This is a genomic window from Solibacillus sp. FSL K6-1554 (assembly GCF_038005185.1).
Classification (GTDB): Bacteria; Bacillota; Bacilli; order Bacillales_A; family Planococcaceae; genus Solibacillus; species Solibacillus silvestris.
Window position 1 is genome coordinate 3,900,001 of sequence record NZ_JBBOSS010000001.1, and the last position, 57,671, is coordinate 3,957,671.

Annotated in this window: 70 protein-coding genes and 1 other annotated feature (2 of these 71 only partly in view); of the genes, 3 read left to right on the plus strand and 67 right to left on the minus strand. The window is 40.1% G+C overall.

Annotation, left to right across the window (positions count from 1 at the left end; genetic code table 11):
- Positions 1–468, plus strand: partial view of a spore germination lipoprotein GerD gene (gerD, locus tag MHB58_RS19420; RefSeq protein WP_014822427.1) — the 3' portion only. It extends 156 nt beyond the left edge of the window; the window shows 468 of its 624 coding nt (coding positions 157–624); its start codon lies beyond the left edge, outside the window; the stop codon is at positions 466–468.
- A gap of 44 nt (positions 469–512) precedes the next feature.
- On the opposite strand, the gene MHB58_RS19425 is transcribed toward gerD, so the two are convergent.
- The 5 genes from MHB58_RS19425 to MHB58_RS19445 all read right to left on the minus strand — a co-directional run bounded on the left by MHB58_RS19425 (position 513) and on the right by MHB58_RS19445 (position 6,271).
- A complete protein-coding gene (locus MHB58_RS19425) occupies positions 513–1,568 on the minus strand; it encodes a P-loop NTPase (RefSeq protein ID WP_008406699.1) in 1,056 nt (351 codons plus the stop codon).
- Between the two features lie 73 nt (positions 1,569–1,641).
- On the minus strand, positions 1,642–2,355 hold the full coding sequence (locus MHB58_RS19430) for an N-acetylmuramoyl-L-alanine amidase (RefSeq protein ID WP_014822426.1): 714 nt from the start codon (positions 2,353–2,355) through the stop codon (positions 1,642–1,644).
- A gap of 58 nt (positions 2,356–2,413) precedes the next feature.
- On the minus strand, positions 2,414–4,222 hold the full coding sequence (locus MHB58_RS19435; RefSeq protein WP_014822425.1) for an ABC transporter ATP-binding protein: 1,809 nt from the start codon (positions 4,220–4,222) through the stop codon (positions 2,414–2,416).
- Entirely contained in the window at positions 4,215–5,954 is a 1,740-nt protein-coding gene (locus MHB58_RS19440) for an ABC transporter ATP-binding protein (RefSeq protein ID WP_014822424.1), read from the minus strand. Before MHB58_RS19440 ends, MHB58_RS19435 begins: the two co-directional genes overlap by 8 nt.
- 32 nt (positions 5,955–5,986) lie before the next feature.
- On the minus strand, positions 5,987–6,271 hold the full coding sequence (locus tag MHB58_RS19445) for a hypothetical protein (RefSeq protein ID WP_008406705.1): 285 nt from the start codon (positions 6,269–6,271) through the stop codon (positions 5,987–5,989).
- 164 nt (positions 6,272–6,435) lie between these two features.
- Between MHB58_RS19445 and MHB58_RS19450 the strand changes: the two genes are divergently transcribed.
- Positions 6,436–7,473, plus strand: a complete 1,038-nt coding sequence (locus MHB58_RS19450) for a C45 family peptidase (protein ID WP_340735855.1) — start codon at positions 6,436–6,438, stop codon at positions 7,471–7,473.
- 70 nt (positions 7,474–7,543) lie between these two features.
- Here MHB58_RS19450 and rpsI read toward each other — a convergent pair whose 3' ends face one another.
- From rpsI to MHB58_RS19650, 40 genes are all read right to left on the minus strand, one after another.
- On the minus strand, positions 7,544–7,936 hold the full coding sequence (rpsI, locus tag MHB58_RS19455) for a 30S ribosomal protein S9 (protein ID WP_008406708.1): 393 nt from the start codon (positions 7,934–7,936) through the stop codon (positions 7,544–7,546).
- A gap of 29 nt (positions 7,937–7,965) precedes the next feature.
- Complete coding sequence (gene rplM / locus MHB58_RS19460) at positions 7,966–8,403, minus strand: 50S ribosomal protein L13 (protein WP_008406709.1); 438 nt, start codon at positions 8,401–8,403, stop codon at positions 7,966–7,968.
- A 230-nt stretch (positions 8,404–8,633) separates the two neighbouring features.
- Positions 8,634–9,383, minus strand: a complete 750-nt coding sequence (gene truA / locus MHB58_RS19465) for a tRNA pseudouridine(38-40) synthase TruA (protein WP_014822422.1) — start codon at positions 9,381–9,383, stop codon at positions 8,634–8,636.
- Between the two features lie 12 nt (positions 9,384–9,395).
- Entirely contained in the window at positions 9,396–10,193 is a 798-nt protein-coding gene (locus MHB58_RS19470; RefSeq protein WP_014822421.1) for an energy-coupling factor transporter transmembrane component T family protein, read from the minus strand.
- Positions 10,190–11,062: an energy-coupling factor ABC transporter ATP-binding protein gene (locus tag MHB58_RS19475; protein ID WP_008406712.1), complete on the minus strand. Its 873-nt coding sequence runs from the start codon at positions 11,060–11,062 to the stop codon at positions 10,190–10,192. Before MHB58_RS19475 ends, MHB58_RS19470 begins: the two co-directional genes overlap by 4 nt.
- Positions 11,038–11,883: an energy-coupling factor ABC transporter ATP-binding protein gene (locus MHB58_RS19480; RefSeq protein ID WP_008406713.1), complete on the minus strand. Its 846-nt coding sequence runs from the start codon at positions 11,881–11,883 to the stop codon at positions 11,038–11,040. Before MHB58_RS19480 ends, MHB58_RS19475 begins: the two co-directional genes overlap by 25 nt.
- 442 nt (positions 11,884–12,325) lie before the next feature.
- A complete protein-coding gene (gene rplQ, locus MHB58_RS19485; protein ID WP_008406715.1) occupies positions 12,326–12,703 on the minus strand; it encodes a 50S ribosomal protein L17 in 378 nt (125 codons plus the stop codon).
- Positions 12,704–12,759: 56 nt separating this feature from the next.
- Positions 12,760–13,704, minus strand: coding sequence for a DNA-directed RNA polymerase subunit alpha (locus MHB58_RS19490; RefSeq protein ID WP_008406717.1), 945 nt, complete (start codon positions 13,702–13,704; stop codon positions 12,760–12,762).
- A 144-nt stretch (positions 13,705–13,848) separates the two neighbouring features.
- Positions 13,849–14,238, minus strand: a complete 390-nt coding sequence (gene rpsK, locus MHB58_RS19495; RefSeq protein ID WP_008406718.1) for a 30S ribosomal protein S11 — start codon at positions 14,236–14,238, stop codon at positions 13,849–13,851.
- Between the two features lie 26 nt (positions 14,239–14,264).
- Positions 14,265–14,630 carry a 30S ribosomal protein S13 gene (gene rpsM, locus MHB58_RS19500; protein ID WP_008406720.1) on the minus strand — a complete coding sequence of 122 codons (366 nt, stop codon included), beginning with the start codon at positions 14,628–14,630 and terminating at the stop codon, positions 14,265–14,267.
- A 24-nt stretch (positions 14,631–14,654) separates the two neighbouring features.
- Positions 14,655–14,768: a 50S ribosomal protein L36 gene (rpmJ, locus tag MHB58_RS19505; protein WP_000868344.1), complete on the minus strand. Its 114-nt coding sequence runs from the start codon at positions 14,766–14,768 to the stop codon at positions 14,655–14,657.
- 37 nt (positions 14,769–14,805) lie between these two features.
- On the minus strand, positions 14,806–15,024 hold the full coding sequence (gene infA, locus MHB58_RS19510; RefSeq protein ID WP_008406932.1) for a translation initiation factor IF-1: 219 nt from the start codon (positions 15,022–15,024) through the stop codon (positions 14,806–14,808).
- Between the two features lie 413 nt (positions 15,025–15,437).
- Positions 15,438–16,091: an adenylate kinase gene (locus MHB58_RS19515; RefSeq protein WP_008406933.1), complete on the minus strand. Its 654-nt coding sequence runs from the start codon at positions 16,089–16,091 to the stop codon at positions 15,438–15,440.
- Positions 16,092–16,153: 62 nt separating this feature from the next.
- Positions 16,154–17,449 (minus strand): preprotein translocase subunit SecY, encoded by a 1,296-nt coding sequence (gene secY, locus MHB58_RS19520; RefSeq protein ID WP_008406934.1) that lies wholly within the window; start codon positions 17,447–17,449, stop codon positions 16,154–16,156.
- Positions 17,449–17,889 carry a 50S ribosomal protein L15 gene (gene rplO / locus MHB58_RS19525; RefSeq protein ID WP_008406935.1) on the minus strand — a complete coding sequence of 147 codons (441 nt, stop codon included), beginning with the start codon at positions 17,887–17,889 and terminating at the stop codon, positions 17,449–17,451. The genes secY and rplO overlap by 1 nt, the downstream gene beginning before the upstream one ends.
- 33 nt (positions 17,890–17,922) lie before the next feature.
- Entirely contained in the window at positions 17,923–18,102 is a 180-nt protein-coding gene (gene rpmD / locus MHB58_RS19530; protein WP_008406936.1) for a 50S ribosomal protein L30, read from the minus strand.
- 14 nt (positions 18,103–18,116) lie between these two features.
- Complete coding sequence (rpsE, locus tag MHB58_RS19535; RefSeq protein WP_008406937.1) at positions 18,117–18,617, minus strand: 30S ribosomal protein S5; 501 nt, start codon at positions 18,615–18,617, stop codon at positions 18,117–18,119.
- A gap of 21 nt (positions 18,618–18,638) precedes the next feature.
- Positions 18,639–18,998 (minus strand): 50S ribosomal protein L18, encoded by a 360-nt coding sequence (rplR, locus tag MHB58_RS19540; RefSeq protein ID WP_008406944.1) that lies wholly within the window; start codon positions 18,996–18,998, stop codon positions 18,639–18,641.
- Between the two features lie 41 nt (positions 18,999–19,039).
- Entirely contained in the window at positions 19,040–19,579 is a 540-nt protein-coding gene (gene rplF / locus MHB58_RS19545) for a 50S ribosomal protein L6 (protein WP_008406946.1), read from the minus strand.
- A gap of 31 nt (positions 19,580–19,610) precedes the next feature.
- The gene (gene rpsH, locus MHB58_RS19550) at positions 19,611–20,009 is read right to left on the minus strand and encodes a 30S ribosomal protein S8 (protein ID WP_008406947.1); all 399 of its coding nucleotides are present in this window, start codon (positions 20,007–20,009) and stop codon (positions 19,611–19,613) included.
- A gap of 30 nt (positions 20,010–20,039) precedes the next feature.
- On the minus strand, positions 20,040–20,225 hold the full coding sequence (gene rpsN / locus MHB58_RS19555) for a 30S ribosomal protein S14 (protein ID WP_008406949.1): 186 nt from the start codon (positions 20,223–20,225) through the stop codon (positions 20,040–20,042).
- 21 nt (positions 20,226–20,246) lie between these two features.
- The gene (gene rplE / locus MHB58_RS19560) at positions 20,247–20,786 is read right to left on the minus strand and encodes a 50S ribosomal protein L5 (RefSeq protein ID WP_008406951.1); all 540 of its coding nucleotides are present in this window, start codon (positions 20,784–20,786) and stop codon (positions 20,247–20,249) included.
- Between the two features lie 28 nt (positions 20,787–20,814).
- Positions 20,815–21,123: a 50S ribosomal protein L24 gene (gene rplX / locus MHB58_RS19565; protein ID WP_008406953.1), complete on the minus strand. Its 309-nt coding sequence runs from the start codon at positions 21,121–21,123 to the stop codon at positions 20,815–20,817.
- Between the two features lie 37 nt (positions 21,124–21,160).
- Positions 21,161–21,529, minus strand: coding sequence for a 50S ribosomal protein L14 (rplN, locus tag MHB58_RS19570; protein ID WP_008406955.1), 369 nt, complete (start codon positions 21,527–21,529; stop codon positions 21,161–21,163).
- Positions 21,530–21,575: 46 nt separating this feature from the next.
- Positions 21,576–21,839 (minus strand): 30S ribosomal protein S17, encoded by a 264-nt coding sequence (rpsQ, locus tag MHB58_RS19575; protein WP_008406957.1) that lies wholly within the window; start codon positions 21,837–21,839, stop codon positions 21,576–21,578.
- 18 nt (positions 21,840–21,857) lie between these two features.
- Complete coding sequence (gene rpmC, locus MHB58_RS19580; protein ID WP_008406958.1) at positions 21,858–22,058, minus strand: 50S ribosomal protein L29; 201 nt, start codon at positions 22,056–22,058, stop codon at positions 21,858–21,860.
- Positions 22,048–22,482 (minus strand): 50S ribosomal protein L16, encoded by a 435-nt coding sequence (rplP, locus tag MHB58_RS19585; protein WP_008406960.1) that lies wholly within the window; start codon positions 22,480–22,482, stop codon positions 22,048–22,050. The genes rpmC and rplP overlap by 11 nt, the downstream gene beginning before the upstream one ends.
- 1 nt (position 22,483) lies before the next feature.
- On the minus strand, positions 22,484–23,140 hold the full coding sequence (gene rpsC, locus MHB58_RS19590; RefSeq protein ID WP_008406961.1) for a 30S ribosomal protein S3: 657 nt from the start codon (positions 23,138–23,140) through the stop codon (positions 22,484–22,486).
- A 3-nt stretch (positions 23,141–23,143) separates the two neighbouring features.
- Positions 23,144–23,488 (minus strand): 50S ribosomal protein L22, encoded by a 345-nt coding sequence (rplV, locus tag MHB58_RS19595; protein ID WP_008406963.1) that lies wholly within the window; start codon positions 23,486–23,488, stop codon positions 23,144–23,146.
- A 22-nt stretch (positions 23,489–23,510) separates the two neighbouring features.
- Positions 23,511–23,789 (minus strand): 30S ribosomal protein S19, encoded by a 279-nt coding sequence (rpsS, locus tag MHB58_RS19600; RefSeq protein ID WP_004233637.1) that lies wholly within the window; start codon positions 23,787–23,789, stop codon positions 23,511–23,513.
- Positions 23,790–23,849: 60 nt separating this feature from the next.
- Positions 23,850–24,680, minus strand: coding sequence for a 50S ribosomal protein L2 (gene rplB, locus MHB58_RS19605; protein WP_008406964.1), 831 nt, complete (start codon positions 24,678–24,680; stop codon positions 23,850–23,852).
- Between the two features lie 43 nt (positions 24,681–24,723).
- Positions 24,724–25,008, minus strand: a complete 285-nt coding sequence (gene rplW / locus MHB58_RS19610; protein ID WP_008406966.1) for a 50S ribosomal protein L23 — start codon at positions 25,006–25,008, stop codon at positions 24,724–24,726.
- Positions 25,008–25,631, minus strand: coding sequence for a 50S ribosomal protein L4 (rplD, locus tag MHB58_RS19615; protein WP_008406968.1), 624 nt, complete (start codon positions 25,629–25,631; stop codon positions 25,008–25,010). The genes rplW and rplD overlap by 1 nt, the downstream gene beginning before the upstream one ends.
- Before the next feature lie 27 nt (positions 25,632–25,658).
- On the minus strand, positions 25,659–26,288 hold the full coding sequence (gene rplC / locus MHB58_RS19620; RefSeq protein ID WP_008406969.1) for a 50S ribosomal protein L3: 630 nt from the start codon (positions 26,286–26,288) through the stop codon (positions 25,659–25,661).
- Positions 26,289–26,339: 51 nt separating this feature from the next.
- Positions 26,340–26,648: a 30S ribosomal protein S10 gene (rpsJ, locus tag MHB58_RS19625; protein WP_008406970.1), complete on the minus strand. Its 309-nt coding sequence runs from the start codon at positions 26,646–26,648 to the stop codon at positions 26,340–26,342.
- Between the two features lie 360 nt (positions 26,649–27,008).
- The gene (locus tag MHB58_RS19630) at positions 27,009–28,328 is read right to left on the minus strand and encodes a Na+/H+ antiporter family protein (protein WP_014822418.1); all 1,320 of its coding nucleotides are present in this window, start codon (positions 28,326–28,328) and stop codon (positions 27,009–27,011) included.
- Between the two features lie 125 nt (positions 28,329–28,453).
- On the minus strand, positions 28,454–30,439 hold the full coding sequence (locus tag MHB58_RS19635; RefSeq protein ID WP_014822417.1) for an FtsX-like permease family protein: 1,986 nt from the start codon (positions 30,437–30,439) through the stop codon (positions 28,454–28,456).
- Complete coding sequence (locus tag MHB58_RS19640) at positions 30,429–31,190, minus strand: ABC transporter ATP-binding protein (RefSeq protein ID WP_014822416.1); 762 nt, start codon at positions 31,188–31,190, stop codon at positions 30,429–30,431. The genes MHB58_RS19635 and MHB58_RS19640 overlap by 11 nt, the downstream gene beginning before the upstream one ends.
- Before the next feature lie 97 nt (positions 31,191–31,287).
- The gene (locus MHB58_RS19645; RefSeq protein WP_014822415.1) at positions 31,288–32,259 is read right to left on the minus strand and encodes a sensor histidine kinase; all 972 of its coding nucleotides are present in this window, start codon (positions 32,257–32,259) and stop codon (positions 31,288–31,290) included.
- Complete coding sequence (locus tag MHB58_RS19650; RefSeq protein WP_065217675.1) at positions 32,256–32,936, minus strand: response regulator transcription factor; 681 nt, start codon at positions 32,934–32,936, stop codon at positions 32,256–32,258. Before MHB58_RS19650 ends, MHB58_RS19645 begins: the two co-directional genes overlap by 4 nt.
- 114 nt (positions 32,937–33,050) lie before the next feature.
- On the opposite strand from MHB58_RS19650, the gene MHB58_RS19655 reads away from it, so the two are divergent.
- Positions 33,051–33,938: a LysR family transcriptional regulator gene (locus MHB58_RS19655; protein ID WP_014822413.1), complete on the plus strand. Its 888-nt coding sequence runs from the start codon at positions 33,051–33,053 to the stop codon at positions 33,936–33,938.
- 38 nt (positions 33,939–33,976) lie between these two features.
- On the opposite strand, the gene MHB58_RS19660 is transcribed toward MHB58_RS19655, so the two are convergent.
- From MHB58_RS19660 to cysS, 22 genes are all read right to left on the minus strand, one after another.
- Entirely contained in the window at positions 33,977–34,798 is an 822-nt protein-coding gene (locus MHB58_RS19660) for a methyl-accepting chemotaxis protein (protein ID WP_014822412.1), read from the minus strand.
- Between the two features lie 146 nt (positions 34,799–34,944).
- Entirely contained in the window at positions 34,945–37,125 is a 2,181-nt protein-coding gene (locus tag MHB58_RS19665; protein ID WP_041865671.1) for a malate synthase G, read from the minus strand.
- Between the two features lie 199 nt (positions 37,126–37,324).
- The gene (tuf, locus tag MHB58_RS19670; RefSeq protein WP_008406980.1) at positions 37,325–38,512 is read right to left on the minus strand and encodes an elongation factor Tu; all 1,188 of its coding nucleotides are present in this window, start codon (positions 38,510–38,512) and stop codon (positions 37,325–37,327) included.
- 134 nt (positions 38,513–38,646) lie between these two features.
- On the minus strand, positions 38,647–40,725 hold the full coding sequence (gene fusA, locus MHB58_RS19675) for an elongation factor G (protein ID WP_087617862.1): 2,079 nt from the start codon (positions 40,723–40,725) through the stop codon (positions 38,647–38,649).
- 81 nt (positions 40,726–40,806) lie between these two features.
- On the minus strand, positions 40,807–41,277 hold the full coding sequence (gene rpsG / locus MHB58_RS19680) for a 30S ribosomal protein S7 (protein WP_008406982.1): 471 nt from the start codon (positions 41,275–41,277) through the stop codon (positions 40,807–40,809).
- 41 nt (positions 41,278–41,318) lie between these two features.
- A complete protein-coding gene (gene rpsL, locus MHB58_RS19685) occupies positions 41,319–41,738 on the minus strand; it encodes a 30S ribosomal protein S12 (protein ID WP_008406983.1) in 420 nt (139 codons plus the stop codon).
- 100 nt (positions 41,739–41,838) lie between these two features.
- Positions 41,839–42,090 carry a ribosomal L7Ae/L30e/S12e/Gadd45 family protein gene (locus MHB58_RS19690; protein ID WP_008406985.1) on the minus strand — a complete coding sequence of 84 codons (252 nt, stop codon included), beginning with the start codon at positions 42,088–42,090 and terminating at the stop codon, positions 41,839–41,841.
- 182 nt (positions 42,091–42,272) lie between these two features.
- Entirely contained in the window at positions 42,273–45,953 is a 3,681-nt protein-coding gene (gene rpoC, locus MHB58_RS19695; protein ID WP_340735856.1) for a DNA-directed RNA polymerase subunit beta', read from the minus strand.
- 147 nt (positions 45,954–46,100) lie between these two features.
- A complete protein-coding gene (gene rpoB / locus MHB58_RS19700) occupies positions 46,101–49,655 on the minus strand; it encodes a DNA-directed RNA polymerase subunit beta (protein WP_173364513.1) in 3,555 nt (1,184 codons plus the stop codon).
- A gap of 243 nt (positions 49,656–49,898) precedes the next feature.
- The gene (locus MHB58_RS19705; RefSeq protein ID WP_087617864.1) at positions 49,899–50,501 is read right to left on the minus strand and encodes a class I SAM-dependent methyltransferase; all 603 of its coding nucleotides are present in this window, start codon (positions 50,499–50,501) and stop codon (positions 49,899–49,901) included.
- Between the two features lie 191 nt (positions 50,502–50,692).
- Complete coding sequence (gene rplL / locus MHB58_RS19710) at positions 50,693–51,052, minus strand: 50S ribosomal protein L7/L12 (protein WP_008406994.1); 360 nt, start codon at positions 51,050–51,052, stop codon at positions 50,693–50,695.
- Between the two features lie 72 nt (positions 51,053–51,124).
- Positions 51,125–51,625: a 50S ribosomal protein L10 gene (rplJ, locus tag MHB58_RS19715; RefSeq protein WP_087617865.1), complete on the minus strand. Its 501-nt coding sequence runs from the start codon at positions 51,623–51,625 to the stop codon at positions 51,125–51,127.
- Between the two features lie 32 nt (positions 51,626–51,657).
- Positions 51,658–51,803 (minus strand) — a sequence feature (ribosomal protein L10 leader region).
- A 74-nt stretch (positions 51,804–51,877) separates the two neighbouring features.
- A complete protein-coding gene (gene rplA / locus MHB58_RS19720) occupies positions 51,878–52,576 on the minus strand; it encodes a 50S ribosomal protein L1 (RefSeq protein WP_087617866.1) in 699 nt (232 codons plus the stop codon).
- A gap of 132 nt (positions 52,577–52,708) precedes the next feature.
- Complete coding sequence (gene rplK, locus MHB58_RS19725) at positions 52,709–53,134, minus strand: 50S ribosomal protein L11 (RefSeq protein ID WP_008406998.1); 426 nt, start codon at positions 53,132–53,134, stop codon at positions 52,709–52,711.
- Positions 53,135–53,314: 180 nt separating this feature from the next.
- Positions 53,315–53,854, minus strand: a complete 540-nt coding sequence (gene nusG, locus MHB58_RS19730) for a transcription termination/antitermination protein NusG (protein WP_008407000.1) — start codon at positions 53,852–53,854, stop codon at positions 53,315–53,317.
- A 181-nt stretch (positions 53,855–54,035) separates the two neighbouring features.
- The gene (gene secE, locus MHB58_RS19735; RefSeq protein ID WP_008407002.1) at positions 54,036–54,221 is read right to left on the minus strand and encodes a preprotein translocase subunit SecE; all 186 of its coding nucleotides are present in this window, start codon (positions 54,219–54,221) and stop codon (positions 54,036–54,038) included.
- Between the two features lie 40 nt (positions 54,222–54,261).
- A complete protein-coding gene (gene rpmG, locus MHB58_RS19740; RefSeq protein ID WP_039967164.1) occupies positions 54,262–54,408 on the minus strand; it encodes a 50S ribosomal protein L33 in 147 nt (48 codons plus the stop codon).
- A gap of 77 nt (positions 54,409–54,485) precedes the next feature.
- Positions 54,486–55,109 (minus strand): RNA polymerase sporulation sigma factor SigH, encoded by a 624-nt coding sequence (gene sigH, locus MHB58_RS19745; protein WP_169797433.1) that lies wholly within the window; start codon positions 55,107–55,109, stop codon positions 54,486–54,488.
- 94 nt (positions 55,110–55,203) lie between these two features.
- Positions 55,204–55,716, minus strand: coding sequence for an NYN domain-containing protein (locus tag MHB58_RS19750; protein ID WP_008407006.1), 513 nt, complete (start codon positions 55,714–55,716; stop codon positions 55,204–55,206).
- 4 nt (positions 55,717–55,720) lie between these two features.
- A complete protein-coding gene (rlmB, locus tag MHB58_RS19755; protein ID WP_087617867.1) occupies positions 55,721–56,584 on the minus strand; it encodes a 23S rRNA (guanosine(2251)-2'-O)-methyltransferase RlmB in 864 nt (287 codons plus the stop codon).
- 2 nt (positions 56,585–56,586) lie between these two features.
- On the minus strand, positions 56,587–57,000 hold the full coding sequence (locus tag MHB58_RS19760) for a Mini-ribonuclease 3 (protein WP_008407010.1): 414 nt from the start codon (positions 56,998–57,000) through the stop codon (positions 56,587–56,589).
- A protein-coding gene (gene cysS / locus MHB58_RS19765) for a cysteine--tRNA ligase (RefSeq protein ID WP_087617868.1) crosses the window boundary here: on the minus strand, positions 57,001–57,671 show its end. The gene runs 733 nt beyond the window's last position; the window shows 671 of its 1,404 coding nt (coding positions 734–1,404); the start codon falls outside the window, past its right edge; the stop codon is at positions 57,001–57,003.

Consider the following 57,671-nt stretch of genomic DNA (forward strand, 5'->3'; position numbering starts at 1 on the left):
GATAAGAATTTTCGGGAGTTGCTTATTTTAAATACCGAAGAAGTTAAAAAAGCGACTGAAGAGACAATGTTATCAAAAGATGCAATGGATTTTTGGATTAAAACATTCGAAGACCCGAAATTTAAAGAAACATTTGCAAAAAGTATGCAGGATCAGCAGGAAGATTTAATGAAAAACCTACTGAATGACGCGAGTTACCAAGAATCTCTAACGTCTTTCTTCGGTCAGCCGGATATGCAAAAGCAGCTTGAAAGCATCATGAAAGGTGCTGTTATGCGAAAAGAGCTGGAGAAAATCGTAATGGAAACAATCGAAAATCCGCTTATGCAGACAAAATGGCAGGAGCTCATTAAGAAAAGCGGTGAAGCTTCATCCGAGAAGGGTTCCGGTTCTGGTTCGGGGTCTGAATCCGGATCTGGCTCAGGGAAGGATAGCGGTGGCGGTAAAGACAGCGGTGGAGGCTCATAAAAAAACAACCAGTCGTCTCATTGGGACAACTGGTTGTTTTTTTGTTATTTATTTAATTCTGAAATAATTTCTTCAGCAATTTGTAAATAGATTTTACCTGTTGGATGCGATTCTGCATATACAGAAGGTGCGAAGTCTTCCTCTGTCCAATCTGGTTGTCCTAACGGAATTTGACCAAGTAATTTTGTGCGCAGTTCATCAGCTAGCTTCGGACCGCCGCCTTGACCAAATACAAATTCTTTTTCGCCTGATTTGCTTTCATACCAAGCCATATTCTCAATAACACCTAGGATTTCATGATTTGTTTGTAATGCCATCGCACCTGCACGGGCTGCTACGAAAGCGGCTGTCGGGTGAGGTGTTGTCACAACAATCTCTTTTGAAGATGGCAGCATTTGGTGAATATCCAGTGCTACGTCTCCCGTTCCTGGTGGTAAATCCAATAGTAGATAGTCTAAATCGCCCCACTCGACATCACGGAAGAACTGGTCCAATACTTTACCAAGCATCGGTCCGCGCCAAACGATTGGTGCATTGTTTTCAACAAAGAATCCCATTGAGATAACTTTTACACCAAGACGTTCCACCGGGTAAATACGGTCATCTTTTACGACCGGCATTTCTGTTACACCCATCATGTCCGGTACAGAGAAACCATAAATATCAGCATCGATTAAACCGACTTTTTTGCCTAGGCGTGCTAGTGCAACTGCCATATTTACAGATACCGTCGATTTCCCTACTCCACCTTTACCTGAGGCGATTGAAATAAATTGTACGCTTGATAAAGGTGATAAAATATCTTGTGCTTCTGCTTCGGTCGCTTGTCCACGGAATGATTGCAGTACTTCTGCCGGTAGCTCTTCAAAACGAATCCCAACGGAAGCCGCGCCATTTTCTTTTAACACTTCAACAATTTTCATTTGAAGTGTCATTTGTTCAGGCGTATTAGTTTTTGCAATCGCAATACGAACACTAACATGCGCTTTTTCTGCTTTAATCGAAACGTTTGTTACACCTTTTGTTTCTGCTAGTGATTTATGTAAAAACGGATCTTGTAGTTCTCCTAATAGTTCTCGGACTTGTTCCTCATTTAACATATCAAACACTCCCCTGAATGAAATTACATTTGTTAGTATATCATAATCGATTCGTATTGTTATTACATGTTGCCTACTCGTATTTTACATGAATATAATTTTCAATTCCGCGTGCAATCGCAAATGCCATTTTTTCCTGATAGCTGTCATTTGCCAGTAAATCACGCTCTTCCTCATTACTTAAAAATCCTGTTTCTACTAATACAGCCGGTTTTTCAATTTTCTTTAATAAATAAACATTTTTAATCGACAGTGCTTCGCGGTCCGTATTTTCCATCGTCTCTCGAATTGATTGTTGTACAGCCTGTGCGAGTGCCTGGCTTTTCTCGTGTCCAGTGTGATGGTAAAACACTTGCGCCCCTCGCCATTTACTATTTGGGATTGCATTTGCGTGAATCGTAACGAATAGATCCGGTTCATGTGAGTCCACTAACGTTTCACGTAAAAAAATGTCCTGCTTTTTACGCTCACGAAGTGTTGGAAATGTTTCACTTGGTGCATGTTCACTTAATACATCTCCATCCGTTGAACGTGTTAATACTACTTCCGCACCTAAACGTGTTAATTGACGAGCTACTTTTTTTGTAATTGCCAGTGTCACGTCTTTTTCAATTACCTCTCCATTTGAAGCACCACCATCAATTCCTCCATGACCAGCATCTAACACAATTTTTACCCCACCTAATGGCTCGGGTAAAAAAAATCGCCGGTCGGATGCGTTCGTTTCATATACAACGACAAGCATCGAACAAAAAATTACGAATATGAGTGCAAGCCAACGTTTCAAAAAAAACACCGTCCTTTTTGCCTACTATACGCAAAAGGACGGCGGAATATTCACCTTATCATTGAGACTGGAGCTGACGTTGTAATGTTGCATAAAAACCTTGTTCCTTCATTAAAGAATCATGATTTCCTTGTTCTAAAATTTGACCGTCCTTAATGACGAGGATCTGATCCGCATTTTCAATTGTTTTAAGACGGTGTGCAATGACAAAGCTTGTTCGCCCTTCCATCAAATTGTTCAAGCCTTTCTGAATATGCACTTCTGTCATCGTATCAACACTTGAAGTTGCTTCATCTAAAATTAAGATATCGGGATCCTCTAGAATTGCACGGGCAATCGCTATAAGCTGACGCTGCCCCTGACTTAAATTTAAGCCTCCGCTTGTCAGTACAGTATCGTACTGTTCAGGCAAATACTTTATAAAATTATGTGCATATGCAATTTTTGCTGCTTGTTCAACTTCATCATCTGTTGCATGGAGCTTACCGAAACGGATATTTTCACGCACCGTTCCTGAAAACAAATACGTATCCTGCAGAACGACACCGACATGGTCGCGCACATTCGTCATTTTGTAATGTTCAATTGGTTCGCCGTCCAATAAAATCCGGCCCCCTGTCGCATCATAAAATCGGGTTAATAGCTGAATGATTGTCGTCTTCCCTGAACCAGTAGGACCAACAATGGCAACTGTCTCTCCTGCTTTCGCTTCAAAATTAATTCCGTGTAATACAGGCTTGCCCGTTTCATAGGCAAATTGAACATTTTCGAACTTTACATCACCACTAAACTGTTCTTTCTCTTTTGCATTTTCAATGTCCGCTACTTCTTTTGTTTCATCTAACACTTCAAATACACGTTCGGAACCCGCAATGGCCGATTGGAACGTATTGAGAAGGTTCGATAGCTGGTTGATCGGCCGGAAAAACTGTCGGGTGTACGTAACGAATGATGCGATTACACCGATTGTCAGTCCGCTTGTTACAGCCATGATTGCACCTGCACCTATTACAAGACTTAAGCCTAAGTTGTTCATAAAGTTATTGATTGGACCCATGAAGCCAGAGATAATATCGGCTCGCATCGCTGAACCGCGCAATCGCTCATTGGCTTCTTTGAACTCAGCAAGCGTTGATTTTTCCTGACCGAAAAGCGTAATAATATCCGCGTTCGAAATGGTTTCTTCAATATAACCATTTAAATTGCCCAGATCCCGTTGACGTGCCTTGTAGTTCACGCTGCTTCGTTTAATAATCTGCTTTGTCGCATAAACGATGAGTGGAATAATAATGAGCGTTACTAGTGCTAATCGCCAATCTAAATAAAAGAGTGCAAAGGCCGTCCCGACAATCGTTAAAAAACTTGAAACAATTTGTATGACACTTTGGGACAATGCCGCATTTAAATTTTCGATATCATTGGTCATCCGGCTCATTAAATCGCCCTGCTGTTTTTTATCGTAAAATGCGAGCGGCAGTGACTGGTACTGCTCAAACAGGTGTTGACGCAACCGGCGAATGGTCTTCTGTGAAACACGAATCATGACAAATGTTTGAAGCCAAGTGAGTACGGACGATGCGATATAGACCCCTGCCAAAATAAGTGCCATGCGAATCGCCCCCGGCACATCGAGCTTCACAATATAATCATCAATCGTTTTCCCGATTAGAAATGGACCGACTAAACTTAACAGTGTACTAATAATAACGAAAATGACGACACTGATCAGCTCTACCTTTTGAACACGTAAATAGCTCCAAATCCGAAGCAGTGTTTCCTTTTGATTTTTTGGCTTCACAACTGGACCTGTAAAGCGCCCACCTGGATGCCTCATAGGTACAGGCGGTTCCCCTTGTTGTTTATTCACTTAAGGTCACCCCTTTTTCTGCCTGTGTTTTTGCCATTTCTTGATACAATATACTTTCCTGCAATAGTTGCTCATGTGTTCCTTGTGCAGCAATTTTCCCGTCGTCCATTACAAGTATTTGATCAGCATGGCGAATAGAAGAGATTTTAGACGAAACAATCACTTTTGTAGCATCACTGAACTGCTCTTCAATCGCACGTTGAATTGTTTTTTCAGAAATACTGTCAACCGCACTTGTCACATCATCCAAAACTAAAATACTCGGTTTCCGGATAAAGGACCTCGCCATTGCCAAACGCTGCTTTTGCCCACCGGACAAGTTTGTCGCCCCTTGTGTGAGCAAATGTTCTGTCGCTGCATCCAGTTTGTCGACAAATTCCTTTGCGTTTGCCGACTGTAATGCCTGTACAATGTCCTCTGACGTTGCATCGGATTTACCGTAGCGCAAGTTGTCGGCAATCGTTTTTGAGAACAATGTCGCTTTTTGCGGGGAAAAACCGATTGACTGGCGTAAAAGTTCCAATGAATAGCTGCCAATTGGCACTCCGTCTATTTTTACGCTGCCACTGTCAGGATCAAACAGGCGTGGAATCATTTTAACTAATGTCGATTTCCCGCTTCCTGTCATTCCGATAATGCCGACTGTTTCTCCCGCATTCACGTGGAAGCTAATATTTTTCAATACGGATTCTGTTTCTTTTAAATAGGAGAAGCTTACATTTTCGAAACTAATACTTCCCTTAATTTCTTTTATCTCTGGTTTTAAAGGGCTCGTTAAGTCTGTTTTCTCTTCCAGCACTTCTACAATTCGCCCAGCGCTTGGTATTGCACGTGCCAGCTGTACAAGTACCATTGATGAACTCATCAGCCCCTGCATGACCATCATTAAATAGTTGATAAAGGCAAGTATAACCCCTACTTGCAACGTGTTGTTATCCACTTTGATCGCACCCATCCACAGTGCTGCTACAATACCTAAGTTCACGACAAACATTGTAAGGGGTGCCAGTACGCCTATAATTTGATCGGCTGCCATACTGCGTTTCATCAGCTGTGTATTCACTTCGGTAAACTGTTCAATTTGATGATTTTTCCTGTTGTATGCCTTAATGACACGAATACCAGCCAAGTTTTCTTGAACTTTTGTGTTTACCATATCGACAACCTTCTGCACTTTATGAAAAAGCTTTCCTGAAAGTGCCGTAAAATAATACATGCAAAATGCCAAAATCGGAACCACGACCAATAAAATCGGAAATAGCTCTCGCGCTGTAATAAAAACAATGACAATGGCCCCGATAAACATCATTGGTCCACGGACAAATACTTTCAATAACATCGTCAATGCCCGCTGTAGCATTTCCATATCACTCGTTAAATTTGTAACAAGCTTTCCGAGCGTAAATTTATCTTTACTGCTATTTGAAAAATACGTAATCGTTTCATATAAATCTTGCCGTAGATCGGTTGAAAAGTTTACGGCCGTCCGTGATGCATAAATGGAACACCCTATCCCGCCAATTAAACCGATTACGGATGTCGCTATCATTAAGCCAAACATTTTCACAATATATGACGTATCAGTTTGAGCGATCCCATCATCAATAATATGCTGTAATATTGTAGGTTGCAGCAAATCCATACTTACCTCTATAACCATCATTACAGGAGCGATGATCGCAAATAATATATATGGCTTAATATATTTTGAGAGTTTCCATACTGCTTGCATTAAACAAGTTCACTTCCTTATGTTGTGAAAAATTATTCCTCTTCTGTTGCTTGTGCTTCTTCCAACAATTCATTCAGCTGAAACAAGCCGACAAAATCATTCATAATTGCTTCAGTTGCTTTCAATTCCCCTGCAATAACAGGATGAATTGATTTCAATTCTGAAGACTCCAGTTGTTGTTTCAATGTTGAGCGCTTCATTTCGAGTTGACGATAAAACTCCAATGCACGCCCGCGCCGGAATGTTTGTGCACCCTTAGAACGGCGACTACCGTGTTCTCCTTCGCCTCGATGTCTCCCTCTGGTTTCAGACCTCATATTTTTAACCCCATCCTTTTTGAATACTATTGTATACTAATGTATACAAAAATACTACTCCTGCTAAAGTATTTAGGGAGAGTAATTTATTCAAATCCTTTTATTTTGTTTGTTCATTAAAAATCGTTACTATAAAAAAAAAAGATTCATTAAAGGAGTACATCATGAAAAACGTGACGAGCGATATTATCCAATTTAGAGGATCCCATTATGAGTTCGGTGTATATCAGGGAGAGCTCTTAAAAAATTCGCCTCTTTTTTATAATAGAGAAAAGCTTTATAAACAATTGGATGATAGGTTTTCTATAGATAAAATATATGTTAAGCAACTTTTAGCCCGGTTCGGTCCAGGAATTGAAGAGGAAATAGAAGGTCTTGCTCATGCACTTGGTTATAAGGAAGAACAGGCTTTACTGCATTATGGAGGCTATTATGCAGCACATAAAAAAAGCGGCTGCTCTATTACGACAAGGCCGTCTTATATGATCCGCAACTATGACAATGACCCCGAAAGCTATGATGGGCGTTTTGTGTTATATGAACCAACTGACGGTGGCTATGCGACACTCGGACCTTCCATGCAAATTACAGGACGGATGGATGGGATGAATGAAAAAGGACTCGTCGTCGGTTATAACTTTGTAAATACGAAAAACAGGGCGGATGGCTTTGTATGCAATATGATCGGGCGTCTGTTACTGGAGCGTTGCGCAACTGTTGAAGAGGGGATTTCATTACTAAAAAATATTCCCCATAAACATTCATTTAATTATGTATTACTAGATGCGGAGCAAACGATGGCGGCAGTAGAAGCATCTCCGCGCAATGTAGCTGTTCGGGACGCAACAGCCTGCACGAATCACTTTAAAGTTCTGACAGAAGAAAACCGTTACCGAACAGAGGATTCATTAGCGCGCGAACATATTATTTCGAATGCCCAAGCAACACCACTTACTTTTGAAAATGCGTTCAAATTAATGAATGGTATCGAAAATGGGGTCTTTGCGACAAAATACGGAGCATGGGATGGTACACTCCATACGGTTGGCTATGTACCAACTGAAGGTAAATGTACTATTGCTTTAGGTGGAGATGCATTGCCTATAGTTATCGATTTTAAATCGTGGCTAAGCGGAACTTATTTGCCTCTTTCGAAGATTAAAGGAAAACTTCATGCGACAAATGGCTTTGCGAATGAATAAAGAAAAAACCCTTTCTCGGAAAAATTCCAAGAAAGGGTTTTGTAATTTCGCAAAATAGTAATCGTAAAGATTAACGTTTTGAGAACTGAGGTGCACGACGAGCGCCGCGTAGACCTGGTTTTTTACGTTCTTTCATACGTGAATCACGAGTTAATAGACCCGCTGATTTTAAAGCTGGGCGGAAGTCTGGATCAACTTGTAATAATGCACGTGCGATACCGTGACGGATTGCTCCAGCTTGACCTGTGAATCCACCACCGTTTACGTTAACGTGAACGTCATATGAACCTTTAGTTTCTGTAGCTACTAATGGTTGGTTGATAATTAAGTGTAAAGTTTCGTATGGTAGGTAATCTGCAACATCACGGTTGTTGATTACTACTTTACCTTCGCCTGGTACTAAACGTACGCGAGCAGTTGAGCTTTTACGGCGACCTGTGCCGATGTATTGTACTTGTGCCAAAGTTATTTCCTCCTATTATAGTTTATTGATTAACCACGTAACTCGTAAGCTTCTGGTTTTTGTGCAGCATGTGGATGTTCAGAACCAGTGTAAACGTTCAATTTAGAGAACATTTGACGACCTAAAGAGTTCTTTGGAAGCATACCTTTAATTGCTAACTCAAGCATTTGAGTTGGGTATTTTTCCTTCATTTCACCAGCTGTACGTTGTTTTAAACCACCAGCGAACTGAGTGTGACGGTAGTAAATTTTCTTTTGTAATTTGTTACCTGTTAACTCAATTTTATCAGCGTTGATGATGATCACATGATCTCCTGTATCAACGTTTGGTGTGAAAGTTGGTTTATGTTTACCGCGTAAGATAGAAGCTACTTCAGAAGCTAAACGACCTAACGTTTGGCCTTCTGCGTCAACTACTAACCATTTACGTTCTACTTCTTGACCTTTAGCCATGAAAGTTGTGCGCATGTTTGTATCCTCCTAATCGATATGAATTACCGTTATTTTTCATTATATACACTTTATAAGTTTCGGGGCTTATTATTGTGGTGGTAATGAAAATACCATACATCATCATATACTGGATCGCGTTTAAAGTCAAGATATTTAATTGAACACCTGGAGAGGTTGTTAACCCTTTTCACAAGCCGATTTCTCTAGGATTTTATAGAGAAAAGGAAAACTTTTTCAAAAAAAAATCACAAATCTTGATAAAAAACTTGTTCTAAATATAGACCATGTGCTGGTGCTGTTTTACCTGCTTGTGCACGGTCCATCGAAGCAATCGTCTTTTCTAATGAAGAAGCTTCTCTTCGTCCAATGCCAACTTCCCATAATGTACCTGCAATAATCCGCACCATATTATATAAAAAGCCGTTGCCGCTAATTGTCATATGCAGCTCTTCCCCTTGCCAGACAAGTTCCAGCGTTTCAACCGTACGTACTTTGTCTACAACACTCGTATTCGCCGCGCAGAAACAGCTGAAGTCATGTGTCCCGACAATTGCTTTTGCGGCTTCACGCATTGCTTCTACATTCGGCTTTACTCCACCTGTCTCGACTGTATAGTGTCTTCTAAACGGGCTTTGAACAGTGCTGCAATCCCAAATATATCGGTAACGCTTGCCTGATACATCATAGCGGGCATGAAAGTCTTCCTTTACTTGCTCCATGTGGAGTACACGAATATCACGCGGCAATTGGACATTTAATGCCTTTTGAAATTTCTCGGGCGGAATCTCAAGAGCTGTATCAAAATGTATAACCTGACCCGTTGCATGGACACGCGCATCTGTACGGCCGCTTGCTGTAATTTTAACTTGTGTCCCTTTTTGCATTGTTGTTAATACTTTTTCGATTTCCAGCTGTACTGTACGTTCACCCGGCTGCACCTGATAGCCGGCAAAGCCGGTACCGTCATAGCTAATCGTTGTTTTTAATCTCACCATATCTTTACTCCTCTAACTGCGCAGCATCCATAACAGGACGCCCAATAATACAAGTACAACTAAAATAGCCGTATCTCTAACCATCCACTTTAGCTGACGGTATTTCGTACGCCCTTCTCCCCCACGGTAGCCGCGCACTTCCATTGCAGTCGCTAAATCTTCCGCTCGTTTAAATGCACTGACAAAGAGCGGTACTAACAATGGCACGACCGCCTTTAGACGATCTTTAATAGGTCCTGCACTTAAATCTGAACCACGAGCCATCTGTGCTTTCATAATTTTATCTGTCTCATCCATTAATGTTGGAATGAAACGTAAAGAAATCGACATCATTAGTGCAAGCTCATGAACAGGCAGCTTTACCTTTTTAAACGGATCGAGAAGTACTTCCAGACCGTCCGTAATTGAAATAGGAGAAGTCGTTAACGTTAAGATCGATGTCATAAATACTAGCATTAAAAAGCGCATTGATATGAACATCCCTTGTCGTAAGCCTTCTTCGTATATTTTTATAAAGCCAAGATCAACTAATACAGGTCCTTCCCTCGTCATAAACAAATGCAAAATCAAAGTGAAGAGCATTAAGAATATGACAGGTTTTAAGCCGTTGATTAAAAAATAAAGGCGTATTCTCGACAGTAAAATAACGAGTAATGTAAACGCCAAAAGCAGCGCATAGGTTACCACATTATTGGCAAAAAAGACTACGATAATAAATGCAAAAACAAAAAGCAGCTTTGAACGCGGATCGAGCTTATGCACAAATGAATTTCCTGGTATATAGCGCCCAAAAATCATTTTTTCCATCATTGCTGTTCACGCCCCTTTGGAATGGCCTGTCCTATTTCTACGGCAAGCTCTTCTTCAGTTAAGCATACTTTTTCTAACGTTTTACCCATCATCTTCTCTACCTGATGCTGAAAACGAACAATACGTGGCGGCTCCAGACGGAATTGGGCAAGCGTTTGCCGATCGCTGAAAATCGTACGCGGATCTCCAGTTAACACACACCGTCCTTCATGCATAATTGCAACCGAATCCGCATAACGTGCTGCATCTTCCATACTATGTGTTACAAGTATCGTTGTTAAACCGCGCTCTTTATGTAGCGTATAAAATAAGTCCATAATTTCCTTTTGACCACGTGGATCAAGACCCGCTGTTGGCTCATCCAACACAATCACTTCAGGATCCATTGCCAGTACACCCGCAATGGCAACACGGCGCATCTGTCCACCTGATAGGTCAAATGGGGATTTGTCCAATATTTCTTCCGGTAACCCTACTAACGAAATCAGCTCACGGGCACGTTTTTCCGCTTCTTCTTCAGACACCCCAAAATTCATCGGACCAAACATAATATCCTTTAATACGGTTTCCTCAAAAAGTTGGTGCTCAGGAAACTGGAACACGATGCCTACTTTTTGACGTACTGTTTTTAAGTCTTTTGCCTTTTTTCCGGCTTCAATGATTCGGTCCCCGATTTTCACTGTACCGCTCGAAGGTTTTAATAATCCATTAAAGTGAAGGAGGATTGTTGATTTCCCAGAACCTGTATGTCCGATAATCGCCTGAAATGTTCCACTTTTAATTGTTAAGTCAACCTCATGTAAAGCTTGCTTTTCAAATGGAGTGCCTTTTGCATAGGCATAGCTTACTTGTTGAAGTTGGATGTCCATAAGTCATTCACCAGCTCTTCTTCTGTCATATGTTGTCCTACAAGTTGTACACCTTGTGCTTGCAACAGCTTCGTCATTTTCATCGCAAACGGCATATCCAAACCAAACTGTACGAGATCATCACCTAAAGCAAAAATCTCTTCCGGCGTTCCCTCAGCGTATTTTTTGCCGGCATTCATAAAAATAATGCGATCGGCCAACAATGCTTCTTCGAGATCATGAGTTATCGCGAGTACCGTAAGATCAATTTCTTTACGCAATGCTTCCACGATTGTTAACACTTCTTCACGGCCTTGAGGATCCAGCATCGATGTCGCTTCATCCAATATTAATATTTGCGGATGCATCGCTAGTGCCCCTGCAATGGCAACACGCTGCTTTTGTCCGCCAGATAAATGATGAGGCTCGTGGTTGATAAAGTCTTCCATTTTTACTTGTCTCAGTGCATTGTGCACACGTTTAACCATTTCTTCATGCGGAACACCGTTGTTTTCCAACGAGAAAGCTACATCATCCTGCACAGTAGCCCCTACAAACTGATTGTCCGGATTTTGAAAGACAATACCAATCTGCGAACGAATATCCCATATATTTTCTTCTGTGAGGATTTCACGTTTAATCCGGATTTCCCCTTGCTGTGGCATTAGTAAGCCACTCATCAATTTAGCCATTGTCGATTTTCCGGAGCCATTATGGCCGACAATCGTAATCCATTCCCCTTTATTGATTGTAAAAGAAACATCCTCTACTGCATTGCGTGTATGAGGCTCTTCCGGTGTATAGGAGTAGGTTACTTGATTAAATGATAAAATTTCACTCATGCGCAGCTACTCTCCCCTCTGCTTCGCTATTGTATGACATATTAGTAGTCAGTTTAAATTTCCCAGGAAATGATACCTATATAAAAATAAAGCACGTTTTCAAACAAGTTTTGCGCGAACGGCCACCTATCTAAACGTACTTTATGTTTGCATATGTATTGGGAATTTAGGGGCTCAACCCTTCATTCCATAAATAAAAAAGCGCGCACCTCATTCAGAGAAATGCGCTTGTCGTTACATTTACAAAATTCGCGGGTGCTCAAGCCCGAGAATTCGTTGAATGAGGTGCGGAGAGCTAAACGAGACGCCAGTATTTACTACCCCGCTCATCATAACGCTCAGCTTAATTATGTCGTATAAATCAATTTTGTTTATATAAAAAAGGGGTGCGGGTTCAACCGGTGAACCGGACACCCCTTTTCCACCTGTATGTTATTAAGAATTAAACTAATTCGATAACTACTACTGGTGCGCCGTCTCCACGACGAGGACCTACTTTAAGAATACGAGTGTAACCACCTTGACGCTCCGCATAACGAGGTGCGATATCGTCAAATAATTTTTGAAGTGCAAAAACAGTTTTTTCTTCTTCGCCTTCTCCAACTGTTACTAGCTCACGACGGATGAATGCTGCTGCCTGACGACGAGCATGTAAATCTCCGCGTTTACCTAAAGTAATCATTTTCTCAACAGCTTTACGAGTTTCTTTAGCGCGCGCTTCAGTAGTTTCGATGCGCTCGTTGATGATTAAATCAGTAGCTAAGTCGCGTAATAATGCTTTACGTTGAGAACTTGTACGACCAAGTTTTCTGTAACCCATGGACGTTTCCCTCCTTTTAAATATATCTGATCTAGCTAAATTTTATAATTTTTCGCTTAGTCTTCTTTACGCAATCCTAAACCAAGCTCTTCTAACTTATGCTTAACTTCTTCAAGAGACTTACGACCAAGATTACGTACTTTCATCATATCGTCTTCTGACTTGTTAGCTAATTCTAGTACCGTATTGATACCAGCACGCTTCAAGCAGTTGTAAGAACGAACAGAAAGATCAAGTTCTTCGATAGTCATCTCTAATACTTTTTCTTTTTGGTCTTCTTCTTTTTCGACCATGATTTCAGCAGTCTGTGCCTCGTTCGTCATGCCAACGAAGATATTTAAGTGTTCAGTTAAAATTTTCGCTCCAAGTGAAATCGCCTCTTTAGGACCGATGCTTCCATCTGTCCATACATCAAGTGATAACTTGTCGTAGTCAGAATTTTGTCCAACACGAGTGTTCTCTACTTGGAAGTTGACGCGTGAAACTGGAGTGTAAATAGAGTCGATCGGGATCACGCCGATAGGAAGATCCTCACGTTTGTTTTGATCAGCAGGAGTATAACCACGGCCACGTTGTGCGTACATACGCATACGTAAATGACCGTTCTTAGCGATTGTTGCGATATATAGATCTGGGTTTAAAATTTCTACATCACTGTCATGTGTAATGTCAGCTGCAGTAACCGTTCCGTCACCTTTTACATCAATCTCAATAACTTTTTCTTCGTCAGAGTAGATTTTTAAAGCTAGCTTTTTCACGTTTAAGATAATCGAAGCGACATCTTCTACAACGCCTTCTACAGTTGAGAATTCGTGTAATACGCCGTCAATTTGAATTGACGTAACAGCAGCTCCAGGTAATGAAGACAGAAGGATACGACGTAGAGAATTCCCCAAAGTATTACCATAACCGCGTTCAAGCGGTTCTACAACAAACTTGCCGTATTTGGCATCTTCGCTAATCTCCACTGTTTCAATCTTCGGTTTTTCAATTTCGATCATTCCAATTTACCCTCCTTCAAAACATCTAATGTATAGGTTCTTATCATCAAGTTGTTAATCTGAGTTAGACTATAAAATGCACAAGACTTTTGTACAAAGTAACATGATGTACGTAGAAGTAATTATACTTCTAAGCTGCACCCATTACACACGACGACGTTTTGGCGGACGGCAACCGTTATGAGGAACTGGAGTAACGTCTTTAATAGCAGTTACTTCTAATCCAGCAGCTTGAAGTGCACGTACTGCAGCTTCACGACCTGAACCAGGACCTTTAACTGTTACTTCAATGTTTTTTAAACCATGTTCCATTGAAGTTTTTGCAGCTGTTTCAGCAGCCATTTGAGCTGCGAATGGAGTTGATTTACGTGAACCACGGAAACCTAAAGCACCAGCTGAAGACCAAGATAATGCGTTACCTTGCATATCAGTGATCGTTACGATTGTATTGTTGAATGTAGAACGGATGTGAGCAACACCAGATTCGATGTTCTTTTTCACACGACGTTTACGAGTTTGTTGTTTACGAGCCATGTTAAGAAGGAACCTCCTTTACTTAATTATTTTTTCTTGTTCGCTACAGTCTTACGTGGACCTTTACGCGTACGCGCATTGTTTTTTGTATTTTGACCACGAACAGGTAAACCACGACGGTGACGGATACCACGGTTTGAAGCAATTTCCATTAAACGTTTGATGTTTAAAGAAACTTCACGACGTAAGTCACCTTCAGTTTTGTATGAATCTAATTGTTCACGAATTTGGTTTAATTGATCTTCTGTTAAGTCTTTAACGCGAGTATTTTCGTCAATACCTGCACCTGCTAATACTTTTTGAGAAGTAGTTTTACCAATACCGTAAATGTATGTTAATGAAATTACAACGCGTTTGTCGCGAGGAATATCAACACCAGCAATACGTGCCATTCGTTAGTGCACCTCCTTGATTAATTATCCTTGTTTTTGTTTGTGTTTAGGATTTTCACAGATTACCATTACTTTACCGCGTCGGCGAATTACTTTACATTTTTCGCAGATCGGTTTCACAGATGGTCTCACTTTCATCTAACCTAACCTCCTTAATAGTCCGGAGTGCAAAAGATTATTTAAAACGGTATGTGATACGACCGCGAGTTAAATCATAAGGAGATAACTCAATAGTAACCTTATCTCCAGGTAGGATACGGATAAAGTGCATACGGATCTTTCCAGATACGTGTGCAAGCACAGTGTGCCCATTTTCTAATTCTACCTTAAACATCGCGTTTGGCAAAGTCTCAAGAACTGTCCCTTCGACTTCAATTACATCGTCTTTCGCCATCTTCTCGACTCCCTTCTATATGCTTATATCAAAAAACTCATGCGAGCTCTTGCAACTGTTTCTCCTAATTAAGAAGCAACTCGTTTCAACATATGGTTTGGATTGCATGAGAGATGTAGAATAAGACGCTCGTCTGGTTTCGCTTCACACAATCCATGGAAACAGTATCCTATAAGGAACCGCATCCTTATGTTAACACGATAGCCGGAATGTCTTGATGAGAGATTCATACCCGTTACACAGATGCTTCCACGAAACCCATTATACGTTACAAAGATGTCATCACACTATTTAAGTGCTCAACCTTTATAGTATATACCGGGCACAATATGCTTTTGCAACTCTCAAAAAATTATGTTTCGTTGTTGCCTCCGCATGACTACCGCGGAAGCTGTCTAGCGCCCGGACGGATATCAGCTGCGGCTGCCCTGCAATAGAGCATCAAGATCAGCAAATACTTTTGAAATTTCTTGCTGTCCATTAATATTTGTAAGTACTCCCTTTGCTTTATAGAAATCAAGTAAAGGTTGTGCTTGGTTCATATTTACTTCCAGACGGTTTGTAACAGTTTCAGGATTATCATCTGCACGCGTGTACAACTCGCCGCCATCTTTATCACAAATGCCATCCACTTTTGGAGGATTAAACACTAAATGATATGATGTACCACAAGTCTTACAAATACGACGACCACTTAAACGTGCGATTAATTCTTCTTTTTCAACTTGAACATTAATTGTATGCTCAACTGGGCGTCCCAATTCTTCAAGGATGCTGTCTAAAGCTTCAGCTTGAGGAACTGTACGCGGGAATCCGTCTAATAAGAAACCTTTTTCGCAGTCTGGTTGTGAAAGACGTTCACGAACAATACCAATCGTTACTTCATCAGGTACTAATGCACCTTGATCCATAAACGCTTTGGCCTGTAAACCTAATTCTGTACCTTCTTTAATAGCGGCACGGAACATATCGCCTGTAGAAATATGAGGGATTGCGTACTTCTCAACAATTTTGTCAGCCTGAGTACCTTTACCGGCTCCTGGAAGACCCATTAAAACGATATTCATACGTAATACTCCCCTTTATAGCATAAGCCGGTAAGGAAACGAGAATGTTTCCTAAACCTGCATTATTTCATAAAGCCTTTATAATGACGCTTCACTAATTGAGACTCTAACTGTTTCATTGTTTCAAGTGCAACACCGACTACGATAATCATACTTGTTCCCCCGATTTGAGCCGAAGCTGGCAGGTTCATGAAGTTAATGAATAAAATCGGCATTACTGAAATAACTACTAAGAATAAAGCACCAACTAATGTTAAACGATAAAGAACTTTTGTTAAGTAAGCTTGAGTGTCATTACCTGGGCGGATACCCGGGATATAGGCACCTTGCTTTTTCAAGTTATCTGCCACATTTTCCGGATTCACCTGAATGAAAGCATAGAAGTATGTGAAGGCGATAATTAAAGCAACATAGATTAACATACCAACAGGTTTAGTATAGTCAAACGTGTTCGTAATAAACGCTGTTACATTATTATCTCCAAAGAATGTTGCTAAAGTTTGAGGTGTAACAATAAACGCAACCGCAAAGATTACCGGAATAACCCCTGCAGCATTTACTTTTAACGGTAAATGCGTTTGCTGTGCACCAACTTTAGGTGAATTCCCAGCAACTCGTTTTGCATATTGGATTGGAATTTTACGCAACGCTTGTTGAATATAAATAACTCCAACGACAACAGCAAGCAGCACTAGAACTAATAGAACTAAAATGGCAATATTGATAAACAATTGATCGCCAGCCCCATCAATTTGTTGTGCATAGATTTGGTTTACTGCGTTAGGAATCGCAGCTACGATACCAGCGAAGATAATGATAGAAATACCATTACCAACACCATATGCAGTAATTTGTTCAGATAACCACAATATGAAAGCTGTACCTGCAGTTAATACGATTGAAATCGTTAAGTATGATTGAATACTAGTATCCGTAATCAATGATCCGCCATAAAATTGGTTAAACCCAAAGCTCATTGCGAAAGATTGAATGAATGCTAATACAATCGTGAAATAACGAGTGAATTGAGCCAACTTGCGTCGACCTACATCACCTTGTTTCGCCCATTCTGCAAACTTAGGTACTACATCCATTTGAAGTAACTGGACAATAATTGAGGCTGTGATGTACGGCATAATCCCCATCGCAAAGATTGAGAAGTTTGCCAATGCACCACCGCCAAACGTATTAAGGAAACCTACTAAGCTGAACTCATCAGTTGCCTTTAATACATCTGCGTTAACATTTGGTACCGGAATGAATGTTCCGAGACGAAAAATGATTAACATTAAAAGTGTGAAGATGATTTTATTTCGTATATCTCGAACGCGCATAAAGTTAGAGATTGTCTGAAACATTAGATCACCTCAGTTGTTCCGCCAGCGTTCTCAATTGCTTCTTTAGCAGAAGCAGAGAATTTGTGAGCCTTAACATTAAGCTTAACGCTTAATGTACCATGACCTAGAATTTTGATTCCAGCTTTTTCGTTGCTCACGATACCAGTTTCTAATAATAATGCAGGTGTTACTTCTGCACCATCTTCAAAACGGTTTAACGCGTCAAGGTTAACGATAGCGTATTCTTTACGGTTAATGTTCGTAAAGCCACGTTTAGGTAAACGACGGAAAAGTGGGTTTTGACCCCCCTCAAATCCTGGGCGAACGCCGCCGCCAGAACGAGCGTTTTGACCTTTATGACCTTTACCAGAAGTTTTACCGTTACCAGAACCGATACCACGACCAACGCGGTTACGTACTTTACGTGAACCTTCTGCTGGTTTTAACTCATGAAGTTTCATTTGGGTGGCACCTCCTTGTTCGTATAATTGAAATTAAATTTCTTTAACAGTAACTAAGTGAGCTACTTTTGTAATCATCCCGCGGATTGCAGCGTTATCAGCTTGTTCCACAGTTTGGTTTAATTTACGTAATCCTAAAGCCTCAACAACTTTACGTTGGTTTGGTTTAGTACCGATGACAGATTTATTAAGGGTAATTTGTAATTTAGCCATTATAATTCCCCCCCTTATCCTAATAACTCTTCCACTGATTTACCACGTAGTTTTGCAACTTCTTCTACGCGTTTTAATTCAGTTAAACCTGCTACAGTTGCACGCACCATGTTGATTGGTGTGTTTGAACCAAGAGATTTTGAAAGAATATCAGTAATACCAGCTAGTTCAAGTACGGCACGTACTGGACCACCAGCGATAACTCCTGTACCAGGAGCTGCAGGTTTGATTAAGATTGAACCTGCACCGAAGCGACCTTGCACTAAGTGTGGAGTAGTTCCACCCACGCGTGGTACTTCGATTAAGTTTTTCTTCGCGTCTTCAACAGCCTTACGGATTGCATCTGGAACCTCTTGGGCTTTACCAGTACCAAATCCTACATGACCATTTTTATCTCCTACTACTACTAGAGCAGAGAAGCGGAAGCGACGACCACCTTTAACAACTTTAGCAACACGGTTAATTGTAACTACGCGTTCTTCAAGTTCTAATTTGTTTGCGTCAATGCGACTCATGAAGTATGTCCCTCCTTCTTATTAAAATTCTAAGCCGTTTTCACGTGCAGCTTCTGCTAAAGCTTTTACACGTCCGTGATATAAGTAACCGCTACGGTCAAATACTACTGTAGTAATATTTTTTTCAGCAGCGCGTTTAGCGATTGTTTCACCGATTTTAGCAGCAGCTTCTACGTTTGCGCCCATACCTTCGAAAGCTTTTTCTTGAGTATTAGCAGAAACTAAAGTTACGCCAGCTACGTCATCGATTAGTTGTGCATAGATGTTCTTGTTAGAACGGAATACGTTTAAACGTGGACGTTGTGCAGTACCCGAAATTTTAGAACGAACACGCCCATGACGTTTTTTACGAACTTGATTTTTATCTTGTTTCGTAATCACAGTGGTCACTCCTTTCAAAAATTAATGCGGTTTATGCCGCATTATTTACCTGTTTTACCTTCTTTACGGCGAACGAATTCACCTTCGTAACGGATCCCTTTACCTTTGTAAGGCTCTGGTGGACGTACGTCACGGATGTTAGATGCTAATGCACCAACACGCTCTTTAGAAATACCTTTAACGATGATCTTCGTGTTCGAAGGAACTTCGACCTCTAAACCTTGCTCAGGCGTAAACTCAACTGGGTGAGAGTAACCAACGTTTAGTACAAGCTTAGTACCTTGTAACTGTGCACGGTAACCTACACCGATAAGTTCTAGAGTACGAGTGAAGCCTTCAGAAACACCTGTTACCATGTTAGCTAGTAACGCACGAGTTGTACCGTGGTTTGTACGGTGTTCTTTAGAATCAGAAGGACGAACAACTGATAAAGTGTTGCCTTCTTGCTCGATTTTCATATCTTGGTTGAATTGACGAGTTAATTCGCCTTTAGGACCTTTAACAGTAACAAGATTGTCGGCACCGACTTCGATTGTTACGTTAGCAGGTACCTCGATAACTTTTTTACCTACGCGAGACATTTATATTGCACCTCCGTTCTTTTCTTACTAATTACCAAATGTATGCTAAGATTTCTCCGCCAACTTGTTTAGCGCGAGCTTCTTTGTCAGTTAATAAACCGTTTGAAGTAGATACTAAAGCGATACCAAGACCGTTTAATACTTTAGGTACTTCGTTTGTTTTAGCATATACACGTAAACCTGGTTTAGAAATACGTTTAAGACCAGTGATAACACGCTCGTTCTCTTTACCATATTTTAAGAAAATACGGATGATACCTTGCTTGTTGTCTTCTACATATTCTACATCACGTACGAAACCTTCACGCTTTAAAATTTCAGCGATCTCTTTCTTAACGTTAGAAGCAGGAACTTCTAACTTCTCGTGACGTACCATGTTCGCATTACGAATGCGTGTAAGCATATCTGCAATCGGATCAGTCATTGTCATGAAAATTTACCTCCTTCCCAAATTAGGGGATTACCAGCTGGCTTTTTTAACGCCAGGAATTTGTCCCTTATATGCAAGTTCACGGAAACAAATACGGCAAAGTTTAAATTTGCGGTATACAGAGTGTGGACGGCCACAGCGTTCACAACGTGTATATTCTTGAACTTTAAATTTTTGCGTGCGTTGTTGTTTAACGATCATTGATTTTTTTGCCACGTCTTCGCCCTCCTTATTTTATTACTTTTGGAACGGCATACCGAACTGTGTTAATAACTCGCGAGCTTCTTCGTCAGAATTCGCAGTAGTTACGATCACGATGTCCATACCGCGTACTTTTGAAACTTTATCGTAATCGATTTCTGGGAAAATCAATTGCTCTTTAACACCTAATGTATAGTTACCGCGACCATCGAATGCTTTTTTAGAAACACCACGGAAGTCACGTACACGTGGAAGTGCGATAGAGATTAATTTATCCAGGAATTCATACATACGCTCACCGCGTAATGTAACTTTAGCACCGATCGCTTGACCTTCACGTAAACGGAAACCTGCGATAGATTTTTTCGCTTTAGTTACTACTGGTTTTTGTCCAGTAATTATTGTTAATTCTTCTACAGCTACATCAAGAGCTTTTGAGTTTTGAACAGCGTCACCAACACCCATGTTGATTACGATTTTCTCCACTTTTGGAACTTGCATTACTGATTTATATTCGAACTTGCTCATTAGAGCAGGTGAAACTTCATTTGAATACTTTTCTTTTAGGCGGCTCATGTGTGTACCTCCCTTCTCAATTTACTTATTAGTCGATTACTACACCTGATTTTTTTGCAACACGAACTTTTTTGCCATCCTTGATCTCAATACCTACACGAGTCGGCTCGCCAGATTTAGGATCGATTAGCATTACGTTCGAAATGTGGATTGCAGCTTCTTGAGATACAATTCCACCTTGTGGGTTAAGTTGGTTAGGTTTAACGTGTTTCTTAACGATGTTTACACCTTCAACAAGAACACGGTCTTGTTTAGGGAAAGCAGCTAAGATTACGCCTTCTTTACCTTTGTCTTTACCAGTAATTACTTTTACTTTGTCGCCCTTTTTAACATGCATTATGTGTCGCACCTCCTTGATTGGTACTGTCATGAAATTAAAGAACTTCTGGAGCTAAAGAAACGATTTTCATGAAGTTGCCATCACGTAATTCACGTGCAACTGGTCCGAAAATACGAGTTCCGCGTGGTGATTTATCATCTTTGATAATTACGCAAGCATTCTCATCAAATTTAATGTAAGTACCGTCTTTACGACGAGCACCTGATTTTGTGCGAACGATAACAGCCTTAACAACGTCACCTTTCTTGACAACGCCACCTGGTGTTGCTTTCTTAACTGTACAAACAACGATATCTCCGATGTTTGCAGTTTTACGACCAGAACCACCAAGTACTTTAATCGTTAAAACTTCACGTGCACCTGAGTTGTCAGCAACTTTCATACGACTTTCTTGTTGAATCACTTAGGTTACCTCCCTTCGGAAATATATTTTATTCCGAAATGTGTTATTAAATAATAACCGCTTTTTCTACAACTTCAACTAAACGGAAGCGTTTAGTAGCTGATAGCGGGCGAGTTTCCATGATACGTACGATATCACCGATATTCGCAGTGTTTAGCTCATCATGAGCTTTAAACTTTTTCGAGTATTTTACACGCTTGCCATAAAGCTTGTGCTTTTTATGAGTTTCAACTAATACAGAAATTGTCTTATCCATTTTGTCTGAAACAACACGGCCCGTGTAAACTTTGCGTTGGTTACGCTCAGTCATACTTAAAACCCTCCTTTATCAGTTATTTGCACTGATTTCTCTTTCACGAATCACAGTTTTCATACGTGCAATCGCTTTGCGAACTTCACGGATGCGAGCTGTGTTTTCTAATTGACCAGTCGCCAATTGGAAGCGAAGGTTGAAAAGCTCTTCTTTCAGTGATTTTACTTTTAATTCAATTTCATTAGTGGCAAGGTCACGGATTTCATTAGCTTTCATTAGATTCACCACCAGTTTCTTGACGTTTTACAATTTTACATTTAACAGGAAGTTTATGTGATGCTAAACGAAGTGCTTCACGTGCCACCTCTTCAGATACACCAGCAATTTCGAACATTACTTTTCCTGGTTTTACTACTGCTACCCAACCTTCAGGAGAACCTTTACCAGAACCCATTCGGACTTCTAGAGGCTTTTTCGTGTAAGGCTTATGTGGGAAGATTTTGATCCAAACTTTACCGCCACGTTTCATGTAACGAGTCATTGCGATACGAGCAGATTCGATTTGACGGTTTGTAATCCAAGATGCTGTTGTAGCTTGTAAGCCAAACTCACCAAAAGATACTTCTTTACCGCCCTTCGCTTCTCCACGCATGTTACCACGGTGTTCACGACGATATTTTACGCGTTTAGGTAATAACATATTATTTGCCTCCTTCCACAGAGTTCTTTTTAGTAGGAAGGACTTCACCACGGTAGATCCAAACTTTAACGCCTAGTTTACCGTAAGTAGTATCAGCTTCAGCATGTGCGTAATCAATGTCAGCACGTAATGTATGAAGCGGAACAGTTCCTTCACTATAGTGTTCAGCACGCGCGATATCAGCGCCACCTAAACGACCAGATACTTGTGTTTTAATACCTTTTGCACCAGCGCGCATTGTGCGTTGGATTGATTGTTTTTGAGCACGACGGAATGATACGCGGTTCTCAAGTTGACGAGCGATGTTTTCAGCTACTAATTTAGCGTCAAGATCTGCACGTTTGATTTCAATAATGTTGATATGCACACGTTTGCCAGTTACTTCAGTTAAGTGTTTACGTAAGTTTTCAACTTCCGTACCACCTTTACCGATAACCATACCTGGTTTCGCAGTGTGAATAGTGATGTTTACGCGATTTGCAGCGCGTTCGATTTCTACTTTAGATACAGATGCATCTTTAAGTTTAGTTTCGATATATTTACGTACTTTGATGTCTTCGTGTAATAAGTTAGCGTAGTCTTTCTCAGCGAACCACTTTGACTCCCAGTCACGAATAACACCAACACGTAGTCCTATTGGATGTACTTTTTGACCCACGGATTAAACCTCCTTCTTCTCAGATACCACGATTGTAATGTGGCTAGTACGTTTGTTGATTGCCGACGCACGACCTTGTGCACGTGGACGGAAACGTTTTAATGTTGGACCTTCATCAACAAAGATTTCAGATACAACTAAGTTATTAACATCTAACTCATAGTTATGTTCAGCGTTAGCAACTGCAGATTTTAATACTTTCTCAACGACTGGAGACGCCGCTTTTGGAGTATGACGTAAAATTGCAACTGCTTCACCAATTTGCTTGCCTCGGATTAAGTCTACTACTAGACGAACTTTACGAGGAGCGATACGAACTGTACGAGCGATAGCTTTAGCTTGTGTCATTAGGATTTACCTCCTCTCAAAATTAGCGTCTTGTTTTCTTGTCATCTGCACCGTGACCTTTATAAGTACGAGTTGGTGCGAACTCACCAAGTTTATGACCTACCATATCTTCAGTTACGTATACAGGAACGTGTTTACGTCCATCATATACAGCGATTGTTAAACCGATGAAGTTTGGGAAGATAGTAGAACGGCGAGACCAAGTTTTGATAACCTGTTTTTTCTCAGAAGCCTCTTGTGCTTCCACCTTTTTCATTAGGTGGTCATCAACAAAAGGTCCTTTCTTTAAGCTGCGACCCATTTAGGAACCTCCCTCCGTGATACGACCACGGCTCTCGAACTGAACCGTAGTTTTACCACATTATTTTTTACGTCCACGAATAATAAATTTAGATGATTTATTTTTCTTGCTACGAGTTTTGTAACCAAGAGCTGGTTTGCCCCATGGTGTCATTGGAGATTTACGTCCGATTGGAGAACGTCCTTCACCACCACCGTGTGGGTGATCGTTAGGGTTCATTACAGAACCACGTACTGTTGGGCGTTTACCTAACCAACGAGAACGACCTGCTTTACCGATGTTGATAAGTTCGTGTTGTTCGTTACCAACTTGACCGATTGTTGCACGGCAAGTAGCAAGGATTAAACGTACTTCACCAGATTGTAAGCGAACGATTACGTACTTGCCTTCACGACCTAATACTTGCGCAGAAGTACCAGCAGAACGTACTAATTGTCCACCTTTACCAGGTTTCATTTCGATGTTATGGATTGTAGTACCCATTGGAATGTTTGCTAATGGTAATGCGTTACCTACTTTGATATCCGCTTCTGGACCTGAATAAATAGTTTGACCTACTTCAAGACCTTTCGGAGCTAAGATGTAACGTTTTTCACCGTCAGCATAGTTAATTAAAGCGATGTTCGCAGAACGGTTTGGATCGTACTCGATTGTAGCAACGCGTCCTGGAATGCCGTCTTTAAGACGTTTAAAATCGATAACACGGTATTGTTTCTTGTGACCGCCACCGTGATGACGAACAGTAATTTTACCCTGGTTGTTACGACCAGCTTTGCGTTTAGTCGGTTCTAATAAAGACTTTTCAGGTTTATTAGTAGTGATTTCAGCAAAGTCAGAAGACGTCATGTTACGACGACCATTTGAGGTTGGCTTATACTTTTTAATCGCCATTTGTATTCCCTCCTTCTTTAAGGTTACTTATATAAATTTGAAATTAGATTTCGAATAACTCGATTTCTTTTGAATCAGCAGTTAATTTAACAATCGCTTTACGACGTTTGTTAGTGTATCCACCGAATTTACCAACGCGTTTGAACTTACCTTTGTAGTTCATTACGTTTACTTTCTCAACTTTAACACCGAAGATTTCTTCAACAGCGTCTTTAACTTGAGTTTTGTTAGCGCGAGTGTCTACTTCGAAAGTATACTTTTTCTCTGCCATAATTTCTGAAGAACGCTCAGTAATGACCGGACGTTTTAAGATATCACGTGCTTCCATTATCCAAGCACCTCCTCAACTTTTTTTACAGCATCTTGAGTGAATACAACTTTATCGTGACCTAATAGATCTAATACGTTGATTCCTTCAGCTGTTAACACTGTAACACCAGGGATGTTACGAGCAGATAAAATAGCGTTTTCGTTAACTTCAGCAGTTACGAATAATGCTTTTTTGCTGATTTCTAAAGCAGCTAATACTGATTTGAAATCTTTTGTTTTTGGTGCATCAAATGATAATGCATCAAGTACTACTAAGTTTTGCTCTAATACTTTTGCAGATAAAGCAGACTTAATCGCTAAGCGACGAACTTTCTTAGGTAGTTTGTAAGAGTAGCTACGTGGAGTAGGACCGAATACAACACCACCGCCACGCCATTGTGGAGAGCGGATCGAACCTTGACGAGCACGACCAGTTCCTTTTTGACGCCATGGCTTACGACCACCACCAGCAACTGCAGAACGGTTTTTAACTTTGTGATTACCTTGACGTAAAGAAGCACGTTGTGCAACTACAGCGTCGAATAATACAGCTTCGTTTGGCTCGATTCCGAAAATCGCATCGTTTAATTCGATTTCACCAACTGAAGCACCTGTTTGACTAAGTACTGAAACCTTTGTCATTCCTGTTTCCTCCTTTCTTTAAGAGAATTATTTTGATTTAATAGCAGTTTTAACTGTTACTAATGCTTTTTTAGAACCAGGAACATTACCTTTAACAAGTAGTAAGTTGCGCTCTACATCAACCTTAACGATTTCAAGGTTTTGAATAGTAACAACTGTGCCACCCATTTGACCAGGTAATTTCTTTTGTTTGAATACGCGGTTCGGAGCAACTGGACCCATTGAACCAGGACGACGGTGGTAACGAGAACCGTGAGACATAGGGCCGCGAGATTGACCATGACGTTTAATAACACCTTGGAAACCTTTACCTTTTGTTACACCTGTTACATCGATTACATCGCCTTCAGCGAAAATTTCAACCTTGACTTCTTGACCAACTTCGTAAGTCGCAGCTTCTAAGTTGCGGAACTCACGGATGAAGCGCTTAGGAGCAGTATTTGCTTTTGCTACGTGACCTTGTTCAGGTTTGTTTGAAAGCTTAACGCGCTTATCTTCAAAACCTAATTGGATCGCTTCGTAGCCATCAGTTTCAACAGATTTCTTTTGTAAAACTACGTTTGGAGTAGCTTCGATTACTGTTACTGGGATAAGATCTCCGTTTTCAGCGAAAACTTGAGTCATACCAATTTTTCTACCTAAGATTCCTTTAGTCATTTGTCACACCTCCTGTAAATTTTAAGAAAAAGTTTATATTTGTTTTTACCATTAAAGTTTGATTTCGATATCAACGCCAGATGGTAAATCAAGCTTCATTAACGCATCAACAGTTTGTGGTGTCGGGTTAACGATGTCGATAAGACGTTTATGTGTGCGCATTTCAAATTGCTCACGAGAATCTTTGTACTTATGAACCGCACGTAAGATCGTGTATACAGATCTTTCAGTTGGTAGTGGGATCGGACCCGATACTCCAGCACCTGAACGTTTCGCAGTTTCAACGATTTTCTCAGCAGATTGATCAAGGATACGGTGATCATATGCTTTTAAACGAATACGAATTTTTTGTTTTGCCATTACTTTCCCTCCTTCTCGCCTATTTTCTAGACATTCTCCACGAAAATTTCTCCTACACACCGCCATGGCAAAGCGGCCGGGTGTGTCGGCAACCTCTCGCTTCATCGCAGTCAAAGACCAACATTCAACATTATATACAATAAAAAAGAAGTTCGCAAGTCTTTTAGCAAAATTCTTTTCATAATGTTTTATTCTTTATAAATAGGTTCGCTCTTTTTGAGCCGTTTTCTAGTATATAAGTTTATGACGGTGAAAGCAACTGAAAAGGGAGTAATATGCTTTAAATATATTATTCTGAAAACAATTGCTACAGAAAATCAAAAAATCGTCGCTTTCTCTTTGCTGAAAGCGACGACTATATTATAGGAAGAAAACGACTGCAATCCAGCCGAAAATAATCTGTGGAATATTATAGAAGAGAAATGTCGGTACACAAGTATCCCAAATATGGTTGTGCTGTCCATCGACATTTAATCCTGCTGTCGGTCCTAATGTAGAATCGGATGCCGGTGAGCCAGCATCACCAAGTACACCGGCTGTTCCGATTAAACAGATGATCGCTAATTCGCTTAGTCCCAGTTCCATTGCAATTGGAACAAAGATTGCTGCAATGATTGGAATTGTTGCAAATGAAGAACCAATTCCCATTGTGACGATTAAACCGACAATTAACATAATTAAAACTGCAATACTTACATTCCCGTTAAAAATATCCATTGCACCGGATACTAATAACTCAACATCTCCTGTCGCATTAATGACAGCAGAGAACCCGTTTGCTGAAATCATAACGAAACCGACAAACGCCATCATACGCATTCCATCCGATAGGACTGCATCTGCTTCTTTTACTTTTAGCGTCCCTGTTATATACAAAATTATAATACCGGCAATTGATCCGACAATCATTGAATCTGTCATTACTTGTACTGCTATAGAAGTAACTAGTGCTACTGCAGCGAATATGATGTGCAGTTTATTTACTTCTTTATTTAAGTCATTCGTTGTTTCCAGTTCAATGTTTTCGTATTGTCTTGGTTTACGATAGGCGATAAAGGCACCTACAAGCCCTACAGCCATCCCTAACGCTACTATAGCCATCGCCTTTGGAACATCTCCCAAAGTAACGTCTAACCCTGCTAAGGCCATTTGATCGACTATAATCCCCTGATAGATCAAACCAAACCCTGCAGGAATGAACATATACGGCATTACTAACCCGAATGTTAAAATACTTGCGATTAAACGGCGGTCAATTTGCAGCATGTTCATAATTTTAATCATCGGCGGTACGATTAAAGGAATAAATGCAATATGCACCGGAATCAGGTTTTGCGACATGATCGCCATTGCCAGCAGCACTAAGAAGATTAACGCTTTGGCAGCACCTTTCTTTTGAGTATCGCCTTCACTCTGTACAATTTTTAAAATTGCTTTCACTAGTACTTCAGGTATACCAGTACGTGAGATTGCAAGTGCAAATCCACCAAGCAGTGCATAGCTTAGCGCAATTGTTGCACCACCGCCAAGACCGTCGACAAAGGCCTTGATTGTTTCTGTTATATTTAATCCGCCAGCAAGGCCACCAATAATCGCCCCGACCGTCAGAGATAAAACGACATTTATACGTAGTAGGCTTAAAATAAGCATAACCCCTACCGCTATTAAAACAGCATTCATGTTGTACACTTCACTTTCGTCTGCTAAATTACTAATGTGTTAAAGTTACAAGAAAAACGAACGCGAGTCAACGGATAAAGATAAAATAAAACCGTCAAATAAGAGAAAATTGACGGTTTGAAGTATTATAAAGCCTGTTTTATAATTTTTCTGTAATAATTGATGGTTAATGTTGCAAACACGATGTACATGACAATATATAAAGCCATTGTAACAAGAAGAGGCGTAGTCAATTCTGTGCCGAATAAAAACCAGCCGGATTTTACAGCAAAGTAGCTGTGGAGTAATCCGATAAGTAATGGTACACCAAAGTTAAATAACTGCTTCTTCATTATACCGCGCGTTAGTTCCTCTTCTGTAAAGCCAATCTTACGGAGAATCTTATAGGATTCCATTTCTTCATCCGCTTCAGACATTTGTTTAAAGTATAATATACTGCCCGTTGCCAGTAAAAAGGCTAAACCTAAAAACGCGGTTGTAAAAATTGTCGTTCCATATAGATTTAAATTATATTCAACCGTTGATCGCAGTGAGCTTAATTTATTTCCCCCACGGTCTATTTCATCATCTTCAAACACTATGTTGGCACCTGTTTGTTTGTAGAGCTTTTCAGCAGCTTCATATGTTTCATCATTCGCATCAATCAGGTTAATGGATGTTTGCTCTTTTGTTAGATAGCCAATTTCATGCTCGTTGTTAAATTGCTGGATCTGGTTAAACAGATTATCTTCAACGATAACTACAAAACCGCCTCCTGTAATACGCCATGCCACAATCGAAGTATCGTTCACTTCCTTAACTTTTAGCGGAAACTGGTGCTCTTGATGCAGGAATATAAAGTCGTGTGGTGCTTCTAGCGGCAATATATTTGCCTGGAACCCGTTATAGCCTGCAATAATTGCCTCCCCCTCCGAAAGCATGACATCAGGATCGAGCTGATGGTAGTCCGAAAGCGGAATCATTAGGACATCCGCTAACGTATCGCCTTGAAGCATTTCTACTATCTCACCAGAAAAAATTTCCGCCATATCAAATTGGGCGCTCGTTAACCTAAACTTATTTTCCTCAAATGCGATTCCTTCCCGCTCCAACGCTTCAATGAATGGCTCTCCACGGCCATCTACCATTATATAGTCTGCTGGTACAGAATTTTCTGCTGTACTGCCTGCTGAGTAGTAACTAATATAGGAAAGTGTCGTAATTGCAAGCGATACCGCCGTAATGACAGTAATGAGCGTCAGTGATTTAGCATTGCCCTTCATTCGGTGCATAATTGGTGTCAGCGCCAAAACATCGTTCAGATTTAAATGCCCTTTCTTTCTTAGGCGGAACATATTTAATATGAATGCAACCGAATAGCGGAAAACAAAGTAAGTCCCGCCAATTGTCGTTGCTAAAATAATAACCATGCTTAAAAATAGGTTTGTTGTTTGCCCTGAGAATAATAATGTACTTTTATAGTAGCCATAAATAATCAACGCTAACCCGATAGCCCCCATCACCATAGGGAATACACTAAAGCGTTTCACACGCTCGTCCGCCTGCTTGGAAGCGTTAAATAACGAGAGTAATGTAGTTCTGTGAACCATAAATGCCATTTGTGCTAAAAGAACTGCGAGCAAAATACCAAATACAATTAACGTATTCACAACCGCTACTTTGCTGATACTTAATGTTACGACCGCATCAAATTTTAGTAGCTTCAGTAAAATCATCGCAAACAGACGTGAACTTAAAAAACCGAGTAAAATTCCGATGCTTACCGCACCTATAAATAGCAGGATATTTTCAAAGGCAATCAGGCGTGTCACAAGCCCTTTTGTCATGCCGACCAATTGATACAACCCAATTTCCTTGCTGCGCCGTTTAATAAATAAGTGATTGGCATACAACACAAAGAACAGGACGATAAAATACAGCATATACGATGCCGCTTCAAACCCGGAAGCTGCCGTTCCGCTCGCTTTCGTCGCTTCAATGATCGATTCATTGTACTGCAATGTCACAAATGAGAAAAATAGCGTCACACTGAAAATGAGTGCGAAAAAGTATAAGTAATAGTGACGCATATTTTTTAGCATGCTTTTAAATACAAGCTGACTAAGCTTCACTCTGCTCACCGCCTAAAACACTTTGCGTATTCAAAATTTGCTGGAAAAACTCTTTGCGTGTCTTATCGCCCTTATACAGTTCCGTATAAATTTGGCCGTCTTTTAAAAACAGTACACGGGAACAGAAGCTGGCGGCAATGGCATCATGGGTAACCATCATGATCGTTGTATTTTTTGCTTTATTAATTTTTGCTAAATTATCGAGCAGTGCAGTAGCCGCTTTTGAATCAAGTGCCCCTGTTGGTTCATCTGCAAATACAAGGGATGGATTCGATATTAATGCTCTTGCTGCGGATGTACGCTGCTTTTGACCACCGGAAATTTCATTCGGGTATTTCGCTAAAATATCTGCTATCCCTAAAATCGATACAAGCTCCTTTAAACGTTGCTCTGCCGCTGCCTTTGGAATCGAACTTAGCGATAACGGCAGTAGAATGTTTTCCTTCACTGTCAAAGTGTCGAGTAAATTATAGTCCTGAAAAATAAAACCTAGCTCATCCCGGCGAAATTTTGCTAATGTACGTTCCTTCATCCCTTGAAGCTTTTGACCATTAATCTCGACAAATCCGTCTGTCACTTGATCTATGGAACAAAGTACATTTAATAACGTAGTTTTTCCGGAACCTGAAGCACCCATAATTCCGACAAATTCACCCTTTTCCACTTCTAAATCAATGCCCTTTAATACTTCTTGCGCAAGCGATCGCTTACCATATGTTTTACGAACTTTACGTGCGATTAAAATGCTCATTGTTCTCCATCCTTTCTTGTTATTTTCATTCTACATGTTCCGGTCATGTGAATCGTTTGATTTACATGACAAAAACGCTCGGTAAGTGACAAGTTCGTCACATTCCAAGCGTTTTTTGGTAATCATTCATTTTTGGGAAAGCAATTTTCACAGTAGTACCTACCCCTTCTTTTGATTCGATTGCCAGAAGAATATGCAGTGATTCTGCCGCCTGTTTAGCGAGATACAGCCCCATTCCTGTTGCAGCACTCGTTTCACGTCCAATTGTTCCAGTATAGGATTTGCGGAATACACGAGGCAAATCTTCACTCTTTATACCGATTCCCTCATCTTGAATGATGAGAACAGCTTGCTCGTTCGTCATATGAGCGGTTATTCTAACTTCTCCCCCGACATCACTATACTTTACCGCATTCGATAAAATTTGCCGTACGATAAAACCTAGCCACTTTGTATCTGAGTGTACAGTCAGATCGTCCACTTCCAGGTCGAAGGCAATTTTCTTTTCAAAACACCAGGTGCGCAGTGCTTTAATTTCTTGAATAAGTACATCTTTTACGTGTACTTTTTCAATTCGGTTATCAAGCTCGATCGTCATAAGACGTGTTGCATGAAGCTGCTGGTCTAATAATAAATAAAGACGCAGCCATTCATTTTCAATGCGTTCCTTTACTTCACTTTCCTCTACTTTTTCCAGCAACAGCTGCATTGCGGTTAATGGAGACTTCATTTCATGTACCCATGCTAAAAGCTCGTCCTGCCGTTCTAATACAATTTGCTTCTGTTCCTGTACTTTTGCATTCTTATTAGCCAACTGCTCTTTATAATCTTCATGAATAACATCAAAATAGTTCCCTTTAAACTTCACATACGGCTTCATCAATTTCCTGTCTTTCACATAACGTAAACTGAAATAACCGGCAACGAGTGTAAACCAAATGATGTTTAAATAGAGTAGCGAAACATCGTGGAAGCCTTTATCTAGAAATAGTATTAGATTCAATAGCAGCTGAAGAATGATGACAAACAGCATCATAGAAATATATTGTCTTATAAACAAGCGGATCATGCATCCACCGCCAAATAGCCAAGGCCTTTTTTCGTCATAATCACATTGATAAGACCAATATCCTCTAATCGTTGGCGTAAACGATTTACATTGACCGTTAATGTATTGTCATTTACGAAGCGTTCATCATCCCATAATTTACGCATTAGTTCATCACGGGAAACGATCTGTCCTTTCGCCTTTACGAGCACCTTTAAAATAAACAGCTCGTTTTTCGTTAACTCTATCTGCTGATCTTTAAAATGAACAATCGCGCGGTCATAATGAATTTCAGCTCCATTCCATTTTTCAATATCACTTTGCTGTGCTTCCTGATAATTATAAGCGCGTCGGAGCAATGCTTGTACTTTTGCAATTAATACCTCCGTATGGAAAGGTTTTTGCACAAAGTCATCTGCTCCCATTTGCATCGCCATAATCATATCCATCGGGTGATCGCGTGAGGAAAGAAATAAAATAGGGACATTCGATATTGCCCTTATTTCACGACACCAATGGAAGCCATCAAATGCTGGCAGCTGAATATCAATAATAACAAGCTGAGGTTCTTCTTCTTTAAACGTCACCATTATATGTTGAAAGTCTTCTGGTCCGATTACTTGTATATTCCACTGTGCTAATCGTTCGCCTATCAGTTCAAAAATGGAGACATCATCTTCTATTAATAACACCTTCAAAGAACATCACTCCTTCTATACTCCCATTATACAAAAAACTAACAGTCCAACACTTCCAAACTTTGCTATAATCAATTCAATCACAGGAATTAGAGAAGAGGTGGGGAAAGAAAAATGGATTTACGCCAAATCGAATACTTTGTTGAAGTGGCAAAGCATTTAAGTTTTACGAAAGCGGCAGCTACTTTGCATGTGTCACAGCCATCAATTAGTAAAGCAATTCAAAACTTTGAGTCGGAACTGGGTGTCCCGTTATTTTACCGGTCATCTAAACAGCTTGAACTAACAGATGCCGGTCATGCCGTTCTTGTGAATTCAATGCAAGTACTTGAATCATTTCAAAATTTACGTTCCGAGTTAACGGACTTAATGCAATTAAAAAAGGGACAAATCCGTATCGGCATTCCACCAATCGTTGGGGCCGAGTTTTTTTCGAAATTAATCAGCTATTATAAAGAGCTTAATCCATATATCGAAATTTTATTAACGGAAGTCGGAACGAAGCGCATACGCCACGAAATTGATGCAGGCGAGCTGGATGTTGGGTTAGTATGCAGTGTAACTTCCTCGAATGAATCTTTGGAAACAATACGATTTTTAAAAGACCCTTTAGTGTTAATCGTACATGAAAGCCATCCATTGGCAAAGAAGGAGTCGATCCAGCTAAGTGACTTAGCGATTGAAACTTTTATTATTTATCGGAAAGACTTTATTTTATATGATCGCATTATCGAGGAATGTTCCAAACACGGGTTTTTCCCTACGATTGCCTGTGAAACAACCCAGAAAGATTTATTTATCGAAATGGTTCAGGCAAAACTGGGGATTGCACTGCTTCCGGAAAAGCTTGCCGAGAAAATTCCTTACACTTCGATTAAATGCATCCCTTTTCAGGAAGAAGCCATTTATCTTGAACTGGGGGTTACGTGGAAGAAAAATAAATACTTGTCTTTTGCAGTACGGGAATTTATTAAACTTGCCCGTGAATTTGTTTCCCAATAAATAAGTTGCCTAGAAAATTTGAATCTCTAGGCAACCATTTATAATTTATTTGCATACTCATTTAACTGCGCAGACATTGTTTGAATTTCATTCACAAAGTCGGAAACTTGTTGAATAGATTCGCTTTGTGATGTTCCAATAGTGGAGATTTGAGCAATAGAGTTCGTAATGTTTTGTGTAGCCTCACTAATTTGGGCCATCGTTTCTCTAATTTTCTGTGTTGATTCAACTGTTTCCTTCGAAAATCTACGGATCTCCGTCGCTACGACTTCAAAGCCTTTCCCTTTTTCACCTGCACGGGCAGCTTCGATTGCCGAATTTAATCCTAACAAATTGGTTTGGTCCGCCATACGTTTCAACAACGTTAAAATGTCTGAAGTCTGTTGAACATTCACTTCAGCCTGCTTTGATTGTTTTAATAACTCATCTGCTGATTCTTTCAATTTTGTAGAACCACCTGCAATACTGCCAATCTGCTGGTTCGCATGTGATAGAGAACCCATTATTGCTTGGGAAATTTCTATTAACTCCGAGTGCTTTCTCAATTGAACAGCAATTCCTCCGACTGTTTTACCTGTTTTATCAAATAATGGCGTAGCTGTACCGATAAATTCAAAACCATAATAATCGGCTGGTACAATGGCCTCTAAACGGCGGTTTTTATTTAATGCCATCTTTAATGGCTCTTCCGGATTTAATTGTTGCCCAACACGTATTTTCAGGTCTAAACCTTCAGCAGGGAAATAGGCTACAAACTTTTCTAAATCACATATTGCAATTGATAAGTCTGCTGGAATTGCTTCTTTCACGATCGTTATCATGGAAATTAGCGCATCTAAAGATTCTATTTTATTAAGCATGTTTAACTCTCTTCTTTCCTGTTGCTATTACAATTTCGTTACTATTATACCATTTTTACACTTAATTGATTAAATTCCCATTAATTTTAGATACTTAAACGAAAAAGACTACTATTTCAGAAGAAATAGTAGTAGCTTAGTAAATCTTATGCGTTTACTTTTTGTTTTGCTTTCGCTTCAATACGCTTTTTGTGTAAAATCGGCTCTGTGTAACCATTTGGTTGATCATAGCCTTTAAATATAAGCTCACTTGCTGCTTGGAAAGCTACAGAATCCTCGTAGTTTGCTGACATTGGTAAATATTCGGGATCGTCTGCATTTTGCTCATCTACAATTTTTGCCATACGTTTCAATGATTCCTCTACTTGTTCTTTCGTACAAATACCGTGATGCAGCCAGTTTGCAACATGCTGACTTGAAATACGCAACGTTGCGCGGTCTTCCATTAAGCCGATATTATTAATATCCGGCACTTTTGAACAGCCCACACCATGTTCCACCCAACGGACTACGTAGCCAAGGATTCCTTGTGCATTATTATCAAGCTCATGTTGAATTTCTTCACGTGTCCAATCTGTATTTGCCGCTACCGGGATTTCCAAAATCGCATCTTGTAAATCTTCCGATGACACAATACCTTTTTGAACGTCTTTTACATTTACTTCATGATAATGTGTTGCATGTAATGTTGCGGCTGTCGGCGATGGTACCCAAGCAGTATTTGCCCCTGCTTTTGGATGATTGATTTTCTGCTCAATCATCTCTGCCATTAAGTCCGGCATAGCCCACATCCCTTTTCCAATTTGTGCACGGCCTTGCAAGCCTGCATTTAACCCAACGATGACATTGGATTTTTCATAAGATGTGAGCCATGTTGATGTTTTCATTTCGCCTTTGCGAATCATTGGGCCCGCTTCCATTGATGTATGGATTTCATCTCCTGTACGATCCAGGAATCCTGTATTAATAAAGACAATACGATTCTTCACTTCACGTATACATGCTTTTAAGTTAAGTGATGTACGTCGTTCCTCATCCATAACACCAATCTTTAACGTGAATCGTTCCAATCCGATTAAATCTTCTACACGCTCAAATAGTTTATTTGCAAACGCTACTTCCTTTGAGCCGTGCATTTTTGGTTTTACAATATAGATAGAGCCTTTTTGCGAATTTTTATACGAACCATTGCCAATTACTTCATGCTTCGCTATTAAGCTCGTTACGACACCATCCATAATTCCTTCAGGCACTTCGCTGCCATCTTGATCTAGAATTGCCGGATTTGTCATTAAGTGACCTACATTGCGAATAAACATTAAAGAGCGGCCATTTAATGTTACCGTATCACCATTAACTCCCGTATATACTCGGTCAGGATTTAATGTACGTGTTACCGTTTTCGATCCTTTTGCAAAAGTTGCCGTTAAGTCGCCTTTCATTAGCCCTAACCAGTTTGCATAAACTTCCACTTTATCTTCTGCATCTACTGCTGCTACCGAGTCCTCGCAGTCCATAATTGTCGTAATAGCAGACTCTAAATAAATATCTTTTACTCCAGCTGCATCATCTTTTCCAATTGGGTGATTTCGGTCAATTTGAATTTCAATGTGCAAATCATTATTTTTCAGTAAAATCGCAGTCGGCTGTTCTGTTGTTCCTTGGTAGCCTACTAACTTTTCCGGCTCTGCCAATGTCGTCGTTTCACCATTTACGAGCGTAATTACTAATTTACTTTCTGCAATTTTATAAGTTATTGCATCTTTATGTGAAGCTGCTTTTAAAGGAGCTGCTTGATCTAAAAACTTTTTCGCATAATCGATTACTTTGTTTCCACGAATCGGATTATAACCCTTGCCTGCTTCAGTACCGTCTTCGTCACTAATGACATCTGTACCGTATAGTGCATCATAGAAACTTCCCCAACGTGCATTTGCTGCATTAATTGCATAGCGTGCATTGCTGACAGGTACTACTAATTGCGGACCTGCCTGATATGCAATTTCTGCATCTACGTTTTCTGTTTCCACTTGGAAGTCTTCTGCTTTTGGTTCTACATAACCGATTTCTTCTAAAAACGCCTTATAGTCGGCAAATTGGAAATTCCCCTTATTTCCTTTATGCCACTCATTAATTTGTACTTGCAATGCATCACGTTGAGCAAGCAATGCTTTATTTTCAGGTGCCAACTCATGAACCAGCTTATCGAAGCCATCCCAAAATGCCGTTTGCTCTACTCCACTGTTTGGTAATACTTGCTCATTAATAAACTGAAATAATACTTCCGTTACTTGTAAGTTCCCCACTTGCACATAATTTGTCACCATTAAATCCCCCTTTTAAATGAACATTTCTAATAATGAATTAGAATCCCCTGTTCTTACGTTTCATTATACAAGAGTCATTAGATATAAATGAAATACATATATTGAATAAACATTATGCATTTACGTTATAAAGGGCACAAAAAAAACATCTTGCAAGCGTCCCTGCAAGATGTTTTTGAAAATTAGCAATAAGCTAAAATTATTTTTGGATAGATGCTACTACGCCAGCGCCTACAGTACGGCCACCTTCGCGGATAGAGAATTTAGTACCTTCTTCTAAAGCGATTGGAGCGATTAATTCAACAGTCATTTCGATGTTGTCGCCAGGCATTACCATTTCTACGCCTTCTGGTAACATGCAGATACCAGTTACGTCAGTTGTACGGAAGTAGAACTGAGGACGGTAGTTAGAGAAGAATGGAGTGTGACGTCCACCCTCTTCTTTTGATAAAACATAAACTTCAGCTTTGAAGTTAGTGTGTGGAGTGATTGAACCTGGTTTAGCTAATACTTGACCACGTTGGATGTCTTCACGAGCAACACCACGTAATAAAGCACCGATGTTGTCACCAGCTTCAGCATAGTCTAATAATTTACGGAACATTTCTACACCAGTTACAGTAGTTTGTTTCGCTTCTTCTTCGATACCTACGATTTCAACTACGTCACCAACTTTAACTTGACCACGTTCAACACGGCCAGTTGCAACTGTACCACGACCAGTGATAGAGAATACGTCCTCTACTGGCATCATGAATGGTTTGTCAGTTTGACGTTCTGGAGTTGGGATGTAAGAATCTACAGCGTCCATTAACTCAACGATTTTTTCTTCCCATTCTGCTTCGCCTTCTAAAGCTTTTAAAGCAGAACCTTTGATTACTGGAATGTCGTCGCCTGGGAAGTCGTACTCAGATAATAAGTCACGGATTTCCATTTCAACTAATTCTAATAATTCTTCGTCGTCTACCATATCACATTTGTTCATGAATACTACTAAGTAAGGAACACCTACTTGACGAGATAAAAGGATGTGCTCACGAGTTTGTGGCATTGGACCATCAGCAGCAGATACTACTAAGATACCGCCGTCCATTTGTGCAGCACCAGTGATCATGTTTTTAACATAGTCAGCGTGTCCTGGGCAGTCAACGTGTGCATAGTGGCGAGTTTCAGTTTCATACTCTACGTGAGAAGTATTGATTGTGATACCGCGCTCTTTTTCTTCTGGAGCATTATCGATGTCAGCGTAAGATTTAGCTGCACCACCCATTTTTTTAGAAAGAACTGTTGCGATAGCAGCAGTTAAAGTTGTTTTACCATGGTCAACGTGTCCGATTGTACCAATATTAGCATGCGTTTTAGAACGGTCAAATTTTTCTTTAGCCATTAGAAAATGCCTCCTCAGAGATATGTTTTATTTTTTAAAATTATTCTAAGATGCCGACTATAAACGGGCCCCATCTATAGTCAGTCAATCATAGCTTACAAATTATTTATACTTGATGCAAGGTGAAATTTCAATTATTCACCTTTATTTTTTTTGATGATATCTTCTGCAATTGATTTTGGTACTTCTTCATAGTGATCGAACGTCATTGAGAATACACCGCGACCTTGAGTTGCAGAACGTAAAGTTGTAGCATATCCGAACATTTCAGATAGTGGAACCATAGCACGTACTACTTGAGAGTTACCACGAGCTTCCATACCCTCTACGCGACCGCGACGAGCAGTAATGTTACCCATAATATCACCAAGGTACTCTTCTGGAATTACAACTTCTACTTTCATCATTGGCTCTAAGATAACTGGGTTACATTTTTTAGCTGCTTCTTTTAAAGCCATAGATGCAGCGATTTTGAACGCCATTTCACTTGAGTCAACGTCATGGTAAGAACCGAATACTAATTTCGCTTTGATGTCGATTAGTGGGTAACCAGCAACAACACCGCGGTCAAGAGAGTCACGTAGACCCGCTTCTACTGCAGGGATGTATTCACGAGGTACAACACCACCAACGATAGCGTTTTCGAATTCGAAACCTTTACCCTCTTCGTTTGGAGAGAACTCGATCGTTACGTCACCGTATTGACCGCGACCACCAGATTGACGAGAGAATTTACCTTGAACTTTAGCTTCGCTACGGAATGTTTCACGGTAAGATACCATTGGAGCACCCACGTTAGCTTCAACTTTAAATTCACGTTTCATACGGTCAACTAAGATATCAAGGTGAAGTTCACCCATACCAGAGATGATTGTTTGACCTGTTTCAGTGTCTGTATGTGCACGGAATGTTGGATCTTCTTCTTGTAGTTTTTGTAAAGCTTGACCCATTTTATCTTGGTCAGCTTTAGATTTTGGTTCTACAGAAAGAGAGATAACTGGCTCTGGGAATTCCATTGACTCTAAGATAACAAGGTTTTTCTCGTCACATAGAGTATCACCTGTTGTAGTATCTTTAAGACCTACTGCAGCAGCAATATCACCAGAGTATACTTTTGCAATCTCTTCACGAGAGTTAGCGTGCATTTGTAGGATACGTCCTACACGCTCACGTTTACCCTTAGAAGAGTTTTGTACGTAAGAACCAGCTTCTAATGTACCTGAGTACACACGGAAGAATGTTAACTTACCTACGAATGGGTCTGTCATTACTTTGAATGCAAGAGCTGAGAATGGCTCTTCATCAGAAGAATGGCGGATGATTTCTTCTTCACCGTCAACATCCGTACCTTTAATAGCTTCTACGTCTGTTGGAGCTGGAAGATAATCAACAGCAGCATCTAACATTTTACGAACACCTTTGTGTTTGAATGCTGTACCACAAAGTACTGGGTAGAATTCTACCGCGATAGTAGCTTTACGGATTGCTGCTTTTAATTCTTCTTTAGTAATTTCTTCGCCTTCTAAGTATTTCTCCATAAGTTCTTCATCAACACTTGCAACAGCGTCGATTAATTTCTCACGGTACTCTTCAGCTTGATCCATGAATTCTGCAGGGATTTCTCCTACAGTTACATCTGTACCTTCATCGTTACCGTAGAAAGTAGCGTTCATTTCGATTAAATCGATAATTCCGCGGAACTCGTCTTCAGCACCGATTGGTAATTGGATTGGGTGAGCATTAGCTTGTAAACGCTCATGTAATGTACCTACAGAATATAGGAAGTCAGCTCCCATTTTATCCATCTTGTTGATGAATACGATACGAGGAACTCCGTATGTTGTAGCTTGACGCCATACTGTTTCAGTTTGAGGCTCAACACCAGATTGAGCATCTAATACTGTTACAGCACCATCAAGTACGCGTAAAGAACGTTCAACTTCAACAGTGAAGTCTACGTGTCCTGGAGTATCGATGATGTTAATACGGTGACCGTTCCATTGAGCTGTTGTTGCAGCAGAAGTGATCGTGATACCACGCTCTTGTTCTTGCTCCATCCAGTCCATTTGAGAACCGCCATCATGAGTTTCACCGATTTTGTGAATCTTACCAGTGTAATAAAGGATACGCTCAGTAGTTGTTGTTTTACCAGCATCAATGTGAGCCATGATCCCAATATTACGAGTATTCTCTAGAGAGAATTCGCGTTTCATAGGAAATTTCTCCTTCCATATTGGGTTAACTGTATAGATGGTAAAAATCTTAGCCCCAGCAATGCTAGAGCAAAGATCAAATTACCAACGGTAGTGAGCGAATGCTTTGTTCGCTTCTGCCATTTTGTGCATATCTTCACGTTTCTTAACTGAAGCACCTGTGTTGTTAGATGCATCTAAGATTTCGTTAGCTAAGCGCTCTTCCATCGTTTTTTCTCCACGAAGACGAGCATAGTTTACTAAATAACGTAAACCTAAAGTTGTACGACGTTCTGGACGAACTTCTACTGGTACTTGGTAGTTAGAACCACCAACACGACGAGCACGTACTTCTAATACAGGCATTACGTTGTTTAATGCAGCTTCAAATACTTCTAAAGCATTTTGACCCGAACGCTCTTGAACTAATTCGAAAGCTCCGTATAAAATCTTTTGAGAAGTACCTCTTTTACCATCAATCATCATTTTGTTGATTAAACGAGTTACTAATTTTGAATTATAAAGTGGATCTGGTAACACGTCACGTTTGGAAACAGGACCTTTACGAGGCATGTGTTTTCCTCCTTTCAAATCGTTGTATATTTAAACTTAAATTATTTTTTTTCTTTAGGGCGTTTAGTACCGTATTTAGAACGAGATTGTAAACGACCGTTAACACCAGCTGTATCAAGTGCACCACGAACGATGTGGTAACGTACTCCAGCTAAGTCTTTTACGCGTCCGCCACGGATAAGAACTACACTGTGCTCTTGTAAGTTGTGACCTTCACCTGGGATATACGCAGTAACCTCAAGTTGGTTAGTTAAGCGTACACGAGCGTATTTACGTAAAGCCGAGTTCGGTTTACGTGGTGTCATTGTACCTACACGAGTACAAACTCCGCGTTTTTGAGGAGACTTAACGTCAGTTAAAGATTTTTTAAATGAGTTATATCCTTTGTTTAACGCTGGAGATTTTGATTTCGTGCTTTTAGATTGACGAGGCTTACGTACTAATTGGTTAATTGTAGGCATCGATTTGTCCTCCCTTCATTTTTTCCTTGTTTCAATACCACACATCCAGGTGGTTCATTTTTTGGGTAAAAACAAAGTCTTTGTGTACTTTACACAAAAACTACATCGCAGTAATCGCAACAACTGCAGCTCCAACATGAATGCCGCAAGCTTTACCAAGTTCTTTCTTTGAATCGACGTAATTAACTGGTACACCGATTTCTTTCGCGAGAAGAATGGCCGGATCGGTTACCCATTTGTCTGCATCGATTGCGACAAAAAGAGCTGTTACTTGTCCAGCATACATTGCTTTCACTGCTTGCTTTATACCTATGATTGTTTTACTGGCCTGTTTTACTTGATCGTAAGACATTTTCATATCCTCCTAAGTACAGACAGTTAACTATCAACCTTCAATATATTATCATTCCAAACTTACACTGTCAACAGATTTCTTATGAAAGTATGTTGGTTAATATTTATTTCAAGGAAGTTTTCAAGAAAATCTCCCGTCAGAGAATAAGTCTCTGACGGGGATCTCTTCATTAAATACTGCTATTCAGCTGTAGTTACTTCTGCTGATTCTTCTTGCTCCATACGGATTTGACGGTAACGTTGCATACCTGTACCAGCCGGAACTAGTTTACCGATAATTACGTTTTCCTTCAGACCTAGAAGCTCATCACGTTTACCTTTAATTGCAGCATCCGTTAACACACGTGTTGTTTCTTGGAATGATGCAGCTGATAAGAATGATTCTGTTTCAAGAGAAGCTTTTGTAATACCTAAAATGACAGGACGGCAAGTTGCTGGTGTTTTCCCGCTAAGTACGGCTTCAGCATTCGCCTCAGAGAATTGGTGAATATCAAGAAGTGAACCTGGTAATAACTCAGTGTCACCTGCTTCAATCACACGCACTTTACGAAGCATTTGGCGAACCATTACTTCGATGTGTTTGTCTCCGATTTCTACCCCTTGCATACGGTATACTTTCTGTACTTCTTTTAATAAATATTCTTGAACTGTCGATACATCTTTAACTTTTAATAATTGCTTCGGATCGATAGAACCTTCAGATAATGTTTGACCCGCTATAATTGTGTCGCCTTCTGCTACTTTTAGACGCGCGTTGTAAGGTGCTTGGTATTTACGTGTTTCCACATCACCTTGGATCGTTACTTCTTTAAGACCTTCACGAATTTCTTCAATTTCGATCACTGTACCAGTAATTTCAGAAATGACTGCTTGACCTTTAGGGTTACGCGCCTCGAAAATTTCCTGGATACGTGGAAGACCTTGTGTAATATCATTACCGGCTACCCCACCAGTATGGAATGTACGCATCGTTAACTGTGTACCTGGTTCACCGATAGATTGTGCAGCAATAATACCAACTGCTTCACCAACTTCTACCCCTTCACCAGTAGCTAAGTTCATACCGTAACATTTTTTACATACACCGTGTTTTGTATTACATGTAAATGCAGAACGGATTGTAATTTCTTTGATATTTGCATCATCGATTACGCGAGCAATATCTTGTGTAATTAAACCATCACGCTCTACAATAACCGCTCCTGTTTCTGGATGGCGAACTGTTTTCTTCACGTAACGACCAACAATACGTTCGTCTAACGCTTCAATCAATTCGTTTCCTTCCATTAATGAACCGATTAATAAACCGCGGTCAGTACCACAGTCGTCTTCACGAACGATAACATCTTGTGCTACGTCAACTAAACGACGAGTTAAGTAACCTGAATCGGCAGTTTTTAGTGCTGTATCGGCAAGACCTTTACGCGCACCGTGTGTAGAGATGAAGTACTCTAATACTGTTAAACCTTCACGGAATGAAGACTTGATTGGTAACTCGATGATACGACCAGCCGGGTTGGCCATCAGACCACGCATACCAGCTAACTGTGTAAAGTTCGATGCGTTACCACGGGCACCAGAGTCAGACATCATGAAGATCGGGTTAGTTTTTTGTAAAGATTTCATCAGCTTGCCTTGAATTTCATCTTTCGCAGCTGTCCATACGTTAATAACTCGGTTATAACGCTCTTCCTCAGTAATTAAACCACGGCGGAACTGGATCATTACTTTATCTACTTTGCTTTGGGCTTCCTCAAGGATTACGCCTTTATCCGGTAATACGACGATGTCAGATACACCTACTGTAATACCTGCACGAGTAGAATATTTGAAACCTAAGTTTTTCATGCGGTCAAGCATCTTAGAAGTTTCTGTAATGTGGAACTCTTTAAATACTTCAGCAATAACATTCCCTAAGAATTTTTTACGGAAAGGATCTACTACAGGCATATTTGTGAAGTGCTTCGCTAACATAGCACGGCGTTGTGCTTCAATTTTTTCTGATTCAGATAAATCAGCATAGCCTTCTGTTGCTTCGATTTCTTTCAGTAACTCTTCGTCAATTGTTAAGTTCACGAAGTACTTTTCAGGTGTTTTTTGCTCTAAGTTGACTGAAGTCGGCTCATTAATATAAGGGAATGAGCGTGGTAAAATTTCATTGAAGATTACTTTACCTACAGTCGATAATAGGAACATTTTATTTTGTTCTTCTGTAAATGTCGGGTTATTTAATGAGCTTGCTTTAATCGCAATACGAGAGTGTAAATGTACATGACCGTTTTGGTAGGCGATTAACACTTCGTTTGAATCATTAAATACAGCACCTTCACCACGAGCACCTTCACGCTCAAGTGTTAAGTAATAGTTACCTAATACCATATCCTGAGATGGAGTTACTACCGGTTTCCCGTCTTTCGGGTTAAGGATGTTTTGTGCCGCTAACATAAGTAAACGGGCTTCTGCTTGTGCCTCAGCTGATAATGGAACGTGAACCGCCATTTGGTCACCATCGAAGTCAGCGTTATAAGCTGTACATACTAATGGGTGAAGACGGATTGCACGGCCTTCTACTAGTGTAGGCTCGAATGCTTGGATACCAAGACGGTGTAATGTCGGTGCACGGTTAAGTAATACCGGATGCTCACGAATTACATCTTCTAATACGTCCCAAACTTCATTGTGTAAACGCTCAATTTTACGTTTTGCACTCTTGATGTTATGGGCAAGGCCACGTTCCACTAACTCTTTCATTACGAAAGGTTTGAACAGTTCGATTGCCATTTCTTTTGGAAGACCACATTGGTACATTTTTAAGTTAGGACCTACTACGATAACCGAACGACCAGAGTAGTCTACACGTTTACCAAGTAAGTTTTGACGGAAACGACCTTGTTTCCCTTTCAGCATATGTGAAAGTGATTTTAAAGGACGGTTACCAGGACCTGTTACAGGACGGCCACGACGACCATTATCGATTAATGCGTCAACCGCTTCTTGTAACATACGTTTCTCGTTTTGAACGATAATGCTTGGTGCACCAAGGTCAAGTAAACGTTTTAAACGGTTGTTACGGTTAATAACACGACGGTAAAGGTCATTTAAGTCAGATGTAGCAAAACGTCCACCATCTAATTGCACCATCGGACGAAGCTCTGGCGGAATTACCGGTAGTACATCTAAAATCATCCACTCTGGTTTGTTGCCTGAGTTACGGAATGACTCTACTACTTCTAAACGTTTAATCGCACGTGTACGGCGTTGGCCCTGTGCAGATTTTAACTCTTCTTTTAAAACTTGTGTTTCATCTTCTAAGTCAATTTTTTCTAAAAGACGTTTAATCGCTTCAGCACCCATTGCTGCTTCGAATTCACTGCCATACTTTTCACGGTATGCACGGTATTCTTTTTCAGAAAGTAAGTCTTTATAGCCTAAAGACGTTTGACCTGGCTCGATTACTACATATGAAGCAAAGTAAATTACTTCTTCCAATGCACGTGGAGACATATCTAAAATAAGACCCATACGGCTTGGAATACCTTTGAAGTACCAAATATGTGATACAGGTGCTGCTAGTTCGATATGTCCTTGACGTTCACGGCGAACTTTCGAACGCGTTACTTCTACGCCACAGCGGTCACAAACGACACCTTTATAACGTACGCGCTTATATTTACCACAGTGACATTCCCAGTCTTTAGTTGGTCCAAAAATACGTTCACAGAATAGACCATCTTTTTCTGGTTTTAATGTACGGTAGTTAATTGTTTCTGGTTTTTTTACTTCTCCGTATGACCAAGAACGGATCTTGTCAGGCGAAGCTAAACCAATTTTCATATATTCAAATTCATTAACATCGATCAAGGAGCCTACCTCCCTTTAGTTATAAGTCGTAAATGACTTTTAATGTAGCTCTACACTTACAAAATTTCATATTAGGCCATAATGAAACTTGCATCTAACATATAAGAAAAATCGGGCAGGGCATATACCTGCCCGATTCAATTGAAGTTATTCAAATGATTCTACTGGGTCTTCTTCTTTATCATTAGATCGTTCGACAGGTGCAGCTACTTCATCTTCATCGTCAAGGTCGCGTAATTCCACTTCCTCGTCGTTGATTGTAAGCATCTTCACATCCATACCTAATGATTGAAGTTCTTTAATTAATACTTTAAATGATTCTGGAACACCTGGTTCTGGAACACTTTCACCTTTTACGATTGCTTCGTATGTTTTCACACGACCTACAACGTCATCCGATTTTACAGTTAAAATCTCTTGTAACGTGTATGCTGCACCGTATGCTTCAAGTGCCCAAACCTCCATCTCACCAAAGCGCTGACCACCGAATTGTGCTTTACCACCAAGCGGCTGTTGCGTTACTAATGAGTAAGGTCCAGTTGAACGTGCATGAAGTTTATCGTCAACCATGTGCGCTAGTTTGATCATGTACATGATACCAACAGAAACACGGCTATCGAACGGCTCACCTGAACGTCCATCATAAAGAATTGTTTTACCATCACGGTTCATACCAGCTTCTTCCATCGTTTCCCAAACATCGGCTTCGTTGGCACCATCGAATACTGGTGAAGCCATATGAATACCTAAGTAACGTGAAGCCATACCTAAGTGTAGCTCAAGCACTTGTCCGATGTTCATACGTGAAGGTACCCCTAGTGGGTTAAGCATGATATCAACTGGAGTTCCGTCCGGCATGAACGGCATATCCTCTTCCGGTAAGATACGTGAAATTACACCTTTGTTACCGTGACGTCCGGCCATTTTGTCACCAACGCGGATTTTACGTTTTTGAACAATATAAGCACGAACTAGTTGGTTTACACCTGGTGGTAATTCATCGCCGTCTTCACGGTTGAATACTTTAACATCTAAAATGATACCGCCAGCTCCGTGTGGTACACGTAGAGACGTATCACGTACTTCACGAGCTTTTTCACCGAAGATAGCATGTAATAAACGCTCTTCCGCAGTTAACTCTGTAACTCCTTTAGGCGTAACTTTACCTACTAGAATATCACCATCGCGAACTTCTGCACCGATACGGATAATTCCGCGGTCGTCCAAGTTGCGAAGTGCATCTTCACCCACGTTTGGAATATCACGTGTGATTTCTTCAGGTCCAAGCTTTGTATCACGAGACTCTGATTCATATTCTTCAATATGAACAGAAGTATATACATCGTCTTTAACAAGGCGTTCGCTCATAATTACAGCATCCTCGTAGTTGAAGCCGTCCCATGTCATGAACGCAACAAGTACGTTTTGACCAAGTGCTAATTCGCCTTTTTCCATAGATGGACCATCAGCTAAAATATCACGAGGTTTTACACGGTCGCCAACTTTTACGATTGGACGTTGGTTATAAGAAGTACCTTGGTTAGAACGAATGAATTTTTGTAATTTATATTTTGTTAAATCGCCTTTAACTTCTTTGCCATCTACTACTTCAATACGACGTACGTGAATTGAACGTGCTTCTACATGTTCAACAATACCATCGAATTTGGCAACTACAGCAGCACCAGAATCACGTGCATCTACATGTTCCATACCCGTACCAACGAATGGTGCGTTTGGATATAGTAATGGAACAGCTTGACGTTGCATGTTCGCTCCCATTAACGCACGGTTTGAGTCGTCGTTTTCTAAGAACGGAATACATGCTGTCGCAGCAGATACTACTTGTTTAGGCGATACATCCATGTAGTCGATGCGGTCTTTAGAGAATACAGTGTTGTCACCACGGAAACGTCCAACAACTTCTTCATTCGCGAAAGTACCGTCTTCATTTAAGATTGAGTTCGCTTGTGCTACTACATAGTTATCTTCTTCATCAGCAGTTAAGTAATGGATTTCACTCGTTACAGCACCTGTTTCTGGATCAACACGGCGGTAAGGAGTTTCAATGAAGCCAAACTTGTTAACTTTTGCGAAAGAAGATAATGAGTTAATAAGACCGATGTTTGGTCCCTCAGGCGTCTCGATCGGACACATACGACCATAGTGAGAGTAGTGAACGTCACGTACTTCCATACCAGCACGCTCACGTGTTAAACCACCAGGCCCTAATGCAGATAGACGACGCTTATGCGTTAATTCTGCTAACGGGTTTGTTTGGTCCATGAATTGAGACAATTGAGAGCTACCGAAGAACTCTTTAATTGAAGCGATAACAGGACGGATATTGATTAATTGCTGTGGTACGATTGCTGCTGTGTCGTTAATTGACATACGCTCACGTACTACACGCTCCATACGAGATAAACCGATACGGAATTGGTTTTGTAGTAATTCGCCAACAGAACGTAAACGGCGGTTACCTAAATGGTCAATATCATCTGTGTTACCAACGTCATATAATAAGTTGAAGAAGTATGATACTGATGCCAATACATCGGCTGGAGTAATATTTTTCACTTCTTCATCTACATAGGCGTTTGAAATAACATTAATTTCTTTTTGCGCTTCATCATTTGGCGCAAATATTTTAACCGACTGAATTGTAATATCATCTTCCAATACACCACCAACTTGGTTTAATGTACGGAAACCGACACCACTTTCTAAATAAGGAATTAACTTATCCAAATTACGGCGGTCTAATAATGTACCTGCTTCTACGATAATTTCCCCTGTATCAGGATCCACTAACGTCTCTGCAATCGTTTGGTTGAATAAACGATTTTTGATATGAAGCTTTTTGTTCATTTTGTAACGACCAACATTCGCTAAATCATAGCGTTTTGCATCGAAGAAGCGAGAATATAATAAGTTCTTCGCAGACTCAACTGTTGGTGGTTCACCTGGACGTAAGCGTTCATAGATTTCAAGAAGGGCCTTTTCAGTACCTTCCGTGTTATCTTTTTCTAACGTATTACGTAAATATTCATTGTCGCCAATGATATCTAAAATTTCTTGATCCGAGCCAAAACCTAATGCACGTAAAAGCACCGTTACTGGTAATTTACGTGTACGATCGATACGTACATAAACAACGTCTTTAGCATCTGTTTCATATTCAAGCCATGCACCACGGTTTGGAATAACCGTTGCACCAAAGCCTTTTTTACCGTTTTTATCCGTTTTTTCGTGGAAGTATACACTTGGAGAACGAACTAACTGTGAAACAATAACACGCTCAGCACCGTTAATAATAAACGTACCTGTTTCCGTCATTAATGGGAAATCACCCATAAAGACGTCTTGCTCTTTCACTTCGTTTGTTTCTTTGTTGTGCAAACGTACTTTTACACGTAATGGTGCAGCATAAGTAACGTCACGCTCTTTACATTCATCCACATCATACTTAGGTTCTCCTAAAGTATAGTCGACGAATTCTAATGAAAGATTACCTGTAAAATCTTCGATTGGAGAAATGTCGTGGAACATCTCGCGCAACCCTTCTTCAAGGAACCACTCATAAGATGCTGTTTGGATTTCGATTAGATTCGGAAGTTCCAGCACCTCACTAATACGCGCAAAGCTTCTACGCTGGCGGTGTTGTCCGTACTGAACTAGTTGACCTGTCAACTCATTCACCCCTCAATAAAGCGATAATAGGTCTTTGCAAAAACATACAAATAGTGTATGATTTCGAAAGACAAAAAGAAAACGAGACTTTTTTTAAACCTCATTTTCGGTTAAACTTAACTTATTCTTAGCAGTATACCCGTAACTTTGAATATTTAATGCAAAAGGGCATACTACCTCAAAATAATAATTTTGCATTTTATTATGTTATCATATTCGATTTGTCAAGTCAATATTGGAAACTAATCTTACTTATTTTTTTGCACGAATAATCCAATATCCTTTTTTCTTCTCAACGACATCTACTTCTGAAAACATTCCTTCTAAATGACTCATAGTTGATGGAGCGCCTTGCTTCTTCTGAATAACAATCCACAGCTCACCATTTTCCTCCAACAATTCATATGCACCGTCATAAAACTTAAAGATCGTTTCTTTACCGGCACGAATCGGAGGATTTGTTAATACAGCAGCTACTTTCGTTTCAGGTTCTACAGCCGCTAATCCATCGCTTTCAAAAATACGTACATTTTGAACCCCGTTAAGCTGGGCATTTTTTTGAGACAAACTAACCGCTCGTGAATTTATATCCATCATGTAAACTTCACGATCAGGGTTGTTTTTTGCAATCGATAATCCGATTGGTCCATAGCCACAACCTACATCAAGCAAAACACCATCAATTTTAGGCATTTCAAACACATCGATTAGTACACGGGAACCAAAATCTACTTCGCTTTTACTGAATACACCCGTATCCGTTTCAAACGTAAATGTATTGCCTAATAAAGTGAATTTCCATTGGCGTGGTTTACTCTCAGTTTGAGGCTTATTTGAATAATAATGTTCAGACATGCAACACGCCTCCTTAGAAAAAATACATTTTGCGCTAATTTGTGCAAAATGATGTCTTTTCATGTGGGTTACTATAAAAATCAATATTTTCATATCCACAAAAGTTAATAAAGAAAAGCCCGCCGCAAAATTGTGACGAGCTTTCCTTATTAAACTAAGCTCATAGCTTAGCAATTAAAGTTAAACTAAAATTATTTAACTTCTACTGAAGCGCCAACTTCTTCAAGTTTAGCTTTGATAGCTTCAGCTTCGTCTTTAGAAACGCCTTCTTTAAGAGCTTTAGGAGCGTTATCAACAACTTCTTTAGCTTCTTTTAAGCCTAAACCAGTGATTTCACGAACCACTTTGATTACTTTGATTTTTTCTCCACCAGCAGAAGCTAATACTACGTCAAACTCAGTTTTTTCTTCAGCTGCAGCAGCACCGCCAGCAACTACTGCTACTGGAGCAGCAGCTGTTACACCGAATTCTTCTTCGATTGCTTTTACTAAATCGTTTAACTCTAGAACTGTCATAGCTTTGATAGCTTCTAAGATTTGTTCATTGTTCATTTTAATTTCCTCCTATGGAATGTTTATTAGTTTTAGGCAATTTGCCTGATTTTTGAAGTTATGAGGCTGCTATTAAGCGCCTTGCTCTTCTTTTTGTTCTGCAACAGCTTTTGTTGCAAGTGCGAAGTTGCGCACTGGAGCTTGAAGTACAGATAAAAGCATTGATAATAGACCTTCGCGAGATGGAAGTTCTGCAAGAGCTTTAACGTCTTCCACTGATGCCACAGTACCTTCGATAATACCAGCTTTAATTTCTAACGCTTCGTTTTTCTTAGCGAATTCGTTAATAATTTTAGCAGGAGCTACTACGTCCTCGTTAGAGAATGCGATAGCGTTTGGACCAGTTAAGAATTCATTGATTCCTTCTAAACCGGCAGTTTCAGCAGCACGGCGAGTTAAAGTGTTTTTGTATACTTTGAACTCAACACCAGCTTCACGTAATTGCTTACGTAATTCTGTTACTTGCGCTACAGTTAAACCACGGTAATCTACTACTACGATAGAAGCAGCAGCTGAGAATTTTTCAGCGATTTCTTGAACGTGAACTTTTTTAGTTTCGATTGCTTTGCTCATGATGACACCTCCTATTAGAATGAGTCATTTATACCGACAAAGAAAAGCCTCTACATCAAAATAGACATAGAGGCTGAAAGTACATCATCTTAAAAAGAATCCGAACTCCTATGTCCTCGGTAGGATCATTAAGTGCATATGGCACCCCTACTGTCTACGGTACAAATGGATGATTCACAACAGCACTCATCTTACCAAGTAAGAAGCGCGTTGTCAACAAATTTTATTTTACGAATTTTATAAAATCGGAAATTATTTAACTGTTACGTTAGCAGCGTCAACTTTTACAGCAGGACCCATTGTAGTTGTAACGTTTACAGACTTCATGTAAGTTCCTTTTGCTGCAGCTGGCTTAGCTTTTTGAACTACTTCAAATACAGCTAAGAAGTTTTCTACTAATTTTTCTGTATCGAAAGAAACTTTACCGATTGGTGCGTGGATAATACCAGACTTTTCAGCACGGTACTCTACTTTACCAGCTTTGATTTCTTCGATTGCTTTTGTTACGTCAAATGTAACTGTACCTGTTTTAGGGTTTGGCATTAAACCTTTAGGACCTAATACACGACCTAATTTACCAACTTCACCCATCATGTCAGGAGTTGCAACGATTACATCGAAATCAAACCAACCTTGTTGGATTTTTTGGATGTATTCTGCATCGCCTACATAGTCTGCGCCAGCAGCTTCTGCTTCTTTAAGTTTTTCGCCTTTAGCGAAAACTAATACGCGTTGAGTTTTACCAGTACCGTGTGGTAATACTACCGCACCACGGATTTGTTGGTCGTTTTTACGAGTATCGATACCTAATTTGAATGCTACTTCTACAGTTGCATCAAAGTTTACTGTGCTTGTTTTTTGCGCTAATGCTACTGCTTCTTCTACAGAGTATAAAGTAGCGCGGTCGATTAATTTAGCTGCTTCTTGCAGTTTTTTACCTTTTTTAGCCATTATAATTTCCTCCTTGATTGTGGTTGTAACGGATTTGACCTCCCACGAATAAAGGTTGCGCACTCATCAAACAAGTATCCGAGTGCAGCAACCTTCCAAAAACAAAAACATCATCAAGTGTTGAAGATGGGATTAGTCTTCGATCGTAATACCCATGCTTCGCGCAGTACCTTCAACCATTAACATAGCAGCTTCAACTGAAGCAGCGTTAAGGTCTGGCATTTTTTGTTCAGCGATTTCGCGAACTTTATCACGTTTAACCGTTGCAACTTTTTTACGATTTGGTTCACCAGATCCAGATTGGATACCAGCAGCTACTTTAAGTAATACTGCAGCTGGCGGAGTTTTCGTAATAAAAGTGAATGAACGGTCTTCAAATACTGAAATTTCAACTGGAATGATAAGACCAGCTTGATCAGCAGTACGAGCGTTAAATTCTTTACAGAATCCCATAATGTTTACACCTGCTTGACCTAATGCAGGACCAACCGGTGGCGCTGGGTTTGCTTTACCAGCAGGGATTTGAAGTTTTACAACTTTAATAACTTTTTTAGCCACGAGACACACCTCCTTAAGTCCGTGATGTGGTAATTGGGTTGCCCCTCCCACTCAAATATCTGTTCGTCAGCTAACTTGCCGATAACATTAAAACTAATTATAATCACACGCCCAAAACTTGGACAGTCTGACCTTTGAAATGATAACACTTTTAAATTGCTTAATCAAGTATAAATAATTCTATATTTTTTGAACTTGGTTAAAGTCTAGCTCCATTACTGTTTCGCGACCGAACATATCAACAAGAACTTTTAATTTTGCTTTGTCCACATCTACTTCTTCTACGCGACCTTGGAAATGTGCAAATGGTCCTTCTAGAACTTCTACAACTTCACCAACAGAAATCTCAACTTCACCTAATAAGGATTCGTTCATACCCATTTGTGCAAGCAGACGTTCTGCTTCTTCCGGTAATAAAGGAGTTGGTTTTACACCGCCGCCCGAAGAACCGATAAATCCTGTCACACCAGGTGTATTACGAACGACATACCAAGCGTCATCTGTCATAATCAATTCTACTAAAACGTAACCCGGGAAGATTTTACGCATTACTGCTTTTTTCTTGCCGTCTTCTTTTACATCGATTTCTTCATGCTCAGCTACGATTACACGGAAAATTTTATCTTGCATCCCCATCGTTTCCACGCGTTTTTCAAGATTTGCTTTTACTCGGTTTTCATAACCGGAATACGTATGAACTACATACCAATTTTTCTCCATATAGGTAGGACTAAATCGTCCGTCCCTCCTTTACATTAAGTGTGTTAGGGTATATATTTCCCTGTTCACAAAACTTCAATAATCTATTTCTTTAAATATAAGCTGTCAGCATTTTTTAACAAATGAAAAAACCCGTTATATGGCATGGACGGGCTATTTCGAAATATTAACATGATATAGCTTACAGAGACAAGAACCAACGGAATAATTCTGAGATTCCTAAATCTATTGCTGTAAAGAATAACGCCATTACGATAACTGTAGAAACTACTACTACCGTATACTTCGTTAACTCTTTACTTTTCGGCCAACTTGTTTTGCGCATTTCTGAGCCGACTTCTTGTAGAAAGTTTGTTACTTTACTCATCTTTGCCTAACCTCCGAACAACGAATTAATCTATTTTCATTTATAACGTTTGTTTATGCATTGTATGCTCATTACAGTGAGAGCAAAATTTCTTCAGTTCTAAACGCTCGCTTGCCCCTTCTTTTTTCGGGACACTGTAGTTTCTCGAACCACATTTTTCACAACTTAAAACGACTTTCTTTGCCATGTTTATCACCTTTTCGGCAGTTTGTCCTTTAAAGACTAACACCTAAATTTCCCACTGTCAATAAAGGCTCGTGGTGTTTAAGTCATTTCTTTTAGTTCAAGATGACGCTCCAATTTGCGCTTCACCCGCTGTAATGCATTATCAATGGATTTTACATGTCGATCCAATTCTTCAGAAATTTCATTATAGGATTGTCCTTCCAAATAACGTACCAACACCTGCTGTTCGAGTTCGCTTAATACTTCACCCATCTTCTCTTCCAAATAAAGATAATCTTCGCGATTAATCATCAAATACTCAGGATCGTCCGAAATAGGACTCGTAATAATATCCATCAGTGTGCGCTCTGATTCTTCATCATAAATTGGCTTATCTAAAGAAACATATGAATTTAGCGGAATATGCTTTTGTCTAGTAGCTGTTTTAATTGCCGTAATAATTTGCCGTGTAATGCAAAGTTCTGCAAAGGCACGGAATGACGCAAGCTTGTCCTCTTTAAAATCCCGAATCGCTTTATATAAGCCAATCATTCCTTCTTGAATTATATCTTCTTTGTCCGCACCAATTAAAAAATACGACCGCGCTTTCGCCTTAACAAACAATCGGTATTTTGAAATTAAAAAATCTAACGCATCTGTATTGCCTAGATGCACTTGTTCTACAAGCTCTTCATCTGTCAAATGTTCAAAACGTAGTACCATTTGTAACTTCTCACTTTTAAGCAATGAAAATCACCTCAGTTACGCTAGAATAATTAGGAATAGTATAACTTAATTGGAAATAACGGGCAATCTATTACTTGAGCCCTCTTCTCCATTTTTCAAACTGTAGTTCCACTTCTTTTGATAGCTTGATTCTTGAGGCCGGTTTTTCGTCGGTCGATTCTTTTACTTTGGATGAAATTTTAGATTGAATAATTTGCATTTCAATTTCAAGCTCACGTGCCGATTTTCTTAATGCACCATGACCAAATACAACATTTTGTTCAGTCATATCGGATGTTGCGACGTGTATTTGGATTTTTCGCCCTTTTAATTCGTTCGATAATTTTTCAATGCGCTCGTCCGCTGTTTCGTTTTTACGTGTATAAAGCACTTCCACGGCATGCTGAATATAAAGTTGTTCAGTGCCCGGAACAAGATGCGCGTCAAATACAACAATAACACGCCAGCCTGTATGCGCTTTATACTCCGCCATTCGTTCAATTAACCGATCACGTGCATCTTCGAAGTGAGGCTCGCGTAACGGACGAAGCTCACTCCATGCACCGATCATGTTATAGCCGTCTACTAGCAATATGTTCTGCATGACCTCATCCGTTAGCTTCTTGTCGTTTGCGGTACACTTCATACATAAGTAATGCCGCTGCTACGGAAGCATTCAATGATGTTACATGACCAACCATTGGTAAGTGATATAAGAAGTCACATTTATCTTTTAAAAGACGGCTCATTCCCTTACCTTCACTACCAATAATTAATGCAAGCGGTAATGTTGCATCCATTTTACGATAATCTGCCGAACCTTTTGCATCTGTTCCGGCAATCCATACACCGCGGTCTTTTAGCTCATCCACCGTTTGGGCCAAATTGGTCACACGCACAACAGGTACATGCTCGATAGCACCTGTGGAAGCTTTAGCAACTACTGCTGTTAAACCTACTGCACGACGCTTCGGAATAATGATACCGTGTGCACCGATCGCATCTGCCGTACGCATAATCGATCCTAGGTTATGCGGATCTTCCAACTCGTCCAATATTAAAAAGAACGGGTCTTCATTTTTTGCCTTCGCTACGTTAAATAAATCATCCAATTCTGCATAGTCATATGCCGCGACCGATGCCACAATCCCCTGATGATTTTCTGCAAGCTTATCGACTTTTTGCTTTGGTACAAACTGCACGAGGACACCTTGCTCTTTCGCTAAGTCCATTAACTCCTGTACACCCGTTTTCTTAACGCCTTCAGCAATCCATAACTTATTGATTTCACGGCCGGAGCGAAGTGCTTCAAGTACTGGGTTTTTTCCTGCAATCATTTCTCCTGTTACTTCTTCCTGAGCAGATTGCGGTTTTTCTTGTTGCTTTTTCTCATGAGTTTTAAAAGTATCTGCTTTTTTATCGCGCCCTTTAAAATCTCTTGGTTTACGACTTGGCTGTCTTTTCTCTGCCATAGTTACACTCCTTTTGCCTGTTCGACAATTTCGATTGCGTAATCGATTATTTCATTTGCGCGATGATGTTCATTGCTGAGGAATAGGAAGCCTAAAACCGCTTCAAATCCTGAGCTATTACGATATGTGCGTACATCTGTGTTTTTCGGAACAGATCCTGATTTGGCATTGCGTCCTCTGCGGAAAACAGCTTGCTCTTCTTCTGTTAAATAATTTTCTTCGATCATACGATGTACAATATTGGACTGGGACTTGGCCGAAACATATTTCGTCGCCTCTTTATGCAATGTGTTAGGCTTTGCGCGGCCCGACAATATTAAATGTTCCCGAATTCTTTGTTCCAGCACGGCGTCGCCCATATAAGCGAGCGCCAGTGCATTTAGCTGTATGACATCATGTGGTGTTAAATTTTGCATTTACTGTCCTCGTTTCCAGCGTGTACCTTGACGAGTGTCTTCAAGCACAATATCCATGCCCAGCAGCTGGTCACGGATTTCATCTGAACGAGCGAAATCACGGTTTTTGCGGGCTTGGTTACGTTCCTCAATTAATGCCTCGATTTCTTCATCGAGTAAGCCTGCTTCTACTTTTATATGAATACCTAGTACATTTCCAATTGTATCAAACATCGTTAAAATTGCCTGCAATACTTCTTTATCCGTATTTGCTTCGTTTAAATACACATTGGCAATATGAGAAAGTTCAAATAGCGCCGAAACCGCATTTGCTGTATTAAAGTCATCATTCATCGCGTTTTCGAAATCAACTTTAATCTGACCAATTTTTTCAAGCCATTGTTCACTGTTATCCCCTAAACTTGCAGAAGATGTGAGACGGTGCTCCACATTCGTATAAGATGTACGAATACGGTCTAAACCATTTTTCGCTGCTTCCACTAAGTCCTGAGCGAAGTTGATCGGATTACGGTAATGAACAGACAGCATAAAGAAACGCAACACTTGCGGGTCAATTTGCTGGCGGATATCATTCACTAATATAAAGTTGCCCAGTGATTTTGACATTTTTTCATTATCAATATTAATATAGCCGTTATGCATCCAATAACGCGCGAATGTTTTATCATTAT

Bases quoted from the DNA above. Each gene is read 5' to 3' on its own strand.
- MHB58_RS19425 (WP_008406699.1), bottom strand. From the start codon at position 1,568: ATGTTAAATGAGGAACAAGTCCGAGAACTATTAGGAGAACTACAAGAT.
- MHB58_RS19440 (WP_014822424.1), bottom strand. From the start codon at position 5,954: ATGCAAGCAGTATGGAAACTCTCAAAATATATTAAGCCATATATATTA.
- MHB58_RS19445 (WP_008406705.1), bottom strand. From the start codon at position 6,271: ATGAGGTCTGAAACCAGAGGGAGACATCGAGGCGAAGGAGAACACGGT.
- MHB58_RS19450 (WP_340735855.1), top strand. From the start codon at position 6,436: ATGAAAAACGTGACGAGCGATATTATCCAATTTAGAGGATCCCATTAT.
- rplM (WP_008406709.1), bottom strand. From the start codon at position 8,403: ATGCGCACAACTTTCATGGCTAAAGGTCAAGAAGTAGAACGTAAATGG.
- truA (WP_014822422.1), bottom strand. From the start codon at position 9,383: ATGGTGAGATTAAAAACAACGATTAGCTATGACGGTACCGGCTTTGCC.
- MHB58_RS19470 (WP_014822421.1), bottom strand. From the start codon at position 10,193: ATGATGGAAAAAATGATTTTTGGGCGCTATATACCAGGAAATTCATTT.
- MHB58_RS19475 (WP_008406712.1), bottom strand. From the start codon at position 11,062: ATGGACATCCAACTTCAACAAGTAAGCTATGCCTATGCAAAAGGCACT.
- MHB58_RS19480 (WP_008406713.1), bottom strand. From the start codon at position 11,883: ATGAGTGAAATTTTATCATTTAATCAAGTAACCTACTCCTATACACCG.
- rplQ (WP_008406715.1), bottom strand. From the start codon at position 12,703: ATGGGTTACAGAAAACTTGGTCGTACAAGTTCTCAACGTAAAGCATTA.
- MHB58_RS19490 (WP_008406717.1), bottom strand. From the start codon at position 13,704: ATGATCGAAATTGAAAAACCGAAGATTGAAACAGTGGAGATTAGCGAA.
- rpsK (WP_008406718.1), bottom strand. From the start codon at position 14,238: ATGGCTCGTAAACAACAAACTCGTAAACGTCGTGTGAAAAAGAACATC.
- rpsM (WP_008406720.1), bottom strand. From the start codon at position 14,630: ATGGCACGTATTGCTGGTGTTGATATTCCTCGCGACAAACGCGTTGTA.
- rpmJ (WP_000868344.1), bottom strand. From the start codon at position 14,768: ATGAAAGTGAGACCATCTGTGAAACCGATCTGCGAAAAATGTAAAGTA.
- infA (WP_008406932.1), bottom strand. From the start codon at position 15,024: ATGGCGAAAGACGATGTAATTGAAGTCGAAGGGACAGTTCTTGAGACT.
- MHB58_RS19515 (WP_008406933.1), bottom strand. From the start codon at position 16,091: ATGAATATCGTTTTAATGGGTCTTCCAGGAGCCGGTAAAGGTACTCAG.
- secY (WP_008406934.1), bottom strand. From the start codon at position 17,449: ATGTTTCAGACAATCTCTAACTTTATGCGCGTTCGAGATATACGAAAT.
- rplO (WP_008406935.1), bottom strand. From the start codon at position 17,889: ATGAAACTTCATGAGTTAAAACCAGCAGAAGGTTCACGTAAAGTACGT.
- rpmD (WP_008406936.1), bottom strand. From the start codon at position 18,102: ATGGCTAAATTACAAATTACCCTTAATAAATCTGTCATCGGTACTAAA.
- rpsE (WP_008406937.1), bottom strand. From the start codon at position 18,617: ATGAGTCGCATTGACGCAAACAAATTAGAACTTGAAGAACGCGTAGTT.
- rplF (WP_008406946.1), bottom strand. From the start codon at position 19,579: ATGTCTCGCGTAGGTAAAAAAGTTATCGAGGTACCTGCTAACGTAACA.
- rpsH (WP_008406947.1), bottom strand. From the start codon at position 20,009: ATGACAATGACTGATCCGATTGCAGATATGCTTACACGCATTCGTAAT.
- rplE (WP_008406951.1), bottom strand. From the start codon at position 20,786: ATGAGCCGCCTAAAAGAAAAGTATTCAAATGAAGTTTCACCTGCTCTA.
- rplX (WP_008406953.1), bottom strand. From the start codon at position 21,123: ATGCATGTTAAAAAGGGCGACAAAGTAAAAGTAATTACTGGTAAAGAC.
- rpsQ (WP_008406957.1), bottom strand. From the start codon at position 21,839: ATGACTGAGCGTAACCAACGCAAAGTTTACACGGGCCGTGTTGTTTCA.
- rpmC (WP_008406958.1), bottom strand. From the start codon at position 22,058: ATGAAAGCTAATGAAATCCGTGACCTTGCCACTAATGAAATTGAATTA.
- rplP (WP_008406960.1), bottom strand. From the start codon at position 22,482: ATGTTATTACCTAAACGCGTAAAATATCGTCGTGAACACCGTGGTAAC.
- rplV (WP_008406963.1), bottom strand. From the start codon at position 23,488: ATGACACAAGCTAAAGCTATCGCTCGTACAGTTCGTATCGCTCCTCGT.
- rpsS (WP_004233637.1), bottom strand. From the start codon at position 23,789: ATGGGTCGCAGCTTAAAGAAAGGACCTTTTGTTGATGACCACCTAATG.
- rplB (WP_008406964.1), bottom strand. From the start codon at position 24,680: ATGGCGATTAAAAAGTATAAGCCAACCTCAAATGGTCGTCGTAACATG.
- rplW (WP_008406966.1), bottom strand. From the start codon at position 25,008: ATGGAAGCACGTGATATCTTAAAACGTCCGGTCATTACTGAGCGTTCT.
- rplD (WP_008406968.1), bottom strand. From the start codon at position 25,631: ATGACAAAGGTTTCAGTACTTAGTCAAACAGGTGCTTCAGTTGGTGAA.
- rplC (WP_008406969.1), bottom strand. From the start codon at position 26,288: ATGACTAAAGGAATCTTAGGTAGAAAAATTGGTATGACTCAAGTTTTC.
- rpsJ (WP_008406970.1), bottom strand. From the start codon at position 26,648: ATGGCAAAACAAAAAATTCGTATTCGTTTAAAAGCATATGATCACCGT.
- MHB58_RS19630 (WP_014822418.1), bottom strand. From the start codon at position 28,328: ATGAATGCTGTTTTAATAGCGGTAGGGGTTATGCTTATTTTAAGCCTA.
- MHB58_RS19640 (WP_014822416.1), bottom strand. From the start codon at position 31,190: ATGAGCATTTTAATCGCACGTAAAGTTCGTAAAACATATGGTAAGCGA.
- MHB58_RS19645 (WP_014822415.1), bottom strand. From the start codon at position 32,259: ATGATCCGCTTGTTTATAAGACAATATATTTCTATGATGCTGTTTGTC.
- MHB58_RS19655 (WP_014822413.1), top strand. From the start codon at position 33,051: ATGGATTTACGCCAAATCGAATACTTTGTTGAAGTGGCAAAGCATTTA.
- MHB58_RS19660 (WP_014822412.1), bottom strand. From the start codon at position 34,798: ATGCTTAATAAAATAGAATCTTTAGATGCGCTAATTTCCATGATAACG.
- MHB58_RS19665 (WP_041865671.1), bottom strand. From the start codon at position 37,125: ATGGTGACAAATTATGTGCAAGTGGGGAACTTACAAGTAACGGAAGTA.
- tuf (WP_008406980.1), bottom strand. From the start codon at position 38,512: ATGGCTAAAGAAAAATTTGACCGTTCTAAAACGCATGCTAATATTGGT.
- fusA (WP_087617862.1), bottom strand. From the start codon at position 40,725: ATGAAACGCGAATTCTCTCTAGAGAATACTCGTAATATTGGGATCATG.
- rpsG (WP_008406982.1), bottom strand. From the start codon at position 41,277: ATGCCTCGTAAAGGTCCTGTTTCCAAACGTGACGTGTTACCAGATCCA.
- rpsL (WP_008406983.1), bottom strand. From the start codon at position 41,738: ATGCCTACAATTAACCAATTAGTACGTAAGCCTCGTCAATCTAAAAGC.
- MHB58_RS19690 (WP_008406985.1), bottom strand. From the start codon at position 42,090: ATGTCTTACGATCAAGTAAAACAGGCCAGTAAAACAATCATAGGTATA.
- MHB58_RS19705 (WP_087617864.1), bottom strand. From the start codon at position 50,501: ATGTCTGAACATTATTATTCAAATAAGCCTCAAACTGAGAGTAAACCA.
- rplL (WP_008406994.1), bottom strand. From the start codon at position 51,052: ATGAACAATGAACAAATCTTAGAAGCTATCAAAGCTATGACAGTTCTA.
- rplJ (WP_087617865.1), bottom strand. From the start codon at position 51,625: ATGAGCAAAGCAATCGAAACTAAAAAAGTTCACGTTCAAGAAATCGCT.
- rplA (WP_087617866.1), bottom strand. From the start codon at position 52,576: ATGGCTAAAAAAGGTAAAAAACTGCAAGAAGCAGCTAAATTAATCGAC.
- nusG (WP_008407000.1), bottom strand. From the start codon at position 53,854: ATGGAGAAAAATTGGTATGTAGTTCATACGTATTCCGGTTATGAAAAC.
- secE (WP_008407002.1), bottom strand. From the start codon at position 54,221: ATGAGTAAAGTAACAAACTTTCTACAAGAAGTCGGCTCAGAAATGCGC.
- rpmG (WP_039967164.1), bottom strand. From the start codon at position 54,408: ATGGCAAAGAAAGTCGTTTTAAGTTGTGAAAAATGTGGTTCGAGAAAC.
- sigH (WP_169797433.1), bottom strand. From the start codon at position 55,109: ATGGTACTACGTTTTGAACATTTGACAGATGAAGAGCTTGTAGAACAA.
- MHB58_RS19750 (WP_008407006.1), bottom strand. From the start codon at position 55,716: ATGCAGAACATATTGCTAGTAGACGGCTATAACATGATCGGTGCATGG.
- rlmB (WP_087617867.1), bottom strand. From the start codon at position 56,584: ATGGCAGAGAAAAGACAGCCAAGTCGTAAACCAAGAGATTTTAAAGGG.
- MHB58_RS19760 (WP_008407010.1), bottom strand. From the start codon at position 57,000: ATGCAAAATTTAACACCACATGATGTCATACAGCTAAATGCACTGGCG.